The sequence below is a fragment of the Alteromonas sp. 4NH20-0104 genome (genome assembly GCF_057547795.1).
In genome coordinates, this window is record NZ_BAAJLP010000016.1 from 57,672 (window position 1) to 115,342 (window position 57,671).

At 50.7% G+C, this 57,671-nt stretch carries 44 protein-coding genes (2 of these 44 cut by a window edge); 21 read left to right on the forward strand and 23 right to left on the reverse strand.

All coding sequences use genetic code 11. The features are described 5' to 3' along the window. The 3 genes from AC27IB_RS12790 to AC27IB_RS12800 form a co-directional block, all read left to right on the forward strand. Window positions 1–2,109: the 3' portion of a TonB-dependent receptor plug domain-containing protein gene (locus AC27IB_RS12790; protein WP_296047087.1), read on the forward strand. The gene continues 174 nt to the left of window position 1, outside the view; 2,109 of the gene's 2,283 nt are visible here — the last part of the coding sequence; its start codon lies beyond the left edge, outside the window; it ends in the stop codon at window positions 2,107–2,109. A gap of 149 nt (window positions 2,110–2,258) precedes the next feature. Then, entirely contained in the window at window positions 2,259–3,326 is a 1,068-nt protein-coding gene (locus tag AC27IB_RS12795) for a sensor histidine kinase (RefSeq protein WP_296047084.1), read from the forward strand. Continuing rightward, the gene (locus AC27IB_RS12800; protein WP_296047081.1) at window positions 3,319–3,846 is read left to right on the forward strand and encodes a response regulator transcription factor; all 528 of its coding nucleotides are present in this window, start codon (window positions 3,319–3,321) and stop codon (window positions 3,844–3,846) included. The genes AC27IB_RS12795 and AC27IB_RS12800 overlap by 8 nt, the downstream gene beginning before the upstream one ends. 129 nt (window positions 3,847–3,975) lie before the next feature. Here the strand turns inward: AC27IB_RS12800 and AC27IB_RS12805 are convergent, their stop codons facing one another. Beyond that, on the reverse strand, window positions 3,976–4,461 hold the full coding sequence (locus AC27IB_RS12805) for a tetratricopeptide repeat protein (protein ID WP_296047079.1): 486 nt from the start codon (window positions 4,459–4,461) through the stop codon (window positions 3,976–3,978). 239 nt (window positions 4,462–4,700) lie between these two features. Between AC27IB_RS12805 and AC27IB_RS12810 the strand changes: the two genes are divergently transcribed. Then, the gene (locus AC27IB_RS12810) at window positions 4,701–6,995 is read left to right on the forward strand and encodes a winged helix-turn-helix domain-containing protein (protein WP_487121313.1); all 2,295 of its coding nucleotides are present in this window, start codon (window positions 4,701–4,703) and stop codon (window positions 6,993–6,995) included. On the opposite strand, the gene AC27IB_RS12815 is transcribed toward AC27IB_RS12810, so the two are convergent. The 3 genes from AC27IB_RS12815 to AC27IB_RS12825 all read right to left on the reverse strand — a co-directional run bounded on the left by AC27IB_RS12815 (window position 6,992) and on the right by AC27IB_RS12825 (window position 10,920). Further along, window positions 6,992–8,539: an amidase family protein gene (locus AC27IB_RS12815; RefSeq protein ID WP_296047075.1), complete on the reverse strand. Its 1,548-nt coding sequence runs from the start codon at window positions 8,537–8,539 to the stop codon at window positions 6,992–6,994. The two genes, AC27IB_RS12810 and AC27IB_RS12815, sit on opposite strands and share 4 nt — an antisense overlap. Before the next feature lie 23 nt (window positions 8,540–8,562). Next, window positions 8,563–9,375 carry a 4-hydroxy-2-oxoheptanedioate aldolase gene (hpaI, locus tag AC27IB_RS12820; protein WP_296047072.1) on the reverse strand — a complete coding sequence of 271 codons (813 nt, stop codon included), beginning with the start codon at window positions 9,373–9,375 and terminating at the stop codon, window positions 8,563–8,565. A gap of 168 nt (window positions 9,376–9,543) precedes the next feature. Then, window positions 9,544–10,920 (reverse strand): S41 family peptidase, encoded by a 1,377-nt coding sequence (locus AC27IB_RS12825; RefSeq protein WP_296047070.1) that lies wholly within the window; start codon window positions 10,918–10,920, stop codon window positions 9,544–9,546. 154 nt (window positions 10,921–11,074) lie between these two features. Between AC27IB_RS12825 and AC27IB_RS12830 the strand changes: the two genes are divergently transcribed. From AC27IB_RS12830 to AC27IB_RS12840, 3 genes are all read left to right on the forward strand, one after another. Then, window positions 11,075–11,761, forward strand: a complete 687-nt coding sequence (locus tag AC27IB_RS12830; RefSeq protein ID WP_296047068.1) for a response regulator transcription factor — start codon at window positions 11,075–11,077, stop codon at window positions 11,759–11,761. Then, a complete protein-coding gene (locus tag AC27IB_RS12835; protein ID WP_296047066.1) occupies window positions 11,758–13,011 on the forward strand; it encodes a sensor histidine kinase in 1,254 nt (417 codons plus the stop codon). Before AC27IB_RS12830 ends, AC27IB_RS12835 begins: the two co-directional genes overlap by 4 nt. A 79-nt stretch (window positions 13,012–13,090) precedes the next feature. Then, complete coding sequence (locus AC27IB_RS12840) at window positions 13,091–13,939, forward strand: SDR family oxidoreductase (RefSeq protein WP_296047064.1); 849 nt, start codon at window positions 13,091–13,093, stop codon at window positions 13,937–13,939. A gap of 40 nt (window positions 13,940–13,979) precedes the next feature. On the opposite strand, the gene AC27IB_RS12845 is transcribed toward AC27IB_RS12840, so the two are convergent. After that, a complete protein-coding gene (locus tag AC27IB_RS12845; RefSeq protein WP_296047063.1) occupies window positions 13,980–16,226 on the reverse strand; it encodes an acylase in 2,247 nt (748 codons plus the stop codon). Window positions 16,227–16,330: 104 nt separating this feature from the next. Then, entirely contained in the window at window positions 16,331–17,524 is a 1,194-nt protein-coding gene (locus tag AC27IB_RS12850; protein WP_296047061.1) for an MFS transporter, read from the reverse strand. A 427-nt stretch (window positions 17,525–17,951) separates the two neighbouring features. Between AC27IB_RS12850 and AC27IB_RS12855 the strand changes: the two genes are divergently transcribed. Beyond that, the gene (locus AC27IB_RS12855; protein WP_296047057.1) at window positions 17,952–18,578 is read left to right on the forward strand and encodes an NAD(P)H-dependent oxidoreductase; all 627 of its coding nucleotides are present in this window, start codon (window positions 17,952–17,954) and stop codon (window positions 18,576–18,578) included. Next, window positions 18,575–20,503, forward strand: coding sequence for a cation:proton antiporter domain-containing protein (locus AC27IB_RS12860; RefSeq protein ID WP_487121318.1), 1,929 nt, complete (start codon window positions 18,575–18,577; stop codon window positions 20,501–20,503). Before AC27IB_RS12855 ends, AC27IB_RS12860 begins: the two co-directional genes overlap by 4 nt. Before the next feature lie 6 nt (window positions 20,504–20,509). On the opposite strand, the gene AC27IB_RS12865 is transcribed toward AC27IB_RS12860, so the two are convergent. Together AC27IB_RS12865 and AC27IB_RS12870 are read right to left on the reverse strand one after the other, a co-directional pair. Then, a complete protein-coding gene (locus AC27IB_RS12865) occupies window positions 20,510–21,304 on the reverse strand; it encodes a hypothetical protein (RefSeq protein WP_487121320.1) in 795 nt (264 codons plus the stop codon). 103 nt (window positions 21,305–21,407) lie between these two features. Then, complete coding sequence (locus AC27IB_RS12870) at window positions 21,408–22,487, reverse strand: AraC family transcriptional regulator (RefSeq protein WP_487121322.1); 1,080 nt, start codon at window positions 22,485–22,487, stop codon at window positions 21,408–21,410. 121 nt (window positions 22,488–22,608) lie between these two features. On the opposite strand from AC27IB_RS12870, the gene AC27IB_RS12875 reads away from it, so the two are divergent. Next, window positions 22,609–24,252, forward strand: coding sequence for a fatty acid--CoA ligase (locus tag AC27IB_RS12875; protein ID WP_487121324.1), 1,644 nt, complete (start codon window positions 22,609–22,611; stop codon window positions 24,250–24,252). Window positions 24,253–24,284: 32 nt separating this feature from the next. On the opposite strand, the gene AC27IB_RS12880 is transcribed toward AC27IB_RS12875, so the two are convergent. From AC27IB_RS12880 to AC27IB_RS12900, 5 genes are all read right to left on the reverse strand, one after another. Then, complete coding sequence (locus tag AC27IB_RS12880; RefSeq protein WP_296047046.1) at window positions 24,285–25,157, reverse strand: WYL domain-containing protein; 873 nt, start codon at window positions 25,155–25,157, stop codon at window positions 24,285–24,287. Between the two features lie 83 nt (window positions 25,158–25,240). Beyond that, on the reverse strand, window positions 25,241–25,657 hold the full coding sequence (locus AC27IB_RS12885) for a hypothetical protein (protein WP_487121326.1): 417 nt from the start codon (window positions 25,655–25,657) through the stop codon (window positions 25,241–25,243). Between the two features lie 102 nt (window positions 25,658–25,759). Beyond that, complete coding sequence (locus tag AC27IB_RS12890) at window positions 25,760–27,205, reverse strand: amidohydrolase family protein (protein WP_487121328.1); 1,446 nt, start codon at window positions 27,203–27,205, stop codon at window positions 25,760–25,762. 124 nt (window positions 27,206–27,329) lie between these two features. Continuing rightward, window positions 27,330–28,376, reverse strand: a complete 1,047-nt coding sequence (locus tag AC27IB_RS12895; protein ID WP_487121330.1) for a helix-turn-helix transcriptional regulator — start codon at window positions 28,374–28,376, stop codon at window positions 27,330–27,332. Between the two features lie 103 nt (window positions 28,377–28,479). Then, a complete protein-coding gene (locus AC27IB_RS12900; RefSeq protein ID WP_487121332.1) occupies window positions 28,480–29,076 on the reverse strand; it encodes a glutathione S-transferase family protein in 597 nt (198 codons plus the stop codon). Window positions 29,077–29,197: 121 nt separating this feature from the next. Between AC27IB_RS12900 and AC27IB_RS12905 the strand changes: the two genes are divergently transcribed. After that, complete coding sequence (locus AC27IB_RS12905; protein ID WP_487121334.1) at window positions 29,198–30,115, forward strand: LysR family transcriptional regulator; 918 nt, start codon at window positions 29,198–29,200, stop codon at window positions 30,113–30,115. Beyond that, window positions 30,112–30,684 carry a uracil-DNA glycosylase family protein gene (locus tag AC27IB_RS12910; protein WP_487121337.1) on the forward strand — a complete coding sequence of 191 codons (573 nt, stop codon included), beginning with the start codon at window positions 30,112–30,114 and terminating at the stop codon, window positions 30,682–30,684. The genes AC27IB_RS12905 and AC27IB_RS12910 overlap by 4 nt, the downstream gene beginning before the upstream one ends. A 26-nt stretch (window positions 30,685–30,710) precedes the next feature. Here AC27IB_RS12910 and AC27IB_RS12915 read toward each other — a convergent pair whose 3' ends face one another. Further along, window positions 30,711–32,213 (reverse strand): S41 family peptidase, encoded by a 1,503-nt coding sequence (locus tag AC27IB_RS12915; protein ID WP_487121339.1) that lies wholly within the window; start codon window positions 32,211–32,213, stop codon window positions 30,711–30,713. A gap of 246 nt (window positions 32,214–32,459) precedes the next feature. Between AC27IB_RS12915 and AC27IB_RS12920 the strand changes: the two genes are divergently transcribed. Continuing rightward, the gene (locus AC27IB_RS12920; RefSeq protein ID WP_487121341.1) at window positions 32,460–33,386 is read left to right on the forward strand and encodes an alpha/beta hydrolase; all 927 of its coding nucleotides are present in this window, start codon (window positions 32,460–32,462) and stop codon (window positions 33,384–33,386) included. A gap of 211 nt (window positions 33,387–33,597) precedes the next feature. Further along, entirely contained in the window at window positions 33,598–35,187 is a 1,590-nt protein-coding gene (locus tag AC27IB_RS12925) for an ABC-F family ATPase (protein WP_487121343.1), read from the forward strand. On the opposite strand, the gene AC27IB_RS12930 is transcribed toward AC27IB_RS12925, so the two are convergent. The 6 genes from AC27IB_RS12930 to AC27IB_RS12955 form a co-directional block, all read right to left on the reverse strand. Beyond that, entirely contained in the window at window positions 35,184–38,312 is a 3,129-nt protein-coding gene (locus AC27IB_RS12930; protein WP_487121345.1) for an efflux RND transporter permease subunit, read from the reverse strand. The genes AC27IB_RS12925 and AC27IB_RS12930 overlap by 4 nt on opposite strands. Beyond that, window positions 38,305–39,381, reverse strand: a complete 1,077-nt coding sequence (locus AC27IB_RS12935; protein ID WP_296048672.1) for an efflux RND transporter periplasmic adaptor subunit — start codon at window positions 39,379–39,381, stop codon at window positions 38,305–38,307. Before AC27IB_RS12935 ends, AC27IB_RS12930 begins: the two co-directional genes overlap by 8 nt. A 230-nt stretch (window positions 39,382–39,611) precedes the next feature. Beyond that, window positions 39,612–41,102, reverse strand: coding sequence for a sucrose phosphorylase (gene gtfA, locus AC27IB_RS12940; RefSeq protein ID WP_296048669.1), 1,491 nt, complete (start codon window positions 41,100–41,102; stop codon window positions 39,612–39,614). 343 nt (window positions 41,103–41,445) lie between these two features. Then, the gene (galB, locus tag AC27IB_RS12945) at window positions 41,446–44,154 is read right to left on the reverse strand and encodes a beta-galactosidase GalB (RefSeq protein WP_296048666.1); all 2,709 of its coding nucleotides are present in this window, start codon (window positions 44,152–44,154) and stop codon (window positions 41,446–41,448) included. A gap of 150 nt (window positions 44,155–44,304) precedes the next feature. Further along, window positions 44,305–45,027 (reverse strand): substrate-binding periplasmic protein, encoded by a 723-nt coding sequence (locus AC27IB_RS12950; RefSeq protein ID WP_296048665.1) that lies wholly within the window; start codon window positions 45,025–45,027, stop codon window positions 44,305–44,307. A 319-nt stretch (window positions 45,028–45,346) separates the two neighbouring features. Next, a complete protein-coding gene (locus tag AC27IB_RS12955; protein ID WP_296048662.1) occupies window positions 45,347–45,703 on the reverse strand; it encodes a HopJ type III effector protein in 357 nt (118 codons plus the stop codon). A 258-nt stretch (window positions 45,704–45,961) separates the two neighbouring features. Here AC27IB_RS12955 and AC27IB_RS12960 point away from each other — a divergent pair, with 258 nt between their 5' ends. Then, complete coding sequence (locus AC27IB_RS12960) at window positions 45,962–47,011, forward strand: NAD(P)-dependent alcohol dehydrogenase (RefSeq protein WP_296048660.1); 1,050 nt, start codon at window positions 45,962–45,964, stop codon at window positions 47,009–47,011. Between the two features lie 85 nt (window positions 47,012–47,096). Here AC27IB_RS12960 and gdhA read toward each other — a convergent pair whose 3' ends face one another. After that, the gene (gene gdhA / locus AC27IB_RS12965; RefSeq protein WP_296048658.1) at window positions 47,097–48,437 is read right to left on the reverse strand and encodes an NADP-specific glutamate dehydrogenase; all 1,341 of its coding nucleotides are present in this window, start codon (window positions 48,435–48,437) and stop codon (window positions 47,097–47,099) included. A gap of 250 nt (window positions 48,438–48,687) precedes the next feature. Between gdhA and AC27IB_RS12970 the strand changes: the two genes are divergently transcribed. Continuing rightward, window positions 48,688–51,828: a ligand-binding sensor domain-containing protein gene (locus AC27IB_RS12970; protein WP_487121349.1), complete on the forward strand. Its 3,141-nt coding sequence runs from the start codon at window positions 48,688–48,690 to the stop codon at window positions 51,826–51,828. A gap of 6 nt (window positions 51,829–51,834) precedes the next feature. Here the strand turns inward: AC27IB_RS12970 and AC27IB_RS12975 are convergent, their stop codons facing one another. After that, window positions 51,835–52,701: a glycosyltransferase family A protein gene (locus tag AC27IB_RS12975; RefSeq protein WP_487121351.1), complete on the reverse strand. Its 867-nt coding sequence runs from the start codon at window positions 52,699–52,701 to the stop codon at window positions 51,835–51,837. Window positions 52,702–52,842: 141 nt separating this feature from the next. Between AC27IB_RS12975 and AC27IB_RS12980 the strand changes: the two genes are divergently transcribed. The 4 genes from AC27IB_RS12980 to AC27IB_RS12995 all read left to right on the forward strand — a co-directional run bounded on the left by AC27IB_RS12980 (window position 52,843) and on the right by AC27IB_RS12995 (window position 55,171). Beyond that, window positions 52,843–53,097: a MerR family transcriptional regulator gene (locus tag AC27IB_RS12980; protein WP_487121353.1), complete on the forward strand. Its 255-nt coding sequence runs from the start codon at window positions 52,843–52,845 to the stop codon at window positions 53,095–53,097. 21 nt (window positions 53,098–53,118) lie between these two features. After that, entirely contained in the window at window positions 53,119–53,259 is a 141-nt protein-coding gene (locus tag AC27IB_RS12985) for a hypothetical protein (protein WP_487121355.1), read from the forward strand. A gap of 72 nt (window positions 53,260–53,331) precedes the next feature. Next, window positions 53,332–54,558, forward strand: a complete 1,227-nt coding sequence (locus tag AC27IB_RS12990; protein WP_487121357.1) for an NADH:flavin oxidoreductase/NADH oxidase family protein — start codon at window positions 53,332–53,334, stop codon at window positions 54,556–54,558. 109 nt (window positions 54,559–54,667) lie between these two features. Continuing rightward, complete coding sequence (locus AC27IB_RS12995; protein WP_296048643.1) at window positions 54,668–55,171, forward strand: type II secretion system protein; 504 nt, start codon at window positions 54,668–54,670, stop codon at window positions 55,169–55,171. Between the two features lie 14 nt (window positions 55,172–55,185). Here the strand turns inward: AC27IB_RS12995 and AC27IB_RS13000 are convergent, their stop codons facing one another. Further along, window positions 55,186–56,229 (reverse strand): hypothetical protein, encoded by a 1,044-nt coding sequence (locus AC27IB_RS13000; protein ID WP_487121359.1) that lies wholly within the window; start codon window positions 56,227–56,229, stop codon window positions 55,186–55,188. Window positions 56,230–56,464: 235 nt separating this feature from the next. Here AC27IB_RS13000 and AC27IB_RS13005 point away from each other — a divergent pair, with 235 nt between their 5' ends. Further along, on the forward strand, window positions 56,465–57,671 hold the 5' portion of the coding sequence (locus tag AC27IB_RS13005) for a phage tail sheath family protein (protein WP_296048638.1). 164 nt of this gene lie beyond the right edge of the window; the window shows 1,207 of its 1,371 coding nt (coding positions 1–1,207); the start codon lies at window positions 56,465–56,467; the stop codon falls past the right edge of the window.

Here is a 57,671-nt window from a genome sequence, read left to right on the forward strand (position 1 = left end):
GTGCTAAATGAAGCTGATATTAACCGTAAAGGCGCTGCCAGTGCCGACACGGCCAGCCTGTTGCGGGGCATAGCCGGCGTGCATTTAAATGCCACCGGCGGATTATCCAGCCTGCCGGCGATACACGGTCTGGCTGATGACCGTCTGCGGGTCAAGGTTAATGGTATGGATCTTATTTCTTCCTGCCCCAATCACATGAACCCGCCGCTTTCCTACCTGGCACCAAATGATGTGGGCACATTAACGGTATATGCCGGATTATCGCCAGTCAGTGTTGGCGGCGATAGTCTCGGCGGGTCGATTATCGCCGAGTCACTGCCAGCGGAATTTCTCACCCGTGCCGGAGCGGAAGTTTCCGGCGAGGTCGGCAGCTTTTATCGCAGCAACAACAATGCTCGCGGCGCAAACCTTAAGGTCAGTTATCTCACCGACACCACTATGCTGAGCTATTCCGGGAACTGGAGCAAGGCCGACAATTATACCGCCGCTGAAACGTTTAAAACGCTGGCGGCTACCGGACGTCCGGAACATCAGCTTGCTCTGGATGAAGTGGGTTCATCGGCCTATGAAACGCAAAATCATTCTCTGCGTTTAGCCTGGCAACTTAACCAGCATAACAGCATTGATGCGAGGCTGAATTATCAGGACATGCCCCAACAGCTCTACCCCAATCAACGCATGGACTTACTCGATAATGAACAAATCAATCTCAATCTGGCCTGGCACCGCGAAACCGACTGGGGGCAGCTAACCACTCGTTTTTACCATGAAAAAGTCGACCACATGATGGACTTTGGTCCGGATAAACAGTACTGGTATGGCAGCAACGCAATGATGGGCATGCCATGCACGCCAATTCGTTTTATGGGCGATCCCCAAGGCACATGTGCTGCCGGTATGCCCATGTACAGTGAATCAGACAACAATGGCCTGACTGTAAAGGCCGATTACTATCTGGCCGCTCACGATGTACTGAGAATTGGCCTTGAGCTGCAGCAGTATGCACTGGACGACTACTGGACGCCCTCTGGCGGCGGCATGGGCCCTGGCACATTTTTAAACATTAATAATGGCCAGCGTGATCGCATTGCAATTTTTGCCGAGCGTGAGCACGCTAGCAGTGCAAACTGGCTGCTAATGTACGGCGTGCGCTATGAAAATGTAGCCATGCAAACCGGCGAGGTTGAAGGATATGCCACCGGGGCCAGTGCGCCGGGCATGCAAATGATGCAGGCCACAGCCTTTAATAATGGTTCGCGCAGTAGTAGCGACAACAATGTTGATGTCACCCTTGTGGCACGCTACCAGGCCAATGACAGGCTTAATATTGAGTTTGGTTACGCACACAAGGTGCGATCAGCCAATTTATACGAAAAGTACACCTGGTCTTCCTGGATGATGGCAGCCGGTATGAACAACCTGGTTGGCGACGGCAATGGATATGTGGGCAATGCCAGCCTGGAACCGGAACAAGCCAATACTGTTTCGGCGAGTATGAGTTGGCAGGATGAACAACATAATTCACTAACGGTTACCAGTTACTTTACTTATATCACAGACTATATTGATGCTGTAGCGGCCAATTCGATGTGGCAGCCGAATCAATTTAACGTACTGCGCTACGAAAACCAATCAGCCCGGATTTATGGTACCAACGTGAGTGGCACCTGGCATATAAGTCACGGTAAAAGTGGCCACTGGCAACTCGCTGGTAGTGTGAGTGCCACCAGCGCAGAAAATAAAGATACCGGCTCAGGTTTGTATCAGGTGATCCCGGTCCAGGGTAGCTTAACGTTATCGCACCAATTTGATGGCTGGCACAGCAGTCTGGAATGGGTACTGGCAAGCCGTAAAGAAAAAGTCTCTGACATCCGCAATGAAATAGAAACTGCAGGCTATGGGTTACTGAATCTGCAGGTGAGTCATCAATGGCAGTCATTCAGAATCGATGCCGGCGTTGAAAACCTGCTTGATAAGTTTTATTTCAACCCGACCGGCGGCGCCTACACCGGTCAGGGAATGACGATGTCGCTTAACGGAATTCCATACGGAATTGCGGTGCCTGGCATGGGGCGCGCCGTTTATGCCGGCGTTCAGTGGCAGTTTTAAAGGCTTGAAAAGAGGTGTGGCAGCTTGGCTCACTTGTTGTTGCGGACAGTGAATGCCACACCTTTTCTTTTTTTACTCTGTTGCGCCCGGTCAACCCCTCCTTCCAAAACTCCGGTATACTCACCCCAATGATTTAAACAGGTGCTGACATGTTACTGCTGTTGTTTTTGCTGATTTTCGGCCGAAGTCGGATTCCCACAGGTATTACTTTGTTGCTGGCGTTACTGGAGATTGGCCTGGTCAATCTTTCCATTGCCCTGAACGGGGCCGCAAGCAATCCTTTCAGCAGTATTTTGCTGGTACCCCTGGTGTTAAGCCTGATGCTGCTGCCCTTTAAGGCGGGCTTTGTGGTACTGGCCATCAGTATTCTGGGCCAGGGTCTGCAGCTCATAGTGCCTGCCACCGGCCACCACTCAGCAATGATGCAAAACCATGCCCAGGGAATGGTGCTTAGCTTTATATTAACCAGTTTGCTGGTTACCACAGTGATCTTCTATTTCCGCTTACAACTGGGCGCCAAAACGGCGGCCATACAGCAACTTCGGGAACGACAGCTAAGGGACGAACAATTGCTGGCTATTGGAACCGCTGCGGCCCAACTGACCCACGATGCTGCCACGCCAGTGCAGACCATGCGGTTGATTCTGGAAGAGCTCGCCGACAGCCGCGATATCGGTCTTGTCAGCGAACTGGAAAGTCAGTTTTCGCAATTAGAAATGCTGCTGAAGGACTGGCGTGATGTGGCCGACGACGTACGCGAAGCCCGCACCACTGAGTTTCCCCCCCAGGAGTTAATTCGTGCCATTCGCCATTTACTTATCCTGGCCCGTCCGGAAGCGCAGATAAACTGGCCGGTGAAAGCGCTGCTGAACGGTCGGATTCAGGCCGACCGTACCCTCGTACCAGCCCTTGCCAATATAGTCATCAACGCCTGTGACGCAGCCAAAGGCGAGGCTGTAGGTGTTAGCACAGAAACTGATCGGTCTGTTTGTCGGATAACCGTGACTAACCCAATGAGCAACGACTCCACATTGCCTAAAGAGCCCTTGGGCTCCCGCTTTGTGCGCAGTGAATCGGGCTTTGGCATCGGCGCTGTGCTGTCTAACGCCACCATCGAGAAATACGGCGGTACCGTATGTTGGGAAAGCAGTAAAAACCAGGTCACCACGGTGATAGCCCTGCCGCTGCTAGACGAAAGAGAACAGGCTGTTGACTAAACCTCTGATCATTGTTGATGATGACACCCGCCTGACAACGGTTCTGGCCCGCCGCTTTGCCGCAACTGGCAAGTATTCGGTTACAACTTATGCTCAGGCCAGTGAAGCGCTTAAGGCGCCGGCCTGTAGCTGCTACGCCATCTTACTCGACATGATGATGGGCGACGAACTCGGCCTTGAGTTTATTGCCGCGCTGAAAGCACACTATCAACCCGAACACCTGATAATCATGACCGGCTATGCCAGTATTGCTACCACGGTAACCGCCCTGAAAAGAGGCGCCACGGATTATCTCGCCAAACCGGCCAGCTTTAATGAACTTATCAGTAAACTCGAGGGACAACCTGTTGCTGAAACCGCTGAACATAAACCGCTGACAGCGGCTCAGGCAGAGTGGGAACACATTCAGCGAATGCTTGGCGAACATGACGGTAATATATCCAGAACGGCAGAAGCGTTAGGCATGCACAGACGCAGTCTGCAACGCAAACTGCAAAAACACTCGCCGACAAAAAAATAAGCCCCGGCAAAGCCGGGGCTGCAGACTGACTAAACAGCCTGTGGGGTATAAACGGTAATCCGTGTTACCAACACCCCGATAAGAGCCCCTTTTGGCAGGGGCTACAGCTCACAGAGGGAACATCTGCAATCAGTTTTTGCTCAGCAAATCACGTTGTTTGGCCAGTTGCAGGTTTTGCGAGACAATACGCTGCTTGGTTTTTCTTTCATTGGCCAGAGTTAAGTCGGCAATACAAGCCGGCGTGTTGTCGGCCAGACAATGCATAACAGCACGGTTGTTCAGTGCAAATACGTTATTGCTGCTGGCGTCAACCGCTTCGTCGCAATGTGCCTTGGCACTGTCTAAATCGCCTACTGCAACGTAAGCCACACACAGGTTATTCACCAAAGGTAAACGATTAACGCTAACACTGGTGCGTGCTAAAGTCGCTTTGGTACGCGCAATACCTTTAGAAAACTCACCTTGTTCAATTTCACGCACGCCATTAACATCACGCATACTGGTTTTTAATTGAAACGACTCAGCGGTTACCTGACTGGTTGCCATGGCACCACCAGCAAATGTACAGCATAAAGCAACGAGCAACGGCTTTTTCATACGGTTAATGAAAGACATAGTTATTTCCTCAACACAACGAACAGTTAATTTGTTAGCCTTATCCACTGTCGACGCGCAGAAACTGCTTGTTAACCGAAAGGCCACTACTTGTTTAAATTTCGGTTGAGTATGTAACACGACTCACCAAGTCGCCTGATGAACTTCAAATTAAAACCTAAAGAATAACTAATAGAATATTTAATTCTTTATTTATAGTGAGTTACAATAAAACCTAATGAAACTCCGGAGACCTAAGGTTGTCATTTAATCCCCCTCCAGGCAAAGGCTGCTTTACCATTAACGCCATCGTGGTGGATATTGGCGATCATACCATTCGACAAGGCAAGGAAATTCGGCGAATCGAACCGAAAGCCATGCATGTGCTTTACATTCTTGCCTGTCATCCCAACGACACCGTAGAACGGGGTGAGCTGTTACGCGACGTCTGGAATGGCCGGGTTGTGGTGGAAGAAGCATTAACCCGGATTATTTCACAATTACGCCAGGCACTCGGCGACAGTAAACAAAGGCGGCTGATACAAACAGTGCCGAAAAAAGGCTATCGGTTACGAGGCGAAGTCAACTGGCCAGAAGGTCCTGCCGCCTCTACACCAACACCGAACGAAGCTGAAACGCAAGCCGACGACACTTCCCCACAACCGCTGCCTGAGGCACCTGTTGATACCGCGCAAACATTAGCGCCCACAGAGCAGACTCCAGCAGATAAGGGGTTTTCCCCGGCTCCCAGAATCAGCAAGAAAGCCCTTTTGGCAGCTGCCCTACTATTTTTGGTAATCGCAGTTGTCGTAGTTACCCTGAATAAAACGGTAACCGATGATGCGGCGCTGGCAGACCAACAGCGTATCTCGGTAGCGGTGCTGCCACTCAGACAGCTCAGTAATGATGATGACACGCTCTATTTTGCCGACGGTATTACCGAGGAGCTCACTGACTCACTCACGCAAAATCCCAATCTTGACGTGCCGTCACGCTACTCCACTCTGGCTGTCGCCAGCGCTGATAACAACAGCTTGTCAGATGTGGCCGGCTCGCTGGGCGTGCGCTACCTGGTAGAAGGCAGCGTCAGACGCATTGACGATGAGTTTAAAATTGCCGTGCGTCTGATAGATGCCGGGACCGATCGGGTAGTCTGGTCTGAAAGCTATACCAATACTGCTTCCAGTTTATTTGCCATTCAACAGAATATTGCCCGTCGCCTGAACGAAGCTCTGCTCCCTCAGGCCAATGAATCTGTGGTTGCCCAGACCTCATCGCCAGATAACATCGAAGCATACCAATATTACCTGCGCGGTAATTACTGGCTTATGAATGGCAAAACCAGCGAGTGGATTTACAAGTCGGAAGCCGCCTTGCAACAGGCTGTGGAACTGGCGCCCGATTTTGCCGCCGCTCATGGCAAACTGGCTTATCTGTATGCCCGGCATGATTTCCATGATGCGTTTATGCCCCGTGAAGAAGCCTTACAAAAGGCCGAAGCGGCAATTACAACGGCATTACGTAATAACCCCAACGAAACTAACGCATTGCTGGCAAGCGTGATCATAGCAACCTCTGCCGGTCATTTCAGTGAGGCAGAAGCAATTCTGGAGGGGATCCTCAGTCGCCAGCCACAACACGCTACTGCGCTGTATATTTATTCGGAGCTGGAACTGGCTCGCAATCGCTTTGATAAAGCCCTGTCACGGGCTCAACAGGCCTATGACCTCGACCCGCTGTCACCGTGGATTAACGTGAACCTGGCGATTGTTCATTTCTGGCGCAGCAACTACCAGGCCGCACTGGAAGCAGCGCAAAACGCCATCAGCATCGACAGCAATTACACCTGGGCGTATGTGTGGCAGGCAAAAATTTTACACCGTCAGGGGCAATTAGGCGCGGCGATAGGCAGCATGCTGCAATCAGCTGAAATCGATGCAGCCTCGGCAGTGAATTCTGCTTATACCGGCCTGTTATATCTCGAACTGGGAGATGAACCGCAGGCTGAACAGTGGTTTAGGCACACCGCAAGCTTATTGGGTGACACCCCACAGGCAAGATTCTGGCAGGACTTCATTCGATTTACAGAGCCCGGCCAGGGATCAGATGTTGCCCGGCAGCTTATGCTGGAGCAGCCTTTACTCGACAATCGCATATTCAGCCTGTTGCCGCTGCTTTATCAAAACTATATCCAGGCGGGCGATAACGACGCCGCAATCCGTTTTCTGCAAAGCCAGCTTGCCAACACGGCGCCTGAAGTGAATGTGTATAATTATCGGTACTTTGCTGCATTGCAGGCATTAACTGTATTGCCCGGCGACACCCAGCAAGGGTTACACAAACTGGCCGCCATGATTGGCGATAATGCCACGCCCTTGCAGATTTACCCGTTAATGAATAAACAGTCTGTGGCGCCCTACCTGACCGATAAACAAGGGGGCTGGCTCGACTACTACTGGCTGCTCCCCGCAGGCCAAACCGATAGCGAAATGCGCCACAAACTAGAGCAACAGCGCGAGGAAGCCGCCTTACAGCGTGCCGGGCTAACGCCCTAAAAGCCGGGCGGCGGCTTACGATGACCGGTTGCCTGTTCGTAACCGTACGACATCCTTATGAGGGTAGGTTCGGCAAATAGCCGTCCCACGAAGCTGAGCCCCGCAGGTAAGCGCTGGTTCCGGGTGAACCCCATGGGCACTGTGATTGTTGGCAAGCCGGTATGCGGTGCTATATGCTGACTATTATCCCCTTTATGCCCATCGGGATCGGCAATTTCACGGGGCGGAAAACTCCAGGTGGGGTAAATAAGGGCGTCCACACCTGCTTCATCCATGGCTTTTACTACTTGCTCACGAAAATGAATATTGCGGGGGTTGGTATACAAATCGCCGCAATCCTGGTCCTGATTCTCAGGCGTTAGCATATATTCCAGCGACTCCTGTATAGGCACCGAATACAACTGCGCGGCATAGATAGCCTCAAGCGAATCATAAGGTGAGCGCCCGGCAACCGAAGTCAGGTAGTTGTTAACGTCACTGACAAACGTGTTACACCAGTTGTCTTTAATCAGGCTGGCGTAATCGTCAATAGTCACCGTGATCACCTGCGCGCCCTGAGCAACTAAATCAGACAGCGCCTGTTTAAACAGGGCATTAACTTCGTCATCAATGGGCGCCGTCTCGGTGTAATAACGCAATACGCCGATGGTCGCCCCTTGCAAGCCATCTGGCTGCAGTGAAGTCCGGTAGGATTCAGGGCGTTGCCCCTGGCTTCTGGCGGTAATCGGATCGGCTTCATCGTAGCCGGCAATCACATCCAGTACTCGTACGGCATCTTCCACTGTGCGCGCCATCGGGCCGCCAATGTCATTGCGTAAATAGAGAGGAATAATCCCGTCACGACTGGTTAAGCCCATGGTACTGCGGATCCCCACTAACCCATTATGTGAAGACGGCCCGCGAATCGAGTTACCCGTGTCGGTGCCCAAACCGACCATACCAAAATTTGCCGCCACGGCAGCGCCTGTGCCACCGCTGGAGCCGGCTGGCGTGCGTTGTAAATCATATGGGTTTCGGGTCAGGCCACCAACGGAGCTCATGGTCCAACTCGGGCTGAAAGCCCATTCAGCCATATTCGATTTTGCCAGCACAATTGCGCCGGCTTCTTTTAAGCGCGCCACCTGATAGGCATCATCCGGTGGGGTAACGCCTTTCAGTGCCACTGAGCCGCCACTGGTTTGCAGCCCCTCGGTATCGTAATTATCTTTAACGATAATAGGTATGCCGTGGAGTGCACGCAGTCTGCCGGTACGGGCAAACTCCGCATCCAGTGCTCTGGCCTGTGTCAGCGCCTCTGGGTTAACCGTGATAATGGCATTTAAAAAGGCGCTTTGATCCAGTCTGGCTATGCGCTCAAGGTACTGTCTGGTGAGTGTTTCAGCATTCAGTTCCCCGGCCGTCATTGCCGCATGAATATCGGCAATGGTGGCTTCCTTGAGGGTAAATTCGCCAGCCCGGCTTTGTGGCGTTGGCGCCGGATTAACCGTTGTGTTCTGGCAACCGGCAACACACCAGCAAACGATGAGGATTAACGCACCCTTCATGACTTCTCCTTTACCCTTACTGTTTAATAGACCGAACGTTTACCGGTTTGTGGCACGGGCGTTACCAAATCCGGTTTAAACGACTCGGCCAGTGCGGCCGAGGCATTCAGTAATAAACCGGTGTCGGTACCCACCCCAACAAACATGGCACCAAGCTCGATATAGCGCGATGCCAGTTGTTTATCGCCAATCAGTATGCCCGGTGCTTTGCCGGCCCGGACAATCTTCGCAATACAGGCCTCAATCACTTCCTGTACCTCATCATGCCCCGGATCGCCGAGGTGCCCCATGGAAGCACTTAAATCCGCCGGGCCGATAAAAATACCGTCTACGCCATCGACTTTCAGAATGGCATCAAGATTATCGACCCCGGTTACGGTTTCAATCTGAATCAGTACACAGACCTGGTCGTTGGCTGTCTCCAGGTAATCTTTAGTGCGGTTAAACTGCGAGGCGCGTGCCAACGGGCTGCCAACGCCTCTGATCCCTTCCGGCGGATACCGGGTGGCAGCAACCACCTCTGCCGCCTGTTCAGCGGTATCGACCATGGGTGCCAGAATGGTTTGCACCCCCAAATCGAGAATTTGTTTTATGCGCACTGCATCGGGCCAGGGCGGACGCACTATAGGTACCGCCGGATAAGGCGCAATGGCTTGCAATTGCTCAAGGATGGTACGCAGATCATTGGGCGAATGCTCCGCATCAATTAGCAGCCAGTCAAAGCCTGCACCAGCAAGCAGTTCTGCAGTGTAACTATTGGCCAGTCCCAGCCACAAACCTATTTGTGCTGTGTCTCCGGCGATTGCCTGTTTGAATGTATTTTTCGGGGCAGGCATAGGGTACTCCTGATTGTCAGATCCAGTCTTACGCTGGTTCAATTACAAATAAAGATGATTTGCACGAGGTTCAGGACTTTATCTGTTGTGACAGTATACGGAATTTCAGCATAAAGTTGAGCCTGTTAACAGGCAAACTTTGTGATTTATCGCAACCGCCGTGGGGATTTAGTCACCCGGCAAGGGATTAGCTTTAAACCAGGCGACAGGATCAAGCAGCGCTTCATCGCTCAATTGACTATCAGGCATCACCGGTTGCTTTAATCTGTTCCCCGATGGCCTGACAATATAGCGGCCAGGCGCCAGCATCAGTAACCGGGTATGGGGTAAATAAAAGGGCGTCAGGTTGCCGGTTTGATTCGCAAAGCCGCCAGTAGGCTCACCAATAAGTTTGCCCAGTTGATTATCCTGAATGGTGGTGGCAAATAAAATAGACGCCGAATAACTCATGCGATCGATTAACACCCACACGTCACCTTTGAATTGCCTTGTGGGCTCAACCGGTTCAATCATGCCATCGGCCTCAACACTGAGTTCAATAACCTCACCTGGCTCCCCCCGGCAACCAAACCAGCCGTTTGTGTCGCGATTGAGTTTTTCTATAGCAACCGAAGCCTGTGGTACCGGTTTGTCGGTGAGGTACTGAATAATCTGAGCACCGGCATCTGACTGCCCCCCGGTATTGCCACGAATATCGATGATCAGCGTTTGAGCCTGCTGTTGGTGTATCTGTGCAAACGCCTTTTCAATAAAGCTATCGTAGGCGTCTTGTTCAGTATCAACATCAAATGAGTCAACCCTCAGATAAGCCACCTGCGGCGCGATAAATTCGAGCGCGTTATCGCCCTGCCCTTTACCGGCCCGTTGCCACTCATCGCCGTTCACTATCGACAGGTCTGTGACCACACCGTTATGCGCCAACGTCAGTTGCATATCGCCTTGCACATCAAAAACGGCAAATAACCAGTAATGAAAAAGCAGTGACAGCATACTTTCGCGTAAAGCCGGCGACTCTCCGTGACTGAGCGGCGTTAAGCGAGCAATGATGTCAGTTGCGGAATGTCCGTTTATAGCCAGGATGTCGCTGCCTGCAGCCAGTAATGTGTCATCGCTCTGACGCTGGTAGGAACGGGCCAGGCGGATTTTACCTTCCCGCACGGTAACCCCAAACGGAAAAGTCTGGATGCCGGCCTCCTCAGCAAAGCTGAATTCAGCCAGCAGTGGAAACAATATGGAATGACCATCGTTAAAAAACGGGGTCAGCTGAGCAAGCTCATAAAAGGCCTGTTGGCGGTTCATGCCATTTTTCAGCACTGCTCTGATACGCTCCACCTGACCGGTGAACTTATCCTCGTCCACGTACTGTTCAAATGCCGGGTGACGGTCGGTCATTGTGGCTACCAGATAATCCAGATCTGCCTGTAACTGTTGTTCAGTGAAAGTTTGCTCAACAAAGCGTTTATCCACATCCGGGTGGATCCAGTCTTTCATGCCGCCACACCCCACCAAACTGCAAAGGGCTACCAGTAAAATACCTGTTCTCATTGCTAAAATGTCCCATTATTGAGTAATGCGATAAACCGTAACAAAGCAAACTTCAAGAAAAGGTCAAGATTGCAAAAACACTTGGGTAATCTCTTGTTTTACCCTGGTCTCTGTGCGATTTTTCAGGTTATTCGTAATTGCTACTGGTGTGGGCATGAAACAGTTTTTGCACATATTGCTAATAGAAGACGACCCGGTACTGGCCACCCAACTTGAAGGGTTCCTGAGCGACGCCGGACACATTGTTGATTTGGCCCCCACCGGTAAGGACGGCCTCCGGCTGGTCGCCAACCATTGCTATGATGTGGTGATACTGGATTTATCCCTGCCTGACACAGACGGCATGGAGCTATGTCAGCATATCAAGCAGAACGGCGAGTCCATCCTACCGGTACTGATGCTCACCGCCCGCACTGCCCTGAGCGACAAACTCGCCGGGTTTGCCGCCGGTACCGATGATTATGTGACTAAACCTTATCAGCCTGATGAGGTACTGGTAAGGTGCTTATCACTGGCCAGACGCCGCGATCTGCATCAGGCCAAAGCGCTGGTGATTGGCGAAATGGCGATTGATTTAGTCACCAATACCGTCAGTCGCCAGCAACAGGTATTACACCTGTCGGCGACCGATAAAGCGATCCTGATTGCACTGGCCAAAGCCCATCCTATGCCCCTTGGTCGACTGGCACTTATCGAACGGGTGTGGGGCAACGATATTCACAACAGCGATGTGTTGAAATCACACATCTATACAATCCGCCAGCAACTCGACAAGCCCTTTGAATTTCCCATGTTGAAAACCATTCACGGAGTAGGATTTGGCCTGCAGGAGTCAGCATGAAACAGATTGGCCAGCAAATAAAACGGCTGTTTTTGCTCTATACCCTTATTCTGTTGAGTTTTTTTGCCGGATTCACGCAGCTGTATGGCTATCTGATAGAAGATAACGTCATCAATCAACAGATAAGAAACGAGGCCAGATACCTCCAGGACCATTATCACCAGACAGGTACTCTTCTTTCCCCGCGCTATCCGTGGATGAAAATTATTCATCGCTGGCAACAACTGCCGCAAACGGTGCAGGAGCAACATCGTCAGGAGCCTGAACGAATCGAATTTAACACTGAGGCTGGCAACATTCATATCGTCGGGCTAAGCGTTGCCCCACAACAGGCACTGCTTTACGCAGAGGTAGACGCCTTTACCGCGACCAATAAAGTATGGCCATTAAATGTGGCAGGCGTGGCTTTGCTTGGCACCGCGATTTTCGCCCTGTGCTCAGTGGTTCTGATGCGCAGCATTGGCAAAATTATTGCGCCCCTGAACCGTTTGCGGCATCGGGTAGAGAGCGATTCGCCACAATTGCTATTTCCCAGCGGCTTTACCGCCAGTCTGCCCGATAACGAGGTGGGCTTTTTAGCCCGGGCCATAGAAAAACAATGGCACAAACTCACCAGCCTCCTTGAACGGGAAAGCCAGTTCACGCGGGATATCAGCCACGAGTTAAGAACACCGGTGAGTATATTGCAAAATACGCTCAATCAAGCCGGCCCCATGTCGCCGAGTGACCAAAAGCAGGCTCGCAACCAGTTAGATAAACTCACCAAAACACTCGATGTACTGACCGCCCTGGCCCGCGACGAAAGTCAGCTCAGGCGCCCGCTAAACGTTCTGAGCCTGTTAGAAAACGTTACCATGACCCTGTCGCTGAGCGGCTTACGCCCGGACTTCGAGCTAGTTGTTAATGTGCCTGAAGATTATCAGGTGGTAGCCAATGAAACCCTGCTGTATCTGCTGTTTCGCAACCTTATTGAAAATGCTCATTACCATGGCAGTGAGAATACTCTGCGGATCGCAATCCGGAAGCAGTCTCTGCAGTTTAGTAATCAGAATAACCCGTCAACCGGGGGCCAACAGGAAACCAGTGTTAGCCCGTTAGGGATTGGCCAGGGCCTGTTTCTGGCCCGTCGCATTGTGGATTTTCATCACGGAACCCTTACCGCGCAAACGTTGGTTGAGCACAACAATAAGTACTTTACCGTAGGCATTACTCTGCCCCTTCCCGCCCCTCATGCGCCGGTATCATGTTAAAATACGCGCCCGCTCCCTCTCGCTGTATACGCTTAAATTAACGACAGGCCTCCTTTAAAAACCGAAGTAAGCCGGTAAGATGAGAAGACTGGTTTTTTCGGCCTGCCAGCGTCAGGCTGACAGGCAACAACAGGTAAGGATAGGTTGTATGGATTTAGGACTAAAAGGTAAGCATGCGATTGTGTGCGCTTCAAGCCGCGGTTTGGGCCGGGCCTGCGCTCAGGCACTGGCAGAAGCCGGCGTTAATCTGGTAATCAATGGTTTAAATGCAGAGCGACTGGCTACTGTAGCGGCTGAAATCAGTGACGCAACCGGCGTCACAGTCACGCCGGTTGCCTGTGACGTCAGTACACCGGAAGGACAGGCCAAACTGCTGGCGGCCTGCCCGGCACCAGATATTCTGGTCAATAATAATGGCGGACCACCACTGAAAGATTTTCGCCAACTGGACAACGATGCCATGGTAGATGGCATTAACATGAATATGCTCACTCCTATTAACCTGGTTCAACAGGTACTGGACGGCATGGTGGAGCGTGGTTTCGGCCGTATTATTAACATTACGTCGATGACGGTCAAAATGCCGGTAGCCGGACTGGATCTCTCCAGCGGTGCCCGCGCCGGATTAACCGCGTTTCTGGCTGGCATCGCCCGCACAGTGGCCCACAAAAATGTAACCATTAATAATATCTTACCGGGTTATTTTGCCACCGACCGACTCGACGGCGTATTAAATGCAGGAATGGCCCGTACCGGTAATGATAAAGACACCGTGGCTAAGGAGCTGGCGGCGAAAGTACCGGCCAATCGCTTTGGCGATCCCAGCGAATTTGGCAACACCTGTGCTTTTCTGGCCAGTCAGTACGGAGGGTATATCACCGGGCAAAACATCTTGCTTGATGGCGGCTTAAACCCCAGCGCGTTTTAACCGCTCACAAAAAAGGGCACGCTTAGTGCCCTCTTACTGTTCATCGCGACCTTTCGAGCCACTCCGTTTGCTCAGTATGCGCTTCAACCTCTTCCCGCTGTAGCCAGAGCGTGCGATATTCATCGTTAGCCAGTAATTCAAGCTGATCAGAATAATGGGTCGATTCGACCTGGCGGGAATTACCATAAGCCATAATACCCTTCGCCTTTATCGGCGTTGAGAACTCCACCATGGAAACCCAGGTTTCACCGTGGCGCGGTTCACGAATCCCATCGCCATCCGGATCCCACCAGGTGATCACATTAAATGCGCCAAGATTCCCGTAGCCTCCATGACCGGGCACATCCATATCGCGAATGATAAACCGTGAGACATCGCCAAACCGCGGGTCCATCCGGCCATAGGTTGCAATGGTAATTTCGGCGGCCTTTTTAAGCATGGCGACGGCAGCTTGAGGATCCTTTAAGCCGTATGGTGTTGAAAGCGGTGACTCTGCCTGCCACGGCACTGCATAGTTAGATTGATCCGAAAATCCAGAGCGCTTGCCAGCAAACAATTCTGCCCAGTTCTCAAATAAAATCCCGGCACGGTTATCCACACCAAACTGCCTGTCCCAGGCTTTAAGCACTTGCGCTGCCTGTTGCACCATTTCGTCGTTACTTTCAGCGGCCGCGGCTAGAAGGTCGTCCAGCACGCGTTCGGTCATCAGTGCATAAGTAGAGATTTTTATTTTCTCAAACTGCTCGAAACTTAACTTACCGCTTTCAGCCATCATTTTAACCGCGTTTTGCGCCCGGAAAGACATTGGCCCTTCTACTGCTACGTAAGGTGGAAAATCATTGTAACCATAAACGGCAGGATACGTGGCCAGCCACGGCGGATCGTTAGCATTTTGTACAAAGCCACTTTCGGGGTTAATGACTTTAGGCAGATCCGCGTAATCATGGACTTCGTTCCACACATACTCAGAACTATCACCAGGCACCAACCCAGTCCAGAAAGCCAGGTCGCCCTGTTCGTGTTTGGGCAGAATGCCATTGTAAAGATACTGAATATTGCCTTCTTTATCGGCGTAGGTAATGTTAAACGTTGGCACCTGTAGTCTTTCCATTACCGTAGTAAATTCAGCGAAGCTTGTTGCCTGCAACATATCAAAATACTGTTGCAGCATACCCGGTCGGTCCAGCCCTGCAACGCGCAATGCTACTGTTTCACCATCTTGCCTTTCAAACACCGCCCCGTGAACTGACTTTCTCACAGCCAGTGTTTTTTCTTTAAGCGTGCCGTTTTTCTGTAATACCTGGTACGTCTTTTCGGTAGTCTCAAATGGCAACACCTCGCCATCGAAGAGGTAGCCATCTTCTTTAAGGGTAAGATGGTAAGTGGTGGCACCTGGGATACGGTTTACGGTGTTGGAAATACCCATGCGCTGGTTAAAGGCAAACCGAATTACCGGCAGGCCCACCTGAGTGGCACCGTACATTTCAAAACCAGGACCGCTCAAATGGGCTTCATAATAGGTAAAGAAGCCGGTTGCCCAGGGAAGATGCGGATTTTGCAGCAATAACGTGTTACCGCTGGCAGACTTAGCAGGCGCCACGGCATAAGTATTTGAGCCAGCCTTAAGCGACGGTGCACGCTCGCCAATCACCCGGGAAGGCGAGGCAACATAAATAAAGTTCATCAGCCGGTGGGCATGGGTCACCACATCAACACCAGATACCGGTAATACTTTTAATACTTGCGGATCCAGGGTTTCAGGGTACTTCTTCGCGTAATCGTTAATACCGGCCGCAAAAGCATCGAGGTTTTTCTTAAACGCCTCCGTTTGCTGCTGGTACCACTGTTGCCCTCTTTCAGGGACGTCATTACCGAGTAGCCACAAATCGGTTTGTTCATACTCTTCACCCCAGTATTCGGCGCCTCTTGCCCGGGCCTGGCCGTAAAGCCTCAGGACAATGTCACCCTGACTCTTTGCCTGGGCCCAGCCAAAACCGTAAAACAAATCATCAGCAGTCCCGCTATAAATATGCGGCACACCAAAAGTGTCCCAACGAATTTCGATATCCTTAGATGTACCGGTATCAGGGGGAGATTTAGGAGCGTTATCACAGGCGGTAATAACAAGCGTCAGGATAGCAAGCACAGCAATACGCCAGTCCCTGCAGCGCTGAGTAACGGCTAACATGTTCATAAGAATTCCAACTTCTTCGCCGGTTAAGGCGCTCTCTGTCCGGGGCAAACGGCCAAAGGTATAGGGTAATGCGTCCTGAAGCTTTTTTAGCATGCCGTGTCCGGCGTATCGGTGCAACCAGAGAGAGATTTTAATTGGACAAAACAGCAGGTTATTACGATAAAAGGAGGCCTTATGACCTCCTTTAAACGTGCATATTAGTTCGTTGCGGGGATTAAATTACGATTTCGCATCTGCACATAACTGAGCGCCCACATTACGAAGCCGCCCACAAACAACATTGCCGAGGCGTAGCCAGTTTCATTAAAGGTAGCGCCTGACGCCAACAGCGCGCCGCCTACCCATGGGCCGATGGCATTAGCGGTATTAAAGGCACACTGCACCAGCGCGCCTATCATGGCATGACCGGTGGGCGACACATCCAGCAGCATAGACTGTATCACCGCAGCCAGACCAACACTGGCACCAAGCAGGAATACCGTGACATACAACCACCAGATATTGCCCGCAGCAAATACGTACATGATAGCAATGGCAACGCTGCATAACAGGGCGATACCCGTTGTGGCCAACGGCGAATGATCGGCCAGTTTACTGATCACCAGATTACCAATGGTAGTGCCGATACCAAACATCATCATGGCAATAGAAATGGTCACTTCCGGCGTTTCGGTAACATTAATGATGGTATCTGCCAGATAGGTATAAATACAGAATACGCCGCCAAAGCCCACAAAAATGATGCCGGAAATCGACCATACCAACTTGTTTTTCAATACCCCGAACTCTTCCCTCAACCGGGTTGGATTGGTTACCGGACTGCTGGGCACCAGACGGTAAATCAAAAACATAGTAATGAATGCCAGCACCGCAACAATAGCCATACACACCCGCCAGCTCATATTCTGGCCAACTAGGGTCGCCATGGGAACCCCCACAATAGTGGCAATAGTCAGACCGGCAAACACTTTCGACATGTATGTCGCCCGCTTACCTTTAGGTGCCATGCCCGATGCCACCAACAAAGCGGTACCAAAATACGCACCATGGGGTAATCCGGATAATACCCGGTAGACCACCAGCTCCGTTAACGAAGACGCAATTGCACTTAAGCCATTACCCAACAAAATCATCGCCGTAAACACAATCAACGCAGTGCGGCGATTGGTTTTATTGGTAAGCAGCATAAACAGAGGCGCACCAATGACCACGCCAATGGCATAGGCACTGATAACGTTACCTGCCAGCGAGGGTGTTACGCTGAATGATTCAGCGATTAAGGGCAGCATGGACATCGCCGAAAACTCGGTTAGTCCCAGAACAAACGTTCCCAGCGCCATAGCCAGAATAGGCCAGACCGCTGCGCCCTGATTATATTGTGGTGCAGACATAAACAACCTTAAACACATGACCGAAGTCACTTAAATAAAATGAGACAGCGTCCGTTTAAACTGGTGTTGCAAACGTGACAGCATAAACGAATTAAAACGCGAATGTATTTGTAGGGAAAAGGACCAAACGGGATCGCTTACACTTTTGCGTTAACGTCTCCGGAAAGGACAACTGCTTTATTTTTGTTTGATACCCGTCATTATACGTTATGTATGCAAAGTAATTCTATGCTTTAAACAGGTAACTTATGCCAATTTTAACTTGATTCACCATGCCCGTGCAGGCGTTTACACAGCCGTTTCTTTTCGTTTCCAATTCTTTGATAAGTTTAACAATCAACAGCGGGAGTATTGGTTGTGGTAAGACTTGTATAATGCCTGTAAAACCCTCATTAATAGCCTGAATTAATTGTTTGCCGGATCCTGAATGTCTACTCAACCAAGCTCGAGTCGTATCCTGCTTTTATTTGCTCACCCTTCACAGGCGAGATCAGAGGTCAACAGTGTTTTGTTCAACAGCGCGAAACAGCTCGACGCCGTCACTGCAGTGGATCTGTACGCCCAGTACCCGGATTTCAATATTAATATTGAACGAGAGCAGCAGCGGTTACTCAGTCACGACATCATCATCTTTCAGTTCCCGGTATACTGGTATTCAACTCCTGCTCTGTTAAAAGAATGGCAGGATTTAGTCCTCGAATACGGTTTTGCGTATGGCAAGGGCGGCGATGCCCTGAAAGGTAAATTGTTTTTTTGTGCCGTTTCAGCTGGCGGCCGCGAAGAAGCTTATCAAACCGACGGATTTAATCATTTTACCCTGCGCCAGTTACTCCAGCCGCTGGAGCAAATGGCCAGTATTACCCAGTTAACGTATTTAGCACCCTTTGCCCTGTTTGGCTCTCGCACTGCAAAAGAAGAACACCGAATCACCCGCCACTCAGCATTGTGGACAGCGCTGCTTGAAGCATTGGCAAAAGGAGAACTGGATATCGCTAAAGCCCGACAGCTTGAAAACATGACCAGCTATTTTAACGAGCAGGAGCTCAACCAATGACCGGCTATTTTTTACAGGCGTTTATCTATTTGCTGGCGGCGGTTGTGGCGGTCCCGGTGGCTAAGCGACTGGGTTTAGGGTCGGTGCTGGGTTATTTAATTGCCGGCCTACTGATTGGTCCGGTATTAGGGCTGGTAGGTGAAGAAACCAATACTATTCAGCACTTTGCCGAATTTGGCGTGGTCATGATGCTCTTTTTAGTCGGCATGGAGCTCGAACCTAAAGCCTTATGGAATATGAAGCTGCGCTTACTGGGGCTTGGTGGATTACAGCTGTTACTTACGGCTGCGGTGATCACCGGCATTGCGATCAGCGCCGGATTAAGCTGGCAGGTTGCACTCACTATTGGTCTGATCTTTGCGCTCTCTTCCACGGCTATTGTGCTGCAAACCTTTCAGGAAAAAGGCCTGCAACAAACGGAAGGCGCCAAAGGCGCTTTTTCGATTCTGCTGTTTCAGGATATTGCCGTTATTCCTATGCTGGCGCTGATCCCACTTCTTGCATTACCGGAACTGGCCAGTGCCATTAATCAGGTAGCCGATCAGAACGCCGGACACGGTGATAATCTGGTCGATGGCCTGCCCGGCTGGTTATACGGGCTGGTGATTATCGCTTCCATTGCCTTTGTAACTATCGGCGGTCATTACCTGAGCCGTCCCCTATTCCGCTTTGTAGCCTCATCGGGGCTGCGCGAAATCTTTACCGCCACCGCCTTAATGCTGGTGATTGGCATCGCCGCATTAATGGGACTGGTGGGATTATCGCCTGCCCTGGGAGCCTTTCTAGCCGGCGTTGTGCTGGCTAACAGTGAATTTCGTCACGAATTGAAAGCCAATATTGAACCCTTTAAGGGACTGCTACTGGGATTGTTCTTTATCACTGTGGGCGCCGGTATTCATTTTGGCACACTCACCGAAAACCTTGGCCTGATCATCAGTATTACACTGGGCGTTATGGTCCTTAAAGCCTTAGTTTTATTACTCATCGCCACCTTGTTTGATCTCAAGGGCTCCAATCGCTGGCTGCTGACGCTAAGCCTGGCGCAGGCCGGTGAATTTGGTTTTGTTTTAATCAGCTTCGCGGCTCAGAACAGTGTGCTTGCCACCGATTTAATTGCCCTGCTACAACTGGTAGTGGCGCTGTCTATGTTTCTCACACCGGGTTTATTTATCTTGTTTGAGCGGGTCATCATGCCGCACTATATGCGGGATAAAAGCAGTCGACAACACGACACGGTAGACGACAAAGGAACAGTGATTATTGCCGGCATCGGCCGGTTTGGTCAGATAGTCAACCGCCTGCTGGTTGCCAATGATTTTAAAACGGTGATTTTGGATATCCGCTCAGAACAGGTCGATTTAATGCGCCAGATAGGCACACAGGCCTACTTTGGCGATGCCTCCAAACCCGGCATGCTCGGCACGGCCGGCATCGACGAAGCAAGCTTAATGGTTATCGCCATTGATGATCGTGAAGCCGCCGTGGAAATGGTGAAATATGTCAAACTGTCTCACCCGCATCTTAATGTGCTGGTCCGCGCTTTTGACCGTGGGCATGGCTATCGGCTGCGTCAGGCTGGTGCCGATTACCTGATTTCTGAAACCTACCACTCGGCGCTGGAAATGGGGGCTCAGGCCCTTCGATTTCTCGGCGTTCATCCGTTTCAGGCGGAGCGTCAAAAGCACGCCTACCGGGATATTGAAGCACAGCAAAGCGATGTGCTTTACGAAGCCTGGAAAGATGATGCCAGTGGCGAAAGGTTTGATAATAACTATCGGGAGTTGTTTATGGAATTACAGCAACTAATCGATGATGCACTCAAATCTGACCTTCATGATAATCACTCCAAGCGACGAGGCTGGACACCACCGCCCAAAGGCTATGCTGAAGAGCAGTTGAAAGACCAGGAAGAGCAGAAAGACTAACTGTTGTTACGGTTGGTCGCCCTGTGATGTCTCGGCAAACATATTTAAATCCCCCAGCATCTGCTTCAGCACTCCGTTTTGCGCAAACTGTATGAGCTTTTCATTAATAGCGCTGAACAGCTCTTCATGACCGGGATGGCAAATCATGGTATCGCGCATGGTGAGTGGCGAGAACTGTTTCGAATAGGGCAATTCACTGATCCCCAGTTCCTCGTAGGCAAACAACACATCCGGGTAAAAAGAAAAAATGTAATCGACCTTTTTATTCATCAGCATCTGCACATTTTCGGTCTCACTGCTGACTTCAAAAACCTCCATCACACGGTCGGCAATGTCCTGCATTTCATCACTCATTGGCGTACCACGCACAATACTGAGCACTGCATGGTTGGGAATATCACTGGCCTGCATTACCGGAGGTTGCTCCTGCCGTGATATCACCCTTACCATGGCTTTATTTAAAGGCATACTGATCAGCACATTTTGTAAATCGAGATTGCTATCCTGTAAATCGAAACTCGTAATGCCTGGCGCGTAACAGGCATATTGTTTATCGACAAATCCCCGTTTAGCCCGCGACATAGGCATCACTATTATCTCAACCTGATCAACTAACCCGCTTTCTGCCAGTGCCCGTTGCAAAATCTCGTAGTAAACGCCCGCCCCTTCATGTTCACCAGGGATATGAAAAAGGCCGGTTAACTGTGCACCCACAATCACTTTTTTGGGGAGCTTTTCGGCTGCCGCCGGTAAGGCTATCAACGGGCTTAACGCGGCAAGAAACATTAAGAAGTATCGCAACAAACTCTCTTCCAACTCTGCTAGTTAATCAACATTCTGCTTTTCAACTTTATGCAGAGGTCTAAATTACTGCAAGGCAATCGACGAAAATATTGCTCATTCTTTAGGGTAATACGGACCTGAAAGGCGGCTTTGCTACAGCGCGCTGACGGATTTGTCGGGGGGTCTGCTGATGCCAGCGTTTGAATGCCCGGGTAAAATTTCCGGCATTGCTAAAACCCAGCCGATAACCCACCTCACTCAATGGCAGATGCCCTGATTCTACCCACAACAGCGCCTGTCGGCAGCGCAATGCGTCAAGGACCTTCTGAAAGTTGCTGCCTCGCTCAGCGAGGCGTCGTTGTAAGGTACGGCAACTGATACCCAGCTTCTCAGCCACCTGGATGAGTGTTAATGAGCCCAATGGCAAATGATTGAGCAATAATGACTCCAGCCGGCCACGCAGGTCAGTACGGTCGAAGCGTGCCAGATAGTCGGCCACCAGCGCATCATTTTGTGCAGCAAGTTCCGGACTGGCGGTTAACAAAGGCTGATGCATCACCGCCTCGCTGAAGACAATCATATCGCACGCCGCATTAAAAAATACCGGGCACTTAAACACCCGCTGCCAGGGAGTGGGATCACGGGGCTGGGGGCGGCTTAACGAAACCTGCAATGGCACCAGGCCAGGCTCAAATATATGACGGGCAGTGAGCATACAGGTTCCCATAAAGGCATCAGTTTCTGCTGCACTCCAGTGCTCAACGGTAAGACCTTTATACAGACTAATATTAACCACATTACTGGCGGCACTCACTTCCAGCGTGCCGTAATCCGCAAACATGCGAAAATTCCGCGCCAGCCGTTCAAAGCCTTCCATCAAAGTATTGCTGGCCCAAATGGCAAATCCTAACGCCTGCCAGGAGGTGGGCCTGACAAACCGGGCAACGGTTAACCCTACCGCTTCATCCTGGGTCAGGCTTTCCACCAGTCGCCACAAGCGGTTTAACTGCGCCAGGGGGTATCGGGTTTCCGGGCGGGCCGCAAGCACCGGGTCTATCCCCACCCGCTTTAACAACGTCTGACCCTCGAGCTCATAAGCCTTCAGCGCCCGACTAATAACCAGTGGCCAACTACCAATAACACTATGAGATTGCTGAGTTAACAGGTCATTCACCGGGCCAGTCTGTGCTGCGTAAACCAAGCCTCTACCTTTTAATTATCTTTATGCGCCATTTGCTAATCCTAACACGCCAACCCCTTGCCTGTTAACATTTTTAAAACAACACTGTAACAACGTACCCTTTCAACACCGGAGCTGTGTGATGCCTGTAAAAATGCTGCAAGGGGCTGACAATGCCCAGTCCTATCCTCTTCTGATCAAACAAATTTTTGCTTCTGCCGGCCGCTTTGAACCCGATAACCAGATAATTTATCGGGGTGAACAATCTTTCAGTTATCGTGACTTTACTCAACGAGTACAGCAGCTGGCTAACGCTCTGAAAGCCGCCGGTGTAGAGGCCGGCGATACCGTCGCCGTGCTGGACTGGGACAGTCATCGTTATCTTGAGTGCTACTTTGCCGTGCCCATGCTGGGCGCTATTCTTCATCACGTTAATATCCGCTTGTCACCGGAACAGGTGGCCTACACCATGAACCACGCAGAAGACAAACTGGTGTTGGTGCATGACGATTTTCTGCCGCTTGCTGATCAACTGGCCGGTCAGCTGGCCACCGTGAAAGGTTACATACGGTTAAGTGACGGCCAAACGCCTCCGGCAACACCTAATATCGCCGTGCTGGGGGAGTATGAATCCTTGTTGGCAGAGCAAAGCGTTGAGTGCGAGTTTGCCGATTTTGATGAGAACAGCATAGCCACCACGTTTTACACCACCGGCACCACCGGTAATCCTAAAGGCGTCTTTTTTAGTCATCGCCAGTTAGTGCTGCATACCCTTAACATGGTTGGCATGCTCGGCAGCTATGAGGGACTGCCACTGCTGCGGTCTAATTCGGTGTACATGCCTATCACGCCAATGTTTCACGTGCATGCCTGGGGCGTACCCTATGCGGCGGTCATGCTCAACTGCACGCAAATTTACCCGGGCCGTTATGAGCCCGACCTGCTGGTTGACCTTATCAGGCAATACAAGGTGGATTTCTCCCACTGCGTACCAACGATTCTGCAAATGTTGCTGGGCTGCGAGAAAGGTAAGGCCACCCGGCTCGATGGCTGGAAAATTCTTATTGGTGGCAGCGCTCTGCCCAAAGGCCTGGCCACTGCTGCCATGCAAAAAGGGGCAGATATTTATTCGGCTTACGGCATGTCCGAAACCTGTCCGCTGCTAACCGTTACTCATTTAAACAAAGCCCAACGGGCGCTCCCTCCCGAGGAGCAGCTCAAATACCGCACGCTCACCGGTGTTGCCTCGAATCTGGTGGATTTGCGTATTGAAGAGCCCAATGGCCAGCCCGTGGCACATAATGGCAGTCATGTAGGTGAAGTCACCGTGCAGACGCCCTGGCTCACTCAGGGGTATCATAAGGAACCGGCTAAACAAGAGGAGCTCTGGGAAGGTGGTCGGCTGCACACGGGAGATGTGGCCTGTATTCACCCTGATGGCTTTGTCGAAATTAAAGATCGCATTAAAGACGTTATTAAAACCGGAGGAGAATGGATTTCCTCTATTGAGCTGGAAGATCTTATCAGCCAGCATCCGGAAGTCGCTGCCGTGGCAGTGGTGGGCATGCCCGATGAAAAGTGGGGAGAACGTCCGCACGCCATGGTAGTTGCCAGCAATGCCACGCTTTCAGCCAGGGATATTCAGCAGCATTTACAGCAGTTTGTTGAAAGCGGCCATATCTCAAAGTGGGCGGTGCCGGAACATATCACCCTGGTGGATGATATTCCCAAAACCTCCGTGGGCAAAATCAATAAAAAGGTCATCCGCGCCACCCTCGCAGGCTGATTTAGCGGCGGGCGCCCTGCCCGCTTTTGCACTTAGCCCGGCTGAGTATACCCGGGGGCAATCGCCAGGTTATCCACATCTCGCAAGGTAAAGCGGTTCTGTAACCATAACTGGTATTCTGCCCCTTCCAACGTCCCTCTTTCGGTACAGTCCACATTCCAGCGGCGCAGCAGGTAGCCCGCCATCGCTGCCCGAACATTAATCAGCAACTGACTGTTTTCCATGCCGTAATCCATTTCTATTGCGGTAGGAAAACTCACGTTTTTCGGATGTGGAACTAATTGCAAAGGGATCATGCGATGCCATTCACTGTCGTATTCAGCCAGTTCGTTGGCGGCAGGAGCCGACTTTAAAGTAACCTTACTGAGTCGGGTTAGCACAAAGTCACGGAAACTCTGGCTTTTACGATCAAAAGCCCGAACATGCCAGCGCAAACCGTTATCCACAATGGCGTGGGGTACCAGTTCCCGCGCCGCCGAGCCGCTCGATAAAGAGGTGTAGATCACGCTCACTGCACGGTTGTTCAGCATAGCCTGTACGAGCCTGGCTACAATAAAAATATCCGGCACATTGAGACTGGATGGCGCTTCAACCGGAAAGTGAATATCGCCAATGGCATCGAAACCGTCAGAAATATCATTAGCCAGTTTAGTCAGCGTACGCTGTGCGTCATGCTCGAATAACGGCTTAAATCGGGTGGTTTGAAAATAGCGCTTTTCCCGGGAATCATATTCCAGGTTTTCCGGTGCCATTTCCTTATACAAATTAAAATCACGGGAGCCTGCCGAGAGCCCCACTTCGAAGCGGTTAATCAGATCCTGACGGTAGATCGCCCCTTTAAACAATAAACAAAAATCGATATAGGCCAAACGCTGGCGCTGGGCGAAACTAATACTGGCTAACACAAATTCGTCCCTGACAAAGACAACTAAAACACCAATATGGTTTATTTTAACTCGGTTGTAAAGCGTTCGGCGTATATTGACACTTAAGGTAAATCTGCCTGGAGTAGTTTGCGATTGTTACCATCGTACTGCCAGTATAAGCGATAGCTTTGCGAAGGACGATCGTACTGTTCGGCATCCAACACCAGATAGCGCGCGACAAAAGTACCATCGGCCAAGCGATGGATAAAATCATAATATTCCAGTTCCTGCCCCGGTGATGACTGGCGATCGACTGTGTAGCTTTTCAGTAAAAACAAGTCGTCAGCACCGACCCTGAAATACTTTCGGTAATTGTCGGCAAACGCATGTGAGTGCTCTTTTTCACGCTCTTCCGGGCCATCCAGAATCAGTGGTGCGGTTTCTGCGTTACCAGTGGTTTTTATTGCGCTTGCTGATGGCAAATAAAAAGGCTCTCTGGCTTCCCTTATGCCGGAAAAAAGTCGTTTGAGCCACAACATACTCTGTATCTCCCTGCCATTACACCTGGGCACTGTAGCGGATGTTCCTGGTCTTTTTTCTATTCTTAAAGATAGACCAGCACATAGCGTTGTAAATAGTGGTCAGGCAAAAATCAGGTAAAGAAAATGCCGGGCCGCACTGACCAGGCCGCCGCTATGCTGATGTCCTTCCGCTCTTAGTATTCTGAGGTCGCGACGAGTAAATGTCTTGCCCCCCTGAATAACCAATTGCGGTTCGGCCAGGGTTTGCGGAAACGTCATTGGGTTATCGGCCAGCAGTAGCATATCAGCCGCAAAGCCCGGTGCGATTTTACCCAAATCATGATCGCGCTTTAAAATAGCCGCCGCATTTACCGTAGCACTTTTGAGTACTTCGTAAGCAGGAATGCCGGCTTTTACCATCAGCAGTGCCTCACGCACCGTGGCCGGTCCGGGCACATCGACTAACGCACCGGCATCAGAACCCAATCCCATAGTTACGCCTTGTGCAAATAACGTCAGCGTCATGGCATTGAGATAATCATCCACCTGCTGGTTATAGTCAGCCAGCGCTGGCGCTGCGTCCAGCCAACGCTTGAATGACGTTTCTTCATACACCAGACGAACAAAGGGATTGATCGCTCCTAAATCCTGACGGTCGAGATACGCCTGTTTTTGCTGGCTTAATAGCGTTAGCTCCTGATTGACCGCCAGCGTGGGGATCAGCGGTACCTGGTGTTCGCGCAAAAAGTCAGCCGCCTCTTGCACCTTTTGTGGGTTTCGCTGCTGCCCTAAAAAACCGTCGAACACTTCTTCCACATGTTCAAAACTGGCCAGCGCTCCATGGGCTTGCAGATTTTCGGCCATCAACTCGTAAGACGGATGCCCGGCAACCGACACATTGAGTTTTCCCGCTTCATCCAGCACCGCCTCATACACATCGGCATGCAACCCTTCGTAAACCTTAATAAAGTCATAACCCTGATTAATGTAATCACGCACGGCCTGACGAGCAATATGCGGATCGTTAACCCGAAAATGCGACAGCGGATCGCCCTGCTCAACACTATTAAAAACAGGCGACGATAATATCAGCCGACTACCAAACCACTCACCACGGTTAAGCTCTTCCCGCCACTTAAGCTGATAGTCATAGCCGCCCATGTTACGCAGCGTGGTAACGCCAGCGGCCAGTGCCGATTTGGCATAACTGCGATCCAGTACATGCACATGTAAATCGATCAGTCCCGGCATAACAAAGCCGCCCTTACCATCGACCTCAGGTAAATCTTGTGGCAGTGGTGCATCGGCAGACTGAACAGCAGTAATCACGCCATCACGCACAATAACAGTGTGATTTTCCTTTACCGAGTCATCTTGCATGCTCAGCACATTGACATGTGACAAAATAAGGCTTTGTGGGCGGAAAAGTTCCAGCGATGTACTGCCGTGTTCATAATGCACATAGGTTGCCAGGGCGGTTACACACAACAGCAAAATGCCGCAGATAAACAATACCGACAAACCAATGGCTTTGATGGGAATAAAGTTAATGCCTGAGGTTTTCATTTGATGCTCCGATTCAATTTAATGGAGCCACTTTGCGCCAGTACCGACATGTGCGCGACCAGAATCAGGATTCTGCACCCGTTTATCGCATTCTGGCCCTCGGTTTATTCTGTACCTGAGGTGCTTAATCCCCCGCCCGTAGCGGCGTAAGATACTGGCCGGGGGTTTTACCGGTATGTTTTTTAAAGACCGCATTAAATGACGATTTAGAACTGAACCCGGCATCCATTGCCATATCGAGCAAAGTTTTATTTGGCGCATTTTTAGCTAATTCAGCTACCCGTTGTATGCGCAACTGGTTAATGTAGTCAGCGAAACTCAGGCCACCACCGGTATTAATCGACCAGGAGATATCTTTCACAGTGAGACCGGTATAGCCGGCAATATCCTGCAAACAAATACGGGGCTGGCAGTACCATTGATGTTCGCGGATCTGGCTGTCCAGCGCCGCAAAAATGGCAGCGGCCTGACTGTCTTCATGGGGCGCAGGCTGCGCATTCGTTTCTTCAACTTCACTGAGTCCGTTAAACAGCGCCGGTTGCCGAACCAGGCCAACAATGGCAATACACAGCACCAGTAAAAACGCGACCTGGTCGAGCAAATACCAGGTACTGCGGAAAGGCTCGGTTGTCACGGCCTGCAAATTCACCCGCACCATGTCCAGGATTAGCAGCACCAGCAGTACCACCAGTGTATTGAACAACCAGTGCAGGGCTTTTCTTTCGGTGTCGGCTTCACGTTCTGCCATCGCAGCGTGGTAACGTTTAAGCCAGATGAGTGCCAGCGCAAAGTAAATCAACTGGCTCACCGCCCCAAGCAGCAACACCCATTGCAGATAGGGCGTAAACGGTAATGCCATCAGCGTGGGTACAAAATGCGTGCTGTCCCTCAAGGTTAAGGGTTGCTCGGGCACCAGTAACACACGTACCATCAGATAAAAGAGCGGGCCCAGGGTCAGGCTAAAAGCCGGTGTAACGTACCAGGCAACCGCACCGACATTAAGTTCTTCATAAAGATTAAAAGCCATCATCACACTCTGTATCAGCAGTGCCATTATCAGGCCATGATAGCGCTGTTCCCCCACCAGCAGGCTTACCCCGAGTAAACCGGTGAACAAGGTTAACAGCTGTATAATATTAACCGGTTGCAGGTAGAATTCAGCTAGCAACACACGTTATCCCTCTCTGGCTTGCTAATGCAATGGTAGTCCTTAAAAGCAGACCACCAGTTTAGCAAAAAAGCGCCAGACAGAGACAACACTTTGTATTTTGTTGTTATACCTGCCCTGGCATGCCAATAAAGCCGGGTAACTGCTTAATGCGATCGATCCAGGCCAGGATATGGGGGTAGTCATCCAGCGAAATGCCACCCTCTGGTGCAATCGCAACATAGGGCATCACTGCACAGTCGGCAATAGTGGGGTGACCCAGTGCAAGCCAGTCGTGCTCAGCCAGGTGATCGTTCAGTAACGTCAGGATAGTATCCGAAATGTCCAGTGCCGTGGGTTTATCAAATTCAAACCCAAACTTATCTACCAGCCGGGCCACGTTCGGGCCATGTTGAATTTCGTTGGCCGCAGTGGATAACCATTGCTGCACTTGTGCCATCTGGCCAGGCTCAGAAGGTAACCAGTTTTCTAAATCATACAAGCGGGCAAGATAAACCAACATGGCCTGGGAATCACGTAACACCACATCACCATGTTCTAACACCGGCAACTGGCCAAACGGGTTTAACGCCAGCATAGCCGAGCTTTTGTGATCACCGGCCATAAAGTCTACCGGCACAATTTCCAGCTCAATATTGGCCAGTGCGGCAAACAGCCGGACTTTATAACAGTTTCCAGACAGCTCAAGATCGTACAATTTCATGCTTCGTCTCCATGTTAAAAGAAGGTTAATTCACTGAGAGTCACCTTAACTTGTCTGTTTTTCGCAAAAAATATGCGATATTTGATTTCTATAAACCGTTTTTCGCACTAATAAGGCCGATATGGACAAATTAAAAGCCATGAGAGTGTTTGTTGAAATTGCCGACATGGGCAGCCTGACTGCTGCGGCAAATCGCCTTGAAACCTCCCTCACGTCGGTGGTACGCACCCTGGCGGCTTTAGAAGATCACCTTAAAGTCCGACTGTTTAACCGCAATACCCGTCAAATCGCCATCACCGATGAAGGGCGCGAATATTATCTGCGCTGCCGCACGATCCTGGCCGAAGTGAATGACGCCGAAAGCATGTTGACAGACCGACAGGCAGAGCCGCTGGGCAAAGTGACGGTGACCGCACCAGTGACCTTTGGTAAACGTCACGTGGTCCCTAAAATAAACACTTATCTGAACCAGTATCAGAAAATGCAGGTGGATTTGGTGTTACTTGACCGCCCGGTGGACATGCTTAGCGAAGGCATTGATATCGCCGTACGTATTGGCCGGATTGGCAATCACGACCTGGTCGCCCGGCAACTGGGAACAATGCGTCACGTGCTGTGTGCCAGTCCGGCATTTTTGGCCACTCAGAGCGCCATTGAACATCCGCAGGACATTACTGGTAATGCCTGTGTACACTTAAGCGTGCTAGATAACCCCGAAGACTGGCATTTTCAGCATGGCATTAAGCTGATGTCGGTCGCTATGCAAAGCCGTTTGATTACTAATCAGGTCGACGCCGCGCTGGACGCCTGTATTGCCGGTGTGGGGTATTGCCGTTTTTTACATTATCAGGTGAGTGAGGCCGTGAAGCGTGGCGATTTACAGATTTTATTACCCGACTACGAACCTCATCCGCTGCCAGTACACTTGCTTTATGCACCGGTAAAACTGCAAACCAAACGCCTGCGCTCTATGACTGACTGGCTTACTCAGTCGTTACAGCAGGATCTCACGGCTATCTCACAGGGAGGCCAGCCATGACCCAACCAGCCGACTCGCTCCTGGCAGAGATTCGAAGCTGTACATTGTGCGCCGGTAACCTGCCCTATCCACCACGGCCAATTGTGCAAATTGAAGCGCAGGCACGCATCTTGATTATTGGCCAGGCTCCGGGGGTCAAAGCACACGACAGCGCCAAACCCTGGAATGACAGCAGTGGCGACAAGTTACGCCATTGGCTGGGAGTTAACCGGGAGCAGTTTTACTCGCCGGCTTTTACCCACCTGCCCATGGCATTTTGTTTTCCTGGTTATAAAAACGGCGCCGACGCGCCGCCCCCCAAAATTTGCGCCCAAACCTGGCATGCCAGAGTGCAGGCACTGTTACACCCGGCCCTGACGCTATACATTGGCCGTTATTCCCAGCAGTATTATCTGCCCGGGCACAAAACCCTCACCGAGGCAGTCAGGAGCACCACACAAACACCGGGTAAGGCTTTTGCATTGCCTCACCCATCGGGTCGGAATAACCGCTGGCAGGCCCGCAATCCGTGGTTCGAGGCTCATTCGCTTGAAGTATTGCGCCAGCGTGTCAGGGCGGTGCTAGGGTAAGCTAACGACCGGTCTTCCATACTCGCTTATTGAAGCACTTCAAGCGCGGTTTCGATGGCCGAATCCACGCCCCCAGTGCGATCAGACTGGGGGAAAAAAGGCACTTCAACATCTACCGGCACGCCAACGCCTTCGTACCAAACATCATCCGGTGACAGATACACTTCGTTGGATAGCCCCAGCTCGTGCTCGCCTGGCAAAACCCACTGCAGAATGTCAGAGAAAATACCGTGGGTAGGTTCACCAATGAGTGTGACATGAGGCAACTGCTGCATCGATAAACTAAACGTCTCGGCAGCTGACGCCGTATCGTTACTTACCAACAATGCCACCGGTTTGCCGGTATAATTCACATACTGACTTGGCGCTATATATGAGGATTGCGTTGCGGTGACGTCCGCACCATCCCGGGCAAACTTTTTATAGGCCAGAAATTCACTCTCGGTAAAGCGACTGGCAATGGCAAGACTAATGTAGTCATTGCCACCCCCGTTGTAACGTATATCAATCATCAGACCGTCGGTAGCGGCTAAATCGGTGAGAGCTTCATCCAACGCCTCATTCAGGTTACTCAGGTTGGAGGTTGTTTGTGTCAGGTCATCACTGTCTGCTTCTGCCGTTGAATAGTTATGCATAGCATCTATGCGCAAGTAACCGATATTATTGATGGCAAACCAGGTGATTTGTTCAGACTGATCCTGTGCGATATCTGAAGTCGCGTAACTCAGTATGGTATTCACTTCCTGCGCCAGCGCGGTATCGATATAGCTTTCAATGTTAGCCACAATAGCATTATTCAGCTCACTGTGTTCAAGCGGAAAACTCAGGCCGTTAGCCAGAGCATACTCTTCAATCAGATGGGTGGTATGCACAGGTTTGGTATAGGCCTTAATTATAGTGCCATCGGCGGCGCTCCAGGAATTGTGAGAATCGGCCAGCGGCAACAGGGTTTGATAGATAGCCTCATACAAGGTAACGTTATTCGCCGTGACCTGGGTTTCCTGAGCGTAAGTTAACGCCGCCCAGTCTGCATTCGTGCGGTTAAAATCAACGTAGTATTCCGCCATTATCTGACTGTACAGGGCAAACAACTCCTGATTGGTTAAGTCAGACGCTACCGTTAATGGCTCGCCGGCACAGGATGCCGGTACCTGCTCTACTTTACCAAGCATATTAGTGGGCGCATGAAACTCCCGGGTGCCGGTGCCCACAAACCACTCCAACGCATCTTCAGTGTTGTTTAAAGCCACGCTGCGGGTCAGCTCTGCAGTAGACAGTTCATCAAAACTGTCCTGCAGTACACAATAATCGGAGGTGTAGCGATAATATTGAACGCTGTTGTCATCCACCACCAGAACCTGACCATAAGCAGAGGACAGCCAAATGCCCTGGTAGGCTTCAGCTATTGCCGGAGCAGGCTGGCCGCTGCCGGGAAGCGAATTAATTTGATCTTTGCTGCCTCCACCTCCGCAGCCAGAAAGTAATGAGGTTGCCATAACGGCAGCGATAACGTTTAAAGTAGCACGCATAACACAGAGTCCTTTTGCAGGTTATTTAAGTAGACAGTCAGTGTCTTCGGGACCTCCCCGAAGGATTTTTTCACCAACCCGTATGGCGCAGAAGTCTGGCAGCCTTGCGGTGAAACAAGGGTCAAAAGACTGAACTTTATCCATAGTTCAGGCCAATGCCTCACCCTAAAATAACTATTTGATAATCCGCCGGGCTTTTTAGATTATCCATGGCATCAGAACTAACTAAAATGCAAAGGAACTCCAATGAAATCGTGGCTTCTCAGTTTAGTGGCGCTGGCGGGTTTAACGTCGGTTGCGTGCCTGGCCGCCGGCCCCGTCATAAAAATGAAAAATACCGATCCTCAGGCGTTTTTAGGTGAACCTGTTTATTTATATTCCCAGACCCCGTCTCGTCAGCAAAGCGATGCTGAACAGTGGGGACATCTGGCTCTGAGCCTGCCCAATGGCTATACCACCAGCGAGTATTTTACTCGTAATGTGACCAATCCGGCGCTGTATGCTTTTTTGCCGGAACCGGACAAAGCCACAGGCAGTGCGGTAATTGTGGCACCTGGCGGTGCATTTATGTCGCTGGCTGTGCAGAATGAAGGACTGAGAGTCGCCAAAGCGCTCAACGACCAGGGCATTGCCGCGTTTGTGCTGACCTACACATTAAATAAAACGTCTCGCGAGATTGCCGCGTATCAGCAAGAGGTGGGTAAAATCTTTGCAGCCAAGAGCAAGGGGGAAGAGCCGGATGTCTTTGTTCCTCAGGCCACAACGGATGCGCTTAAAGCGCTGTCAGTGCTGAAGGAAAATGCGCCAAACTGGAACATAAACCCGGACAAAATAGGATTCCTTGGCTTTTCAGCCGGCGCCATGACCAGTCTCTCAGCAGCAATTGCCAACACCGACAACCGGCCGGCATTTCTGGGCTATATCTATGGACCAATGAAAGCCATTGAGGTACCCGCTGACGCACCGCCGATGTTTGCGGCCATCGCCCTGGACGACGGTTTGTTCGGTAAACAAGGATTTGGCATCGTGAGTCAATGGCAGGCACAGAATATCCCGGTAGAACTGCACGCTTATGAAAAAGGCGACCACGGCTTCGGGGTTGGCCGACCAGGCACCACTTCAACCGGTATTATCCCTCAGTTTACCGCCTGGCTGGCCTCCCACGATTTCTAATCTGCAAAGTTCCCGCCCCACCTGAGCACTCGGCTTCCTTAGCCGGGTGTCAGGCGCCAGTCCGGATAATTTTTAGTAATCACCTTAAGTTAACGCCATTCGGCCCGATCTGTTCCTGCTTCAACTGGACAGCGGGCCAATGTTTCTTTATATTGCGCGCCGAGCACCATCGCGATACTGCCCATCCATTTATCTATCCCGGAAGACTGTTTTGATTACTACCGCCAACATCACTATGCAATTTGGCTCTGAGCCACTGTTTGAAAATATTTCCGCCAAATTCGGCAACGGCAATCGCTATGGCCTGATTGGCGCAAACGGCTGTGGTAAATCCACCCTGATGAAAATTTTAAGCGGCAAACTTACGCCCACGGCCGGTAACGTGTCGCTGTCTCCGGGTACCAAGCTGGGTATTTTGAACCAGGACCAGTTTGCCTTTGAGGACATGAGCGTTGTTGATGCGGTGATCATGGGTGACCGTGAACTCTGGGAAGTCAAACAGCGCCGTGATGAAATTTACGCGAAAGCGGAAATGACCGAAGAAGAAGGCATGGAAGTGGCCGACCTGGAAGTACAGTTCGCCGAAATGGATGGTTACACAGCAGAATCGCGCGCTGGCGATATTCTTATTTCCGCAGGGATTGAAGAAAGCTATCACTTTGGTCTAATGCGGGAAGTAGCGCCAGGCCGCAAGGTTCGCGTACTGCTAGCCCAGGCGCTGTTTGCCGAGCCGGATGTATTATTGCTCGACGAACCGACCAACAACCTCGATATCTACACCATTCACTGGCTGGCCGAAGAGCTGAATAAGCGTAGGTCCACCATGATCATTATTTCTCACGATCGCCACTTCTTAAACTCAGTGTGCACCCATATGGCGGATATTGATTACGGTGAGCTTCGCATTTATCCGGGCAATTACGATGCGTTTGTTGAGGCGGCGGCTATGGTGCAGGAACAACTGCAAAACGAAAATGCCAAGAAGAGTGCCGAAATTGAAGAGCTGCAAAGCTTCGTAGCCCGTTTCTCGGCCAATGCCTCAAAGGCCAAGCAGGCTACTTCGCGGGCCAGACGACTCGAAAAAATTGAGCTGGCCGATATTAAGTCTTCCAGCCGACGTAAGCCTTATATTCAGTTTAAACAACATAAAAAGCTCCACCGCCTGGCCATCACCCTGGAAGAACTGGGTCACGGCTATACCGGTGAGCACCTGTTCAGCGGCGGCAACCTGCTGCTGGAAGCCGGTGCAAAACTGGCTATTATTGGTGAAAACGGCGCCGGTAAAACCACCTTACTAAAATGCTTAATTGGCGATGAAGAAGCCAAAGAAGGCTCGGTAAAATGGGCTGAGAATGCCGCCGTGGGTTACGTACCACAAGACAGTTCGAAAGACTTCGCCAACGATATGACCATGTTTGAGTGGATGTCACAGTGGCGTCAGCCGAAGCACGACGACCTGCAGGTGAAAGCCATGCTCGGCCGCCTGCTGTTTGGCTCTGACGATTTCAATAAGAAAGTCAGCGTGTGCTCGGGGGGTGAAAAAAACCGCCTGTTGTTTGGTAAAATTATGCTCCAGGACATCAACGTACTGGTGATGGATGAGCCTACCAACCACCTTGACATGGAATCTATTGAAGCGCTCAACATTGCCCTGATGGCCTTTGAAGGCACGGTAATTTTTGTCAGCCACGACCGTGAATTTGTTGAATCACTGGCCACTCAGGTGATTGAGATTAAAGATAAAAAAATTACCCACTTCGACGGCACCTACGAAGAATTCCAGGCTCACCTGGGCAACTAATTGGCGTTGGTACTGGCCTTCGGTGTAAACCGGGCCAGTACCGTTACCAGTAAGGCGGGCAAGAATGTCACGCTTAACAGGGTCGACACAAATATTCCGCTCAATACGATAATGCCTACCCCACGGTAAAGCTCTGTCCCTTCCCCCGGGATCAGCACCAGCGGCGCCAAGCCAAATATTGTTGTACAGGTCGACATCATGATGGGTCGTAAACGCACCTCAACCGCCTGTTTCACTGCGCTGTGTAATGCCTCTCCCTGAGCCAGCAGGCGCCGGGTTTGATCAACAATTAAAATAGGGTTGTTAACCACGGTGCCCAATAGGATCAAAAAGCCCAGCATGGTAATCATATCGAAAGGCTGATAGCTGCCACCGAGCAGTCCGGATAATGCGTTATTGGCAATCAGCCCCAACAAGCCCCCGGCCATGCCGAGCGGAATAATGGTGAGAATAAACACCGGATAGCCCCAATGATTAAATATGGCGACCAGCAACAAATAACACAGCGCGATGGCAATCAGAAAGTTAACCGATAACGCATCCTGTGTGGCGGCGAGCTGATCTGCTGCCCCGGTGATCCGGGTACTGACGCTTTGCGGGATTTCACCGCTGTCCCGCAATTCAGGTAATAGCTTATTTTTCACGGTATCAACCGCGGTTTCCAGCGCCACTTCTTTAGGAGCGATAACATACACCGAGACGGTTCTTTCACCATCAATACGGCGCACCGTGTCGCTGCGCTGACTTTCCAGCAGGGTGGCAATCGCATTCAAAGGTAAAATAGTCCCTTGCGGGGTAAGAATAGGTGTTGTGGCCAGTTGCTCCATGCTTTGTTGATTGCCGGCATCGCTGAACAAGAACATGTCGACCTGATCATCATTAAGCAAAAACTCATCCACAAACGCCCCATCGCTTACGGCAGCTACCGAGTAGCCGAAATCATCACCACTCATACCAAGTTCGGCGAGGCGCTGCCAGTCGGGGCGGATTTCAATAAAAGGCTGCTCCAGGGTCAACGAGCCTGGATCTGAATTAATTTGCGGATTGTTAAAGTAGCTGTCGGCCCTGGTATACAGCGCATTCGCTGCCTGGTACAACGCGTTGATGTCGCTACCGGAAAAATCTACTGCCACTGCTCGCGTGCCACCGTCATTACTGGAAATAATCGAGCCTTTAGTAGAGAACGCCCGCATGCCCGGATAACGTTCAAACTTTTCGTTGATAAGCGCCATCATATCCCCCACTTCATCGGGATTGACCGGCATTGTCACCATCCACACACTGCCAATACTCACGCGCATGTTGTAAAACTGCAAAGCCGGAAACTCCGCTTCGCCGCGACCATAGGCTTGTGCGTCGGCATTCACATAGGGGGTAAAAAATGCCCGCAACTCATCGCCAATGTCCTGCATGGCCGACAAATTATAATCTGGTGGCGCGGTCATGGTCGAAAACGCCTTGGGCTCTTCACCTTCAGGCAGGTATTCCGCCGCCGGCATCAGCCACCAGGCACTGCCTAAAATGAGCAGTGCCCCTGCCACAACAATAGCGAATGCTCGAAGGCGCGAGGCAATTACCGCAGACACCAGTCCCAGACATTTCGATGTAAACCATTTTTGACCACTGGCGTCGTTATCTTCGGGGTTGGGCTGGCGGGCCATGGCTACCGGGATAACAAAAATGGCGGCCAGCATGGAAGCAAATATCGCTCCGGCAATGGCGATGGCCACATCGGAATAAAGTTGGCCAGCTTCCTGTTGGATAAACAAAATCGGCGCAAACACTAAAATGGTGGTGACGGTAGAAGCCAGTACCGCGGGCCACACATCTTTAACCCCGGCCACCGAGGCGTTAAATTTGCTCAGTCCCTGCCGCCTGAACTGCACAATCGACTCGAGCACGACAATGGTATTATCCACCGTCATGCCAATGGCAAACGCCACACCAGCCATGGATATTACGTTGATGGTACGCCCGAAAGCCAACAGCGCAATGAACGCGGCAATGGTACACAACGGGATCCCCATTACGCCAATCAGGGTGGAGCGAACTGAGCGAAGAAAATAAAACATTACCAGGGTTGCCAGACCGGCGCCCAGGGCCAGGTTCACCATTACATTGCGCAATGAACTCGACACATAGAGCACGTCGTCAGTAAACAGCTCCATTTTCAAGCCATTAGGCCGTAACACCTGCTCGTTAAGGTCGGCCACGATAGGAAGGATCTGCTGCTTAATGGCAATCACATTAGAACCGGTTTCACGGCGCACTGCCAAGCCAAGATTACGCTCACCATTAGCGTAGGAGAGCTGACGCCGCTCGAAATGATCCAGTTTTACCTCGGCCACATCCTTTAAATACACATTGGTGTTATTGATACGTCGAATAATAAGGTTATCCAGTTCATTCAGCTGCTCAAACCGGCCTACCACGCGCAGTAAATAACGGCTCTTGTCGGCTTCGATATCACCGGCCGAGGAATCCTGGTTGCGCTGAATAATAGCGTTACGCACATCAATCAGGCTGATACCTCGCTGCGCCAGTTTAGCCGGGTCAACCATAATCTGAACCTGACGGCGGGACCCGCCACTGATTTCAATTTGCGATACGCCCTCTACACTTTCCATTTGTGGGCGCACTACCTCGTCGGCAAAGTCGTAGAGCATATCGATATCCAGCGCCATCGGATTACCTTCGGCCGGGATCAGCTGAAAGTACATAAACGCATTGCTGGAGAACGAGTCGGAAAATAACTGTGGCTGGTCGACATTTTCCGGGTAATCAGGTACCTGACTAAGCGCATTACTGACCCGGATTAAGGCTTCATTGACATCCACGCCAAAGGGAAACTCGAGTTCCACCCGCCCCTCGCCCATTTCGGCAAAGGAAATCATGCGTTTCAGGCCGGTGATATTGCGCAGGTAACGTTCCTGCTCGATAAGAATTTCTTTTTCGATATCCTGCGGCGTAGCCCCCGGCCAGCCGGTTTGTACGGTAATGGTGCGCACTTCCAGATCAGGAATCATTTGCACCGGTATCGACAGCGCCGCCACTATGCCCATAATGCAGCTGATGCCGACTACCACGGCAACCAGAATGCCGCGCTTTACCGTTGCCTCAATCATTGATCTCAGACCTGTTGGAAATAGTTACGCTGGCCTGATTGAATAGCCTCGACACGCCGGAGATGGCATATAACTGGCCCTCTCTGGCATGGGCAACAAGCACGGCATCGCCCTGCTGACGGATGATTGCTACCAACTCCCGGATCGCCTTGCCGTTGTTGATGGCAAACACGCTGGCACCGCCATCGGGGTGTTGCTTAATCGCACTGGCTGGTAGCCATACCTGTTTGTTTTCCAGTTCCGGCAGCATGATCTCCGCTTCGGCAGACATACCTACCAGTAAGTCGGAGGTATCAGGCAGTGCGACATGTGCGGTAAAACTGCGGCCCTGACTACCCGAGGCGGCCACCAGGCGTTCCAGTTTACCGGTAAGGGTATCGTGCATCCCGGTATCCGGATGAATGCTGATAGCGCCATTAAGGTGGGTGAAGTAAGCGTAATATTCCTGCGGTACTTCAATAGTGAGGCGTTTATTCTGCTGAGAGACCAGGCCCAGCACGGCACTGGTTGGCTCTACCCATTCCCCAACATCCACGTCGCGCTGGTAAATTACGCCATCAAACGGCGCCCTGAGCGTGTGGCGGGCAACAATTTCTTGGCGCAGCGCGAGAGTAGCCTTAAGCCTCGCCAGTTCGGCTTTGGCATTAGCCACTTGAGCCTCACGCTGCTGAAAAAGGGTTTTAGCGGCGAGTTGTTGTTGTGATAGCGCGTCAACTTCATTGAGTAAGCGCTCTGCTTCGTTAAGAGCTACGTTGCCTACTGCCAGTTCTGCTTCGGCTTGTTGCGCAGCCAGTCTGGCCAGTTCGCTGTCGAGTATGAGTAGTGGCTGGCCCCGGGTAACGTGGTCGCCCACTTCCACCAGCAGCTGTTCGACAACCCCGGCTTGCAGCGGCGCCAATAACGCATCCCTGGCCGAACTTACCGCGCCACTCAGCGTGATGCTTTGATATTTTTGACCGGGTACAGGATAGGCCACGGAAACCTCAACGCCAGGCTCCTGAGCGCTTGTCGGATTAACCATGCCCGCAGTAGCAAAGAGAATTATCAGATACTTAACACAGCCGTACATTGCGCCTCCGGTATCACCATCACTATTTTTGGGCCCCGCCCGGGTTCCGTAGTAAAGAGTGCAACCGGTTACAACACCGCCACTCCTTGTGTCTTTGATTAGTACCTGCGGTGGTTAAAAATAGATCAGGAATGGGCTGACTGAAGCAGCAAAATGGAATCTGGCTGGGGAAAGGTGAACGAAGCAAGCCGGGACAAACGTATGCCCCGGCGATAACAGAGCGAGTAACCTCAGGCCGTTGCTGTCTCCACTAAGCCCTCAACCGACACTTCAACGCTTTGTTCAATACCATTTTCAGTAAAGGTTAACACCGCTTCAAGCGCAGCAAAATCCACTGTCAGCCGGGCATAGCTGCTATCGGCCTGCCAGTGCAGACGAAGACTGTTTTCCTGCTGAGTAACCGAAAACTCTCCCCCAAGGGCCGATATAGTATTCCTTAAACGAATGAGCGAAATCAGCGCTTTTACTACGGGTTTTTCAAGCGCTGCGTTTACCGCCGCCTGATTCAGATAAGGGCGGTTGATATCCCGACCCACATTGGTACGAGCGAGCAATGCCATATCATTTTCAGCAGCAAACATGCCGGCGTAATATATCTGGGGGATACCCGGTGAGAATATCTGCACGGCACGGGCAATTAAATACGCCTGATCGTTGGCGCCCAGCGCGTTGTAATAAGTACAGTTGACCTGGTAAAGGTCGAGGTTACTGGCCGCCGCTCCGGTCGCCTCTCGGCTCTGACCATTGCTGTTGTCATGAACTTTTTCTACCAGTGCATCTATCTGTTGTGCATCAAGTAAACCCGGCTTATCGCCTTCCGGACCGACATCCACAATACCAATACCGTCATGGGTGTCGAGCACGGTTACGCAATTACGGGGCGAGATTTTCAACCAGTTAGCCAGTGCCGACGGATCGCCACTGAACAGGCTGTGCAGTACCAGTGGTGGCATGGCAAAGTCATACACCATGTCGCAACGTTTAGCGATTTCGATTTGCGTTTTATAGTAACTGTGAATTTCAACCAGGCACTTCATATTTCGGCTATGGGCCTGTTGGCTGAGGTTTTCGATAAAGTCGAAGGTTTCTTCCAGCATAAAGCAGTTGGTACCGGGCTTTTTAATGGCATAGCCAGCGGCATCCAGCCGGATAAGATCCACATTATTGCGCTCGAATGCGGTTAAGATTTTTTCGAGATAGGCCTGCCCGGCATCTGCGGTTACGTCGATGTCGATCTGATTAGACGTAAAGGTAGTCCAGAACGGCACCGACTCGCCGTTACGTAAGGATATATCGGTAAAGCACGGCGTTGGACGGGGGCGGTAGATCTTTGCAATATCCTCGTGCTGATCGGCCGCGAAGACTTTGTCACGGGTTAAGAACAGCGGCCAGAATGGTGACGCTTCCCCTTTCGCTAGCACATCCTGAAACTGAGGGCTTTGCGCCGACATATGATTCACAATCATATCGGCCATGATATCCATGGTTTCACCGAGTTTACCTATATCTTCCCAACTGCCCAAACGACTGTCGACCTCAGTGTGATCGATAGGGTCAAACCCGGCATCTTCACCGTCTATGGGATAAAAAAACGGTAACAGGTGCACGCCACCAAACACGCCATTTAATTGGTCGTGAAATAAGGTGTCCAGGGCCTTGATGTCGCCGTTGCCTAAACGGTCTACATAGGTGATTAGCTGAACATCATTTGAACGATTCATAACAGTACTCTCAGCAACTTAATCGATTAAGTTGAATCATCGGATAATTCACTTCATTTGGCAAGTGTTATTTTTATGTTAAAAAAAATAACTGTTAAGCCGTGCTTTCAAGACGGCCTAAAACTCTAATAATTAGAGTGATCTATAGGATTTTAAATATAGTTTCTTAATAAATACAGAACCATTTTACCGGCCAGTAGGATTCATTACATCAACCCTTAAGCTTGCCATTATAAAGTCGCAATCGAAAACGCCCGGCTGCAGCTATGGACTTAACAGCCTCTCAAACTGACTTAATTGTTTAAGTCAGTTTGAGAGTGTTACCTAGCTCGATATTACAAAGTTACTCGGCGGAAATCACTATTGTTGTCGGTGCTAAACCTTTGGCCTTTGCAGTGATAATTATTTCACCGGCCGAATCTGCAGATTTAACAATGGCCAGCGCTTTGCCGCTAAACGCTTTACGCGTTGCAGAAGGAAATGGCGTGAAGTTGGTCGAGTCACCATTGTCGGTGGCCACCAGTTGGCCAGCACCATCGACTGTAAACTCAATCTGGTGAGTGGCTGTAGGCACTACCCGCCCGGCTGAGTCGATGACCTCAAGGGTAACAAATGACAGGTCTGTGCCATCTGCGGCAATGTTTCCACGGTCGGCAGTCAGACGCAAGGCCGCCGGCTTACCCGTGGTGCTAATGGTTTGCTCGGCCCATTTACGACCATTTTTATAAGCAACAGCTTTTACTTCACCGGGCTCGTAGCGAATATCGTCAAAACGAATTCTGTAAGTTAACTCTGCCATTTTCTTACGCCCCATTGATTGCCCGTTTACGAATAACTCAACTTCGTCGCCGGAAGTAAAAATATGTATAGGTGTGACTTTCCCAACTCGCTCAGGCCAGTTCCAGTGCGGCAGAATATGCACCATGGGTAACTCTTGCCGCCATTGACTCTGATACAGGTAAAAACGGTCCTTTTTAAACCCGGCTAAGTCGATGATACCGGAATACGAACTCCGTGAAGAATAATAAGGCGTGGGTTCGCCCAGATAATCAAAACCATTCCACACAAATTGTCCCGCTACATAGGGGTGAGTGTCTAAGTACTTAAACACTTTGTCGGCCGAGGATCCAAAGTCCACAGCATGTAACTCATAGGAGCTCACCTGAAGAATACTGGAATCGCCGCCACGTCCGTCTCGGGTTGGCGCGCTCATCTGTGATGTCACCGGGAACAAATAGATCCCCCGGGAACTAAACGCAGACGCGGTCTCACTGGATAAAATAACTTTGTCGGGGTGTGCCTTGTGAAACGCCGGATAGGACGGTGGCGTGCGAATGCGGTTGGTCCCTTCAAACTCAGGCAACTGACGGATCCCTTCGCCCTGGTAATTTAAGCTAATCAGGTCAAGTGCAGCCGAAAACGGAAAGTCAGCTTTTGCCCAGTTTTTCGAGGCGGTAACAGGACGGGTGGGATCTTCCTGCTTTACTATACGCTTCAGTCTCAGGGCGACCTCTGCACCTTCTTCCCCGGTGTACTGCTCGCCTACTTCGTTGCCGATATACCATATTATAACCGACGGATGATTACGGTCACGGCGCACCAGAGCACGCAAGTCCTGTTCGTGCCAGTCGGCAAAGATCAGGTGAAAGTCGTGAGGTGTTTTCTTCTTGTACCAGCTGTCGAAGGATTCATTGAGCACCAGAATGCCCATTTTATCGGTGAGAACCAGTAGTTCCGGCGCCGGTGGATTATGCGCCATCCGAATAGCATTAACGCCCATTTCCTGGAGGATTTCTAATTGACGCTGTGCCGCACGCTCGTTAAATGCTGCGCCCAGAGCCCCCAAATCGTGATGCTGGTTAACACCTTGCAGAGCAATATGCTCGCCATTGACCAACACCCCCTGGTTGGGATCAAACTCAATCTTACGAATACCGAAGACCGTATGATACTCATCCAATAACTTATCACCCTGATATACCTGCGAAACAATCACATAACGATGTGGCGTTTGTGTTGGTACCGGCCCCCATAATTTGGGATTAGATACAGTCACAATGTTTGTCATAGCTTCACTGTTGTTACCGGCTATCATAGCGTGCCTGGTTGCAAACTTACTGACTAATGCTCCGGTAGGTTTACCATCGTTACTCGCCTGATAAATCTCATTTACCAGACGCACAGCCTGCCCTCGCACTTGGGTATTTTTAACCTTAAGGGTTAATTTCACATCTGCCGACTTTGCACTAATGTTCTCAGTGACAACCTGCGTGCCCCATTGCTCAACATGCACAGGAGAAGTCTTTACCAACCATACATTTCTATAAATACCGCCGCCCGGGTACCAGCGTGAGGAGTTGTTAGGGTTATCGAGGCGGATTGCCAGTTGATTTACACTGTCAACATTCAGGTAAGGCGTGAGATCCAGCCGGTAGGAACTGTAACCGTAGGGCCAACCTCCCACTAAATGCCCGTTAAGCCACACCATGGAGTAAGACATAGCACCATCAATATCCAGGTAGATCCGCTTACCTGCATCGTCGTCAGCCAGTTTGAACTGCTTGCGATACCAGGCTACACCGTGACTGGGCAAGCGACCCATACCGCCGCCCACTTCCGGGTTATTGCCAGTGTAAAACGGTCCTTCGATGGCCCAATCGTGTGGTAAGTTAAGTGATTCCCAGTGCCTGTCATCGAAATTGGTCTGCACAAAGTCAAAGTCTGCCCCAGGCTCTCCGGATGGACGTTGGTGTTGGTTAGATTTATCATTAATGAACGCATTGCCCGTAGGCAGGATCCAGGGCTTGAGTACCCGCTCTGTGGCAGCAACTTCAACTGCGTCGGTTGGTTTAGCATCGGCGTTAATCGAATCATCATAGCCGCTAATAGCCGGGCGCACATCATAGATTAGCCCATCAGCCTCCTGAGCTGTCGGGTATTTATAAAACCGCCAGTCCTCATTTAAATTTATCCGCTCACGCACTTGTGCATAACCAGGTAATGACACAAACAGAAAAACAAACCACAAAAACCGTGCAGCGCAGGATGCCATCGAAACCTCTTAATTCCACAAATAAAAGCGAACAACAGGATAAGAAAAAAAGCGGTATTGTTAAGCTAATATTAAATTAACGTAAAAGAGAAACCAGTAATCGAAAGCATGCAAGAGCGTTTCGGTGGCCTGAACACTCCTTCAGCTTTATTACCTGATATTACTCTCTTGCTTTACCTGCCGCAGACCTTCGTCGAACACGGCGAGCTTGCTTTGCAAATTGTTAGCTTCAGGTGAAAACGCCACATAGATATCGCTCACATGATTTAACTCACCTTTGCGAATAGCGTCCTCAGGCAGTTGCATGGCAGCCAGGGTATAGGCGGCCACCTCGTCGAACATAATGGCCATATGCACCTTGTTCTCCAGCAGCATATTGATAATCTGGCGCTGGTTGGCCAGTCTGACTTCTTTAAAGCGCTTACGATGCGCCTCAAACGTATCGCCGTATTCATAACCGGTGATCAGGGCAATATTTAACCCCCCGGGAAATTTATCCACGCTCGCATAGTTAAAGGTTGAATCTTTGGGGTAATAAAATGAAGCCCGGGCCTGAAACAAAGGCTCGCTGCCAAACACAAAACGCTTCAGGGTATTTTGCTGGCGAGTCACGTTGTACGCCCCGTCCACCTGACCATTTTCGGCCATTTTCAATGCCCTGGCGTAGGGTACGGTAATAAACGTGGCGGTGGAGCCGCTGTAAGCCAGTGCCTGTTCGATAATACTGCGCGATAACCCCGTACCATCCGCTTTGGCAAACGGTGGCCAGCTGTCTTCAGCAGCAAAAACAAACGCCTCTCCTGCGGCCACACAGCAAGGGAGCATCAAACAGGCTACAGCCAGCTTCAATTGCTTTTTAATATAGGAATACAAGGGCAAAACCTTTAAATACAACCAGTAAAAAAGTACAAGGCACCGAGCAACGCTATATATCAGCACTGGTGCTACTTACTTATATTAGACCTATCACATTGATAAAACATCATAAAAATGTCGTAATGTTGCGCTGCTGACTCATCAAAAGGCATGTAAAAAAGGAGTATATCGCGCCATTTTTTTCCCTGTGAGGCTAAATGGCCGATGGGGCAAGTTTTTGGATTAGCACGGGCAAGTTGACTTAACGGGAGTAGACTGCCGGCAGAAGCGAATGCTGGTCAATTTCATCAAACAGCATTCGTTATCTGTTTCGCCGTTAGTTTTTAGGCACTATTGGAAACACCTCAAATGTCACCCCTGCTGCGCCACTTTGCATAAACTGCCGAATATTAGCGTGGTCTGAGCCATCCGGGTTACCCAGCACGTCGTCGCGGTAATAACTGCCGAAGAGAGCCAGGGTTTGGTTATCGGTTAGCGCCAGGTATTTGCCCAGGGCCAGCAATTTGCACGAGCCATTGTTCTGATTGGCCTGGTTTTCTACTTTTCCATTGGTAAATGCCGTTGGCGTAAAGGTGAATTGATCGTCGATAAACGCGATAACATCCTTAAATTCTATTTCTTGTGGGGCGGTGTGAATTTGCTTAGTTAATGCGTCTTGATAGTGATAAGGCACTGGCGTCTCCGGTAACAGTTATTATGCATAGGCCTGATAATTTGCGCGCTATTAAACCAGAATCTGTTTCACATACCTACCTTGAATTTCTGATCAAAAGCGCCCATCACGCAGTACAGATACAGGTGAATTACTCTAATCCCATACGATCAGGCAATAGCAGAACAGGATTAGGCACGCGCGGTTTTCATTGCTTAATGCATACTATACCGCAGGCTAATAAAGCACTTTTTAAAAACTTAAGACAGAGGTAACACTATGAAAACAGTTGGCTACGCTGCATTCTCAGACGATGCTCACATGAAACCTTATCATTTTGAGCGCCGTGATCTGCGCGCCAATGATGTTGCAATTGAAATTTTATACTGCGGTGTGTGTCATTCAGACTTACACACGGTAAATGGCGACTGGGGTCCACAACCCTATCCGTTAATTCCAGGACATGAAATTGTGGGCGTAGTGACCGCCATTGGTGACGACGTAAAAAACTACACTGTCGGCCAGAACGTGGCCGTTGGCTGTATGGTAGACAGCTGCCAGGAATGTGACCAGTGTCACAGCCACGAAGAGCAATACTGCCGTAATGGTATGACTCCTACCTATGGTGCACCTGACCGAATCTCCGGTGACATCACTCAGGGCGGCTATTCCAAACACATTGTTGTGCGTGAAGAATTTGTACTAAACGTGCCGGAAGGTATGGATCTGGCGAAAACCGCGCCCATCCTGTGTGCGGGTATCACGACGTTTTCTCCCCTGCGCACCTGGGGTGTAAAAGAAGGCACCCGTGTTGGTATAGTTGGCTTAGGCGGCCTTGGTCATATGGCAGTAAAACTGGCTGCAGCCATGGGCGCAGAAGTCACTGCGATCAGCCGTTCTAACAAAAAAGAAGCCGAAGCTAAAGCCATGGGTGCCAACGGCATTCTGGTATCTACCGATGAAGACGCGATGAAAGCAGCTGCCAGCTCCTTCGACCTGATTATCGATACTGCACCGGTTAAACACGATGTGGGTGCCTACGCGCCACTGCTGGATATCGACGGGACAATTGTTATTGTTGGTCAGGTAGGCCCTATGGAAGAACTCATGACGCCACCACTGGTAATGGGCCGTCGCCGTGTAGCGGGTTCATTAATCGGCGGTATCAAAGAAACCCAGGAAGTACTGGAGTTCTGTGCAGAGCACGACATTTATCCGGATTGTGAAATGATCAAGATGGATCAAATAAACGGCGCGTTTGAGTCTTTGGCGAAAGGCGATCTGGCGCATCGTTACGTCATTGACATGGCATCCTTAAGCGCAGAGTAATGTGCCTTTTTGTGGCTGGCAGTTAATCGCCGGCCAAAAAAAACAGCGCCAAGTGCGCTGTTTTTTTATGCCTGATGCCAGCGAATTAAACGCCCTGCGCTACCATCGCATTAGCAAGTTGCCGGAAAGCGGTTATATTAGCCCCTTTGGCATAATTTACTTTGTCGCCCTCTTTGCCCTCTTCGGCACAGCGGTCGTGGATGTAAGTCATTATGGCTTTCAGCTCATCATCGAGTTTGGTGAAGGATTTACGCTCAAACGCCGCATTTTGTGACATTTCCATACCCGACATTGCCACCCCGCCAGCATTGGCAGCCTTGCCCGGCACAAATACCATACCGGATTGTGAGATCAACGTTTTAGCCTCGTGCGTGGTGGGCATATTGGCGCCTTCCAGCAGATATTTACAATGATTTTCTGCCAGCAGTTTTGCCGAGGATTCATCCAACTCGTTTTGGGTGGCACACGGGAGTGCGATATCACAGGCATATCCCCAGGGCTTTTCACCGCTAAACCAACTGCCGCCCCGTTCTTCTGCCAGCGCGGTCAGGATGTTGTCTTCACTCATACGGTTTTCAATTGCCCAGCGAATATCTGCGCTACTCAGGCCTTCTTCTTTAATCAGACTCCCGCGACTATTGGATAAACTGATCACCGTGCCACCGAGATCTGCAGCTTTGAGTGCCGCATGCAAGGCCACGTTGCCCGCACCTGAAATAGCAATCCGTTTCCCCTCTATGTCATCGCCATGGTGTTTTAGCACGCACTGCAGCATGTAAATCAAACCGAACCCGGTGGCTTCGGTACGTACGTGACTACCGCCGAAATCGATGTCTTTACCGGTAAGACTGCCACCAAATTCATTGTGCATGCGTCGGTACTGACCATATAAAAAACCAATTTCCCGGGCCCCTACGTTTATATCGCCGGCCGGCACATCTGTGCGCGGCCCGATGTGCCGTTGCAGCTCCTGCATAAAGGCCTGGCAAAAACGCATAATTTCACTATCGCTGCGCCCTTTAGGGTTAAATTCTGAGCCGCCTTTGGCTCCGCCCATGGGCAACCCTGTGAGTGCGTTTTTAAACGACTGCTCAAACGCCAGAAACTTCAACACCGACTCGTTAACCGTGGGGTGGAAGCGTAAGCCGCCTTTGTAAGGGCCAATTAAACCGCTGTGTTGTACCCGCCAGCCACGATTGACTTCTACCTCACCGCTGTCGTTCATCCAGTGCACCGCAAAATGGACCACCCGCTCCGGCTCACTAAGACGCTTGAGAACGTTGTAGCGTTTGTAATCAGCATGCGCGTTATAAACAGGCATTACATCGGCAGCGAGCTCTTTAGTGGCCTGCAAATACTCCGGATGGTGCGGGTATCGGCTTTCTATCCACTCGTTAAACTCGTCTAAGTTCGATTTCGCTGTCATACAAATCCTTTAAATATTACAAAATACCTAACTGGTACTCATTTTTACCGGCGGATGATCATTTTTAACCACAGCCACTACTGATTTTATTTACTTTATTACGCGGAAATCGCCTCACAAACAGTGTTGGTGTGACGCTTATTGATTGGCACACTGACGTTTACGCCTTATACTAAAGGCTTAATTTTTCGACAGTTGTGAATGCACCGTTTCTCGCCGGGTATTTTGCAAGCAAATTAGTGATGATGTGGTGCGTGCTCTGTCTATTTCTAATCGCCTTTTAAAGCAACTTGGCCTTTTTTGGCTGGTCTTGGTTGCCTGCGCTTCAGCCCAGGCCAGCGGGCATAACTGGCAGCAATTTGCGCAGCCGGTTTTCCATTCCCCGCTAGGAAATTCAACCCCGCTGGAGGGGCAAATTGGCGCTGTACTGGAAGATAAGCAAGGCTTTATCTGGCTGGTGGCGGCCAATGGCCTGTGGCGCTGGGACTCAAAAACGTTGGTACGGGCTCGCTTTGAAGGTGCTAACGACAAAACTAGCGCACTGCAGGTAAACCATGGTTTTAGTGATGCCAGAGGCCATCTGTGGGTGACGACCAGCAGTGGACTTTACCGTCTCAAACCGGGCACAACTGCGTTTACCGCGGTAGCCCCCGACCTGCTGCAGGATATGGCAATTCAATCAGGTGTGGCAGTCAGCCTGCCCGATACCGACATCGTGCTGCTTGCCAGCGATCGCGAGCTCTATCAGTTTAATGTGGCAGCAGAGCAGCTCAGCCAGCTCAATAGCCCGCCGGGTGAACGCCTTCACGCCCTGTATACCGACCAACACAATACCCTTTGGGCGGGGACCGACAGCGGTTTATACCGCAGTGAACTGCACAATCAGCGTTTTGACTCCTTGCAGGCTCAGCCAGGTTTTCCCGCGGTCAGAGTCAGTGCCATCAGTGCAACTGGCAGTGGCAAGCTGGTGGTAGGTACCGCCGCCAACGGGCTCTTTGTGCAATCTGAGTCTGGCCGGTTTACCACTTTCCCGCTGACCCAGAGTACCAGCCCGTGGATCTTTACCTTAACCGAAATTCGGCCCGGCAAGTTGCTGATTGGTACCTTCGGCGATGGCCTGATTGAGCTTGATTTAACTACCCGCGACAAACGCCACTTCAGGCATAATCGTTTGCTACCGTCCAGCCTTACCGACAATGATATCTGGTCGTTATTTCGCGACTCCAGAGGTTTAGTGTGGATTGGCAGTGGTTCAACGCTAAATGTGTATGATGCCAGTAATGTTGCCGTCGCCCGTATTTTTGGCGACAGCGGGCAACCAGGCAGCCTTCAAAACCGGAAAGTTCATGCAGTACAGGCAGTTGGCAACACTCTGGTAGTAGGGTCCGGCGAACAGGGTCTTGAAGTGTTTTCACCAGAGCAAGGCACCACCGCGCCACTCTGGCCAAACTCCGCAGATCCGGTGGAAACCTTATTTGCTGATAAATCAGGAACACTGTATGCCTCCGCAAACTTTGCCTCGGTTGTCATTGCAGCCGACACCAAACTGGCGGCACCGCTTAAAATTGACGGCAGAAGTCCGTCTACCTTTACCACCGCGCTGGCGAAGTCTTCCAGTGCTCTGTGGATAGGCGGTACCGACGGCTTATGGCAACAACCAGCCGCGCCAGACCAACCAACCACTCAACTCCTGCCAGAGAGCCTGGCCGAACGCCGGATAGCATCGTTGCTGGTTACCGAAGAGTCATTGTGGATAGGCAGCTGGCGAGGATTACTGCGCGGTACACTTATTGATGGCCTGCTGACACATAGCAATATTGAGCCAGTCAGTCACCCTCGCCTGGCACAACAGTTTATTGCGGATTTATATGCCGATAGTCTTGGGCAGCTTTGGGTTGCCACCAGTGGCGCCGGACTCTTTGTGCTCACCACTAACAACCGTTGGTTGGAATTCACCACAGCCGTTGGACTGCAGGGCGACAACGTAATGGCCATTGCCGGTGAAAGTGATAACCAGATATGGGTAGGTACCTCGCGCGGGATAGCCGCGATTGATATTCAGCAAAAGATACTGCGCGTGATCAGCGCTGGCCCCAATGCGGTTAACAGCCCTTACTCGCGGGCGGCGGCAACCAAAACCTCGGCAGGCGAGCTGGTGTTTGGCGGTACCGATGGACTCACCATTATCTCGCCCAACGCATTGCCGCGCCAGATAAGCCCACTAAAGCTGGCGTTTACTCAGTTGGAAATCATTACCGCCGACAACCGCAATATACGCCCGGTAATAGCGCAGGAACGCATTAAAATATCCGCTCTGCCCAAGCGTATTTCCTTTGAGTTTGTGGCGCAGGATTATCTGGATCCCGAACACGTACAATACCGCTATCGTTTAGCCGGCATTGACGAAAACTGGACCTTACTGGATGCCGATCATCGTATTGTTACGCTCACCGAGCCGGCACCGGGCGATTACACCCTTGAACTGCAGTACTCCAATAACGGTACCACCTGGCAGCAGGATACGCTAAGCCAGCGTTTTACTGTTCTACCCGCCTGGTATCAGACCCCTTACGCCAGCCTGGCCAGCCTGTTACTGTTAGCTATCGCAATTTACGTGCTACATCAGTTAGGCTTGCGCCATTATCGCCACCGTCAGAACGTGCTTGAGCAAAAAATTGCTGAGCGCACCGCAGAGCTGCTTGCTGCTAATGAAAAGCTCAGTGAACAAGCTGTAGCCCTTGAAAAAGCCAGCTTAACCGATGCACTGACAGGCTTACATAACCGGCGATTTTTAAGCCAGAATATGCAGCGGGATATCAGCCGCGTACATCGCTACTACAGTGACTGCCAAGCAACCAATACTGCGCCGGATGCTAAGTTTGATATGTTATTTTTTATTATCGACCTGGATCGCTTTAAACGTATCAACGACAACCACGGCCACCAGGCTGGCGATGCGGTACTGGTAGAAACTCAAAAACGTCTGTCGGCAATCTTTCGCGACAGTGATTATCTGGTGCGCTGGGGAGGCGAGGAGTTTTTAGCCGTAGTGCAGGATACGCCCCGGGAAGAGGCCTACTTGTTAGCGGAACGCATCGTAAAAGCCGTAAATGCCAGCGGCATGAGCATTAACGAGCAGACACAACTTAAGGTGACCTGCTCGGTGGGCTTTGCTGCTTATCCGCTTCACCAGAAGTTGTATAAATGCTTCGACTGGCACAGCACGGTGGGGATTGCCGATGCCGCGTTATACGGTGCCAAACGCAGAAATCGCGATACCTGGATGGGCATTACCGGCGTAAAATCAACGGTATCAGACAGTACGATGGAACTTATAAAACAACAGCCGGCGCGTATTTTTGACCATGCCAATGTGCTGGTCCGCCAGTAGTTCAGATCAGCTTTGCCGTTTAATAAAGCGAACGGCAAGCATATCCACGGGCGTATTCCGGCCCCGGTACTGATAACGAATAAGGTGAGCCAGCTCGGTATAAAGCTCGCTGATATTCGCGGGCATCTGAGCTGGTGGCTTATCCTGCATGTAGTGAAACAGTAGTTTAAGCTGATGTTCTCGTACCTGGTAGCGCACCAGGCGATTCATCGCTGCCTGCCAGTGCTGCCAATGAATTATCCGCAGCCCATCAAAATGAAAACGAGCCCCAGGCACCACCTTGAGTCTTTTGCTCGGGGCAAACAGTTGCTGATGTTCCACACTGCCCTTTACCAGACAGGTCACCAAAAAGTCTTCGCCAATTAACCCCGCAGGTAACGCTATGCGCTCTTCACGTATTTCACTCACCAGTGCATCACTTAACGCATAGAGTGCACCGGCCAGCCTCCCCCAGCGCTGCATATTGCTAAGCCGCTGCACCCGACTTCGACCACTGGCCGGCACGGCAGCCGTAGCCAGAACGTGTGTGGTATTCTGTAACGGCGCTAACAGTTCAGGCAAAGCGTTATCGGCCAGATAAATGTCTCCATCCACAAACACATGCTGGTCAGCATCACTGGATAAATGCTGAACATAATGGTTCCAGCTGGCGGCTTTATCAGCCATATCCAGCCAGACACCAATAACCTTTGGCTGATTGGCACTAAAGCGGGTAACCACATCGGCGGTGTCATCCGTACACCCGTTGACCAACACATAAATATACTGCAATCCATCCCCCCCCTGGGCCAGTATACTCTCGAGGCAACGGGTGATCCGTTGCTCTTCGTTATGGGCGAATACCACTACGTTGTAGATGGAAGTGCCTGACATAATCGTCCTTTTTTTAGTCATCTGATACCAATCTACCGGGTATGCCGGGCAGATACAAATTTGCCGTAAGCCTGTATCACTGCCAGACAAACGCTGCTGAAACCACTACACTTCAAACAAATCCCAACCATGCAAACGCATATGAAGATAGGTGAACTGGCCAGCCGTACCGGACTGGCAAAATCTAAAATTCGCTTTTATGAAGAGAAAGGGTTGTTAAATGTGGTTGAGCGAACAGCCAACGGCTATCGCTCTTACCCGCCACAAGCCGAGTCGATACTTAACCTGATAGTAAACGGTCAGCAGGCCGGGTTTAGCCTGGATGAGTTGCGCGCGCTGTTACCACAGAGTAATGACAACTGGCAGCATGACGCACTGATGACAGCGCTTCAGTAAAAGGTAACGGATATCGAACAGTTGCAGCAAAAACTCGCCCGCAACAAAGCAAAGTTGCTGTCGGTTATCGACACCATTGCCGCCAAACCGGACGACATGGACTGCGCCGATAACGCCAAACGCGTCCTCTCCGAGCTCAGTTTGTCGAAAAATACCCCGTAGGGTTATTTTTTCTATTGACCTTCAAGTTAGCTTTAACCTTAAAGTATCTGCCGACCACACTCAGGAGGTACTATGTCACTGTTTAATCCACTGACCTTGCCCAATGGCATCGTTATTCCCAATCGCATTGCCAAAGCGGCGATGGAGGAAAACCTGGCCACCGCCGATAACCTGCCCTCACCTCAAATGATGGCACTCTATGCGGCGTGGGCCTCAGGCGGAAGCGGGTTGTTAATTTCCGGCAATGTTATGATTGATGGCCGCGCCATGACCGGCCCGGGTGGTGTGGTGCTGGAAAACGATGAGCATTTGCCCGTTTTTCAGCAATGGGCTGCGCTTGGCAAACAACAAGGCGCCACTTTCTTCCTGCAATTGAATCACCCTGGCAGACAAATGCCTGCCAGCCTGGGCCAACCTACCTGGGCGCCGTCTGAAGTACCAATGGCGCTGGGTAAAATGTCTACGTTTTTTAACCCGCCTCAGGCCATGACGAATGAAAAAATCGCTGACATTATCTCGCGCTTCGTGACATCAGCCAGACTTGCCGAGCAAGCCGGTTTCGATGGCGTAGAAATTCACGCTGCACACGGTTATTTAATTAATCAGTTTCTTTCGCCGTTAACCAATAAGCGTACAGACCAGTGGGGGGGTAATCTGGCCGGACGTGCCCGGTTGCTTCTGGAAGTAATAAAACAGACCAAAGCCGCAGTAGGTCCTTCTTTTGCGATTGCGGTAAAGTTGAACTCGGCAGACTTTCAACGGGGCGGCTTCAGTTACGATGATGCCCGACAAGTGGTTTTATGGCTGAATGAACTCAACATTGATCTGTTGGAACTCTCCGGAGGCAGTTACGAAGCACCTGCTATGCAGGGTAGCGCCCGCGACGGCAGCACCCTCGCCCGAGAAGCCTTCTTTTTAACCTTTGCAGCCGAGCTTAAGCAAATTGCGACTATGCCGGTAATGGTGACCGGCGGGATCCGCCGTTTAGCCGTAGCCAGAGAAGTTCGCGCTCAGCAAGTCGATATAGTTGGTATGGCCACCACGCTGGCCATTTGTCCGGAATTGCCCAACTTATGGCAACAAGGAAAAGATCCAGCGCCACAGCTTCGGCCGGTGAGCTGGAAGAATAAACCGCTGGCCTCGCTGGCTAATATGGCTATGGTCAAATATCAGTTACGAAGAATCAGTAAGCGGCAAAAAGCACAACCTGGGGTTGCCCCCTTCTGGGCATTTTTAACGCAACAGATTGAAGACTTCTGCCGCACCCGGCGCTACCAGCGCAAAATGGCAAAACACTGACATTTAACCGATAAGCCTTTGTAGTTATTAAGACTCTGGTAATTTTATCCAGGATAAGTTTAAATAGCCCACACGTTTGGAAGTTCCATCAGGTGGGAAGAGAGTAAACATGAACCAGAAAGGGTTTACATTAGTTGAATTAATTGTAGTTATCGTGATTCTGGGTATTTTGGCAGTGACCGCCGCACCACGATTTATTGATTTTCAGGCTGATGCCCGAAAAGCCACGCTGCAAGGGGTTAAGTCTGCCCTGCAAGGTGGCTCACAACTGGTTTATGCCAAAGCAGCCATCGCCGGCATTCAACGCTCCGACGACGACAACCTGCAAATTAACGGCAGTACGGTATACACAGTATATGGTTACCCGGCCATCCGTGATGTGGTCACCAACCTGAGTGCCTGGGCCGACATCAACGGCAGCGGCAGTGGGAACAACACTGATTTTCGCATTGGCGTATCCACCGATTCCGCCCCGGCAGCAGTCACCCAAACGGATCAGTTTGCGATCCTGCCCAGTGGCGTAGGCTCAACCGAAGACTGCAAGGTAATTTACGAGGAAGCCCAGAGCGAGGGTGGTAGCCCGACTATTACCGTTCTGGATGACGACTGCTAAAACAGGCACAAGGATTAATATCTGGCGTGTAAGCCTAGCGCCAGATAACTCACCCTCTGCGAATAATTATACAGCTCGTCGAGATATCCGTTGTGATACCTGATGACCATGGGTATCGCAAACAACTCCAGCTCAGGCTTATCAAATATACTGGCTATTCCTCGGCCTACAGGTACGTCAACATAGTAGCGCAGGTCGAAGGTGCTTCGCTTAAAAGGACTACCACCGATTAGCTGACCGGTTCGATAAGTAATGCGCAATGCAGTATCTACATTGCCTATCAGAAATGGCGCATTGATATCTATTTCAGTTCCTACATAATCTTGTAGTTCGGCGGCTACTCCTGCCCGCCACCAAATTCCGTCTTCTGGCTCTTTATCGAGTTGATGTCTCACTTTGGCGAATATTGAAATGCAATTGAACCGACTAAAGCAATTTTCCTTATCGCTGCTTTTACTCAATCGGTAGTTCGCACCAAAAGCGATAAAATTGTTAGAACGACTAATGGTTTGCTGAGCCATTTCAAATATATCGGATTCAGATACCTCCTCATCCCCCTCATAATCCACGGCAAAGGCATTTAGCTCAGTTTGCAACCTTTCCAAGGTGTCGGTTACCTGGCCATTTGACTCATGCTCCAGCGATACAAACCATGATGACAAACCTGTTTTATCGGGATCCCACATTCTGCTGTAAAAGAGACTGGGATTATGGCGTGTGGTCACTACCGGGCTGGAGTTACGCGTGAGTGCAAAAAAGTCAAACTCTCCCTGATATGCTATTGCAACGGCATACTCAGCTTCGTTTCCTTGCGGTATGGGAGTATTGGTCATCAGATACCGAAAGCCCAGGCTAACATCTGCGTGACGTCGAGTTCCGTCTGTATCGGTGTAGCGAGCGACGACCTCGTTGTCACCCCATTGCGCAAACTTACTGAAATAACGAGAGTCAGTATTATCAGTACGCTCACGTTTGATTTTATCAATGATCTCTATGGATTGTGTGGCAGCCAGAGCCGACCATGGGAAGAGTAAACAAAGCAGTGTCAGTATTTTCATAATTATTTTCCTTGGGTTGATATCTCATCACGCGGAACTTCATTACGCCATGTACTGCTATTCATCTAAAAAATGTGGTGCTGTATTGAGATGAAATCTCTCACACTATTGAATATTGGAAATGCTTTTCAACGATGCTATCAATCCACTAATCACATTATGCTATGCTATCTTCAACATGCTGGTTGCGCTGTACAGTAGCGATTTTTGACTTTAACAACCATAGGGTAAGACCATGCCCAAGTTTAAGCATCCCGGCGTTTATATTCAGGAAATCCCCAACATCAGTACCGACATCATGGCGGTACCCACTGCGATACCGGCTTTTGTCGGGTACACGCAAACCGCGGCACGCGATAAGGACGGCGACTTACACCTGACGCCAACCAAAATCACCTCGTTTAAGGAATACTGCCAGTTATTTGGCCAGAGTGAAGCTGAACCCCTGCACTTAGAATTAGCCTCAGCCTCCGGCGGAATAACCTTAAAACAAATATCGCCGGTATTACCACGCCAGATGCTGTGGTATGCCATCAGGCTGTTTTTTGATAACGGCGGAAACGAATGTTACGTGGTATCGACCGGGGATTACCAAAAGCCGGTTAGCTTATCAGCGCTTGAGGATGGCGTGAAAGCAACAGCGACGATAGACGACATCACCCTGCTTCTAACACCCGAGAGTGTAGTGCTGGCACCGGCCGACTATACGCAACTGGTTAACAGGATGCTTTCGCAATGCAGCACGCTAGCCGATCGGATAGCCCTTCTCGACCTGCCTGACGGGGATAAGGTGTTAAGCGCATCCCTGCTGAGTACCAACCGCGCTTACCTTGGTTATAACCACCTTGATTTTGGTGCCTGTTACTACCCCTTTTTAACCACTACTCAACCCTGGCAATCAGTGCAGCACCATCAACATGTACAGCTAAGCATCGATAACGGTAAAACTACCCAGCTTAGCCAGATAAAAGCCGACGACCCCACACTCTTTAAGCTCATTTATGCCTTGTTATCAGACCTTTTTGTTTGCTTACCGGCATCCGTAGCGGTGGCAGGGGTTATGACCTCAGTTGATACCAGTGACGGCGTATGGAAAGCGCCGGCAAATGTTGCGCTGACCAGTATCAGCAGCCCCATGATAAGTATTTCTGACACGGCCAATAATACGTTAAATTCGGATACCACATCGGGGAAATCGATTAATGCTATTCGCGAATTCTCCGGCCGTGGCATTCGAATCTGGGGAGCTCGCACGCTGGCCGGTAATGACAACGAATGGCGCTATATCAGCACCCGACGGTTTGCCAACATGGTGAAAGAGTCGGTAGAGAAGTCGCTTTCCTGGGCGGTGTTTGAGCCCAATGATGCCAATACCTGGGCGCGAATAGTAAGTTCGGTGAATCACTTTCTGACCCAGTTATGGAAGCAAGGTGCACTGCCCT

Coding starts and splice junctions, on each gene's coding strand:
- AC27IB_RS12795 (WP_296047084.1), top strand. CDS start 2,259: ATGTTACTGCTGTTGTTTTTGCTGATTTTCGGCCGAAGTCGGATTCCC.
- AC27IB_RS12830 (WP_296047068.1), top strand. CDS start 11,075: ATGAAACAGTTTTTGCACATATTGCTAATAGAAGACGACCCGGTACTG.
- AC27IB_RS12890 (WP_487121328.1), bottom strand. CDS start 27,205: ATGAAAACCTCAGGCATTAACTTTATTCCCATCAAAGCCATTGGTTTG.
- galB (WP_296048666.1), bottom strand. CDS start 44,154: ATGGCATCCTGCGCTGCACGGTTTTTGTGGTTTGTTTTTCTGTTTGTG.
- AC27IB_RS12875 (WP_487121324.1), top strand. CDS start 22,609: ATGCCTGTAAAAATGCTGCAAGGGGCTGACAATGCCCAGTCCTATCCT.
- AC27IB_RS12885 (WP_487121326.1), bottom strand. CDS start 25,657: ATGTTGTGGCTCAAACGACTTTTTTCCGGCATAAGGGAAGCCAGAGAG.
- AC27IB_RS12850 (WP_296047061.1), bottom strand. CDS start 17,524: ATGTCTGCACCACAATATAATCAGGGCGCAGCGGTCTGGCCTATTCTG.
- AC27IB_RS12995 (WP_296048643.1), top strand. CDS start 54,668: ATGAACCAGAAAGGGTTTACATTAGTTGAATTAATTGTAGTTATCGTG.
- AC27IB_RS12935 (WP_296048672.1), bottom strand. CDS start 39,381: ATGTACGGCTGTGTTAAGTATCTGATAATTCTCTTTGCTACTGCGGGC.
- AC27IB_RS12840 (WP_296047064.1), top strand. CDS start 13,091: ATGAGAAGACTGGTTTTTTCGGCCTGCCAGCGTCAGGCTGACAGGCAA.
- gtfA (WP_296048669.1), bottom strand. CDS start 41,102: ATGAATCGTTCAAATGATGTTCAGCTAATCACCTATGTAGACCGTTTA.
- AC27IB_RS12835 (WP_296047066.1), top strand. CDS start 11,758: ATGAAACAGATTGGCCAGCAAATAAAACGGCTGTTTTTGCTCTATACC.
- AC27IB_RS12855 (WP_296047057.1), top strand. CDS start 17,952: ATGTCTACTCAACCAAGCTCGAGTCGTATCCTGCTTTTATTTGCTCAC.
- AC27IB_RS13000 (WP_487121359.1), bottom strand. CDS start 56,229: ATGAAAATACTGACACTGCTTTGTTTACTCTTCCCATGGTCGGCTCTG.
- AC27IB_RS12980 (WP_487121353.1), top strand. CDS start 52,843: ATGAAGATAGGTGAACTGGCCAGCCGTACCGGACTGGCAAAATCTAAA.
- AC27IB_RS12920 (WP_487121341.1), top strand. CDS start 32,460: ATGAAATCGTGGCTTCTCAGTTTAGTGGCGCTGGCGGGTTTAACGTCG.
- AC27IB_RS12860 (WP_487121318.1), top strand. CDS start 18,575: ATGACCGGCTATTTTTTACAGGCGTTTATCTATTTGCTGGCGGCGGTT.
- AC27IB_RS12815 (WP_296047075.1), bottom strand. CDS start 8,539: ATGAAGGGTGCGTTAATCCTCATCGTTTGCTGGTGTGTTGCCGGTTGC.
- AC27IB_RS12960 (WP_296048660.1), top strand. CDS start 45,962: ATGAAAACAGTTGGCTACGCTGCATTCTCAGACGATGCTCACATGAAA.
- AC27IB_RS12900 (WP_487121332.1), bottom strand. CDS start 29,076: ATGAAATTGTACGATCTTGAGCTGTCTGGAAACTGTTATAAAGTCCGG.
- AC27IB_RS12915 (WP_487121339.1), bottom strand. CDS start 32,213: ATGCGTGCTACTTTAAACGTTATCGCTGCCGTTATGGCAACCTCATTA.
- AC27IB_RS12905 (WP_487121334.1), top strand. CDS start 29,198: ATGGACAAATTAAAAGCCATGAGAGTGTTTGTTGAAATTGCCGACATG.
- AC27IB_RS12975 (WP_487121351.1), bottom strand. CDS start 52,701: ATGTCAGGCACTTCCATCTACAACGTAGTGGTATTCGCCCATAACGAA.
- AC27IB_RS12845 (WP_296047063.1), bottom strand. CDS start 16,226: ATGCTAAAAAAGCTTCAGGACGCATTACCCTATACCTTTGGCCGTTTG.
- gdhA (WP_296048658.1), bottom strand. CDS start 48,437: ATGACAGCGAAATCGAACTTAGACGAGTTTAACGAGTGGATAGAAAGC.
- AC27IB_RS12930 (WP_487121345.1), bottom strand. CDS start 38,312: ATGATTGAGGCAACGGTAAAGCGCGGCATTCTGGTTGCCGTGGTAGTC.
- AC27IB_RS12825 (WP_296047070.1), bottom strand. CDS start 10,920: ATGAGAACAGGTATTTTACTGGTAGCCCTTTGCAGTTTGGTGGGGTGT.
- hpaI (WP_296047072.1), bottom strand. CDS start 9,375: ATGCCTGCCCCGAAAAATACATTCAAACAGGCAATCGCCGGAGACACA.
- AC27IB_RS12910 (WP_487121337.1), top strand. CDS start 30,112: ATGACCCAACCAGCCGACTCGCTCCTGGCAGAGATTCGAAGCTGTACA.
- AC27IB_RS12805 (WP_296047079.1), bottom strand. CDS start 4,461: ATGTCTTTCATTAACCGTATGAAAAAGCCGTTGCTCGTTGCTTTATGC.
- AC27IB_RS12990 (WP_487121357.1), top strand. CDS start 53,332: ATGTCACTGTTTAATCCACTGACCTTGCCCAATGGCATCGTTATTCCC.